The organism is Paenibacillus sp. NPDC057886 (genome assembly GCF_042796655.1).
GTDB lineage: Bacteria > Bacillota > Bacilli > Paenibacillales > Paenibacillaceae > Paenibacillus.
The window spans coordinates 575240-632910 of sequence record NZ_JBHVMZ010000004.1 but is presented as its reverse complement, the minus strand read 5'-3'; the positions used below and the strand labels follow the sequence as shown (position 1 = coordinate 632910).

The following is a 57671-nucleotide window of genomic DNA, read 5'->3' as shown; positions in this document are numbered from 1 at the left end:
CAGGGAAATGAGCGTAGAGGAGGTATTGGCTGAAATCGAGCCGTACTTGTCCTACTATCGCAGTTCCGGCGGAGGACTTACGGTATCCGGCGGGGAGCCAACATTACAGGCTCATTTTGTAGCCGAAGTTTTCAAAGAAGCGAAACGTCGCTGGGGATTGCATACTACGCTGGACAGCAATGGGTTCAATGAACCGGATCGAATTCATGATTTGTTGGATAACACGGACCTTGTTTTGCTAGATCTGAAGCACATCAATGATGAGAAACATATCAAGCTGACAGGCAAATCCAACGAGAGAACATTGCGCACCGCACAGTGGTTATCGGAACAGGGACGAAAAATGTGGATTCGTCACGTGTATGTGCCGGGGATTCACAATGAGGAAGAAGACTTGCTCAATCTGGGACGGTTTATTGGAACGCTAAATGGAGTCGAGAAGTTCGAAATCCTGCCTTATCATCAGATGGGTATCTACAAATGGCAGGCGCTGGGGAAAGCTTATCCGCTCGATGGTGTTCCTTCTCCGAGTGATGAGGAAGTAGAGCGGGCGTATCGCCTGATTGAACAAGGTCGTGCGGAGACAGCGGGCATGGCTTGCTCTAATCAGTAACAACAGTTATATACCAACCAAGCAGTCTTTGCGAACATGTTTCGCAGGGGCTGTTTTTTTTTGCTGTTATCCATTGTAAATACAAGATTATTTGTCCAGTGAAGGATTTTATCCCTCCATTGATGAATTGTCATCCTTACGATGTAAGCTACAACTTTTTATAATCAGAGTGTAAAGCCAAATGCTCAATATCTTGAGGGGGGTCATACGAATGAAAAAAGGAATGACATTACTGCTTTCATTATTGCTTATCACATCATGGACATTGGCAGGTTGTTCGAGCTCAACTAACGAACCGCAACAGGGAGCAGGCAATGCGCCCGCAGAGACAAGCAAGGAACCGGTTGAGATGCTTCTCCGTCACACTCAGGTGGGTGCCGACAAACAAAAAAGGCTGGCCATTCTGCAGGACGTTGTGGCCAAAGTGGAGAGCGAAGTACCCAACCTGACCTTTACACTGGATGGAGTTGAATCCGATGTAAACCGTAAGGAGAAACTTCGTGGAGAGATGGCAGCAGGCAATCCGCCGGATATCTTCGAATTGTTCGGTAGCCCGGACTCCAAAGTATATGCCAAAGAAGGCATGTTGTTGGATCTCACGCCAATCTTGCAAGAGCTGGGCATTCAGGACCAATTTTCATCGCTTGAACCATTCACCTATGAAGGTAAAGTGTACGGACTGCCTATTGGCGGATCGGGTGAAGGATTCTTCTACAATAAAGAGTACTTTACGCAAAAAGGTTGGAAAGCGCCTTCAACAATGGCTGAACTGGATAATATGCTCGCTGAGATCAAAGCTGATGGCAAGGTACCACTTGCTTCTGCTTCCAAAGCAGGCTGGGTTCCACTCATGTTAACGAACCATCTGTGGTCCCGTTACGCTGGACCTGATATTACGGCAAAATTTGCAACAGGCGAAGCCAAGTGGACGGATCCAGGCGTTGTTGCAGGATTCGCGAAGCATAAGGAATGGGTGGATAAAGGGTACTTCAAAAAAGGCGAGCTTGGCTTTGAATATGCAGAATATACAACTCAATTTACGAGTGGTGAAGCGATTCTGATGTACGATGGAACGTGGAAATCTTCTGTATTTAAAGAAGGACAGAGCGGTGAATCACTCATTGGCAAGGTTGGTTTCTTTAATATGCCTCCAGTAGAGAACGGTGTAGGCGATCAGACGGCCCTGATGCGTGACGTCAATAACGGATATGGTTTCTCTGCAGCGGTTGCGGATGACCCTCAGAAGCTGGCGGCTGTTAAAGCCTTTATCAAAAACTTCTACAACGAAGATATGCAAGTACGTGGACTCGTAGAAGACGGTGTGTTACCAGCGATGAAACTGGATGAAAAAGTGCTGACAGACAGCATCACCGACGATTTGATGAAAGAAATTGTAGCAGTTCTGAATGCATCGCAGACTTCATTCCCGGCATTCGATGCACTCGTTCAGGCCGATGTAACAACAGAGATCAGTAACTTGCAAATTCAGAAGCTGGTTGGTGGACAGACGACACCAGAGAAAATGGCCGAAGAATTGCAAAAGGTTCAGGAAGAGGCTAATGCTTCAGTAGAATAATCGATCTTTCAAGCAAAGAACCGTACCGATTTAACACCATGCTGGTTTACCCCGGTTGGAACACTGCCGGGGTAAAACCCTTGGTCTAATCTAAACAATTTACACCGCTGAGGAATCTGCTCTAAATATGAGCATAAGAAGTTGAAGTCACTGAAGGAGGTAGATCATGAACACTTCACTCCGCAGCCCGCTGATCTATACGTTGTTTGTGTTGCCGGCACTGATCTTGTTTATCATGTTTTTCCTGTATCCTATCGGCAGTTCGCTCTATTACAGTCTGACCAGTTGGAACGGTGTATCCTCAGAGCCGCGTTTTGTGGGACTGTCCAACTATGCAAAAGCATTGACAGATGAACGTTTTTGGATTTCTACGCGCAATAACGGTTTCTTTATCGCATTTTCCGTTTTGATCCAGGTGCCTCTCATTGTGTTGTTTTCCCTGCTCATTGCAAACGTGAAGAGATTGAAGGGATTATACAAAACAGCCGTCTTTTTGCCGTCCATTATGTCAACGGCAGTTATCGGTATTCTGTGGGGATTCATCTACGAACCTAACATCGGCCTGTTGAATCAGTTACTTGAAACGGTAGGAATTTCGCCGGTCTATTGGTTGTCCGATAACCGATTCGCAATGATATCCATTCTCGTAACCAATGCTTGGCAGTGGACGGGATTCTATATTGTCATGGTTTTGGCGGCCATTCTGGCTATTCCCAAGGATCTGGATGAAGCGGCAGCCATCGATGGAGCAACAGCCGTACAAAGAGCATTCAAAATTACATTACCACTAATCAGACCTATCATTTCCGTCGTCATTATGCTGTCTATTGCCGGGGCGATGAAGGCAGCTGATATTGTACTGGTTATGACCAAAGGGGGGCCAGCAGGCTCTACCGAAGTGCTTGCCACGTATATGATCAAATATGCGATCACCAATTTTAAATATGGCTATGGCAATACGATTGCGGTTCTGATCTTTGCTCTGACGCTTGTGCTCACCGCGGTATATCAGTTGTTGGTGGCGAGACGCAACGAAAGGGTGGAATATTGATGGCAAAGAGCATAAAAGGCAGTATACCTCATGTTTTGTTGATGTTGTATCTACTTGCGATTCTGTTTCCCTTTTTATTCGTAATCTTTTCTTCATTTAAGCAGGATAACAACGAAATTGCACTGAATCCGTTCGGTCTGCCTTCCACTTGGGTGTTTAATAACTACGTGGAGGCCTGGGTGAATGCCAAGATTGGAACGTATTTCTGGAACAGTATGTACATTTCGGTCTTGTCCTCAGTCGGAACCATTGTGCTGGGTGCCATGTTTGCTTTTGCTATAACCCGGATGAGACACCGCAAATGGAGCATGTTGCTGTACAGTCTCATTCTGGCGGGCATGCTGATTCCTAATAATGCGCTCATGCTGCCGATTTATTTGCTTGTCCGCAAGCTCGGCATCTTGGATACTCATTTGGCGCTAATCATTCCTTATGTTGCAAATGCAATTCCGTTCACGATTATAATTCTGGCTGCCTTTATGCGATCACTTCCTGGAGAAATTGAGGAAGCTGCAGTAATGGATGGGTTGAGGGCTCCGGGTATCTTTGCTAGAATAGTGATACCCCTTACAGTTCCAGCCATTGTTACGGTGTTTATCGTAAATTTCCTCGGCAACTGGAACGAATTTTTACTCGCCAACTATTTCTTATCCACCGATAAACTGCGTACCCTGCCTGTCGGCATGGTCCAGTTTCGTGATCAGTATCAGATGAATTATGCCCAGATGTCAGCAGGCATTGTATACAGTGTTGTACCGGTTGTTGTGATCTACGCCATATTGCAGGAGAAAATTATTGAAGGCGTAACGGCAGGTAGTGTTAAAGGTTAATTAACGATGCGTTATATAGGGAGAACGGGAAATGAACTTGCGGATGAAGCTGGCCATGGCATTTCTGTTGCTCATCATTGTACCGATGTGCACGCTTGGAATCGGCATGTTCTTGGTCACATCACATACGATTGAGAAAAAATACAATCAGCAGTCTGAATATGCACTCCAGGCGATTAGCTATAATATCGAGAATGTTTTTCAGCAGATCAACAATGTCACGGACAACGGCATTGCCACATCAGTATTCCAGATGGCTTTGAACGCCAAAGATCCGAGCAAACAGGACCTTGGAATCGGTAATCAATTGTCGCTGAATGCCAGCCAGCGTAATTTCCGTTCCCTTATATACAACTACCCGTTCATCAGTTATGCCTTCTTGTATGATTTGCGTCCGCGTTCGTCACAGGATAACCAGATTGTCTCTATATTTACGAAGGAAAATTTTCAAGCGCTTCCTTTTCAACAATTTAAAGTTCATCCAATATTCAAAGAAATCCAGGATCTCAACGGCGTGCCTATATGGCTGGCCCCTCTGGAATATCCTGAACTGACGGGTGTAGAGCCTGTCTTTACTCAGATTCGGTTAGTCAAGGAACTCAGTTATTTTCAGAATATTGGGGTCCTTGTCGTTCAGATTAAAAAAGGGGAGATGGACCGCATCTTCCGCCATTTGCAAATAAGTGATCCTGCACAGGATACTTCGTTCTTGCTGATCAATGAAGAGGGTCTGATCGTATACGATCCTTCCGGACGCTACAGCGGAGAGAAGATGGAGAATCTGGGTGTGCGTTCTGGAATTTACGGACCAGGGTTCAGCAGTACCAGAGCAGTGTTCGATGGCAGTGAAAGCATCATTTCACAATATCATCTGAAAAACTATAACTGGAGTCTGGTCAGTGTCACTTCATGGGAAGCATTATCCGCAGAGACGAATGTGTTCGCAGGCTGGTCTATTATTATCATTCTGCTGTGTCTGCTTGCTGCGATGGTTTTCAATGTGTTCTTCATGAATCGGATTACAGGAAATATTGCTGTGCTCGTACGATTTATGAGGCGTGTAGATGACGGAGACTTTAATGCCCGAGTCGAAGGAAGCGGCTTTGACGAGATGCAGCTGCTTGCCCAAGGGTTCAATGAATTGCTGGATCGGATCGGAGGTCTGTTCCGACGTGTGCGTGCAGAGCAGGAACAGAAAGCCAAGGCAGAACTACGCGTGCTTCAAGCCCAGATCAAACCACATTTTCTATTTAATACGCTGGAATCCATTAACGGACTAGCCATGAGGGGAGAAGGGCGTAAAGTAAGTGAAATGGTGACACGCCTTGGCAATATGCTGCGGATCAGTATTCAGGATCAGGAGGAGATTTCGCTCAGTGAGGAGTTAAGGCACTTGCAGAGTTATCTTGAGATCCAGCATTACAGGTTTAGTGATTTGTTCCGGTATGAGATCGACATTCCATCTCATCTGTACACATCATCCATACTCAAGCTTACACTCCAACCACTTGTGGAAAATAGTATTCAGCACGGGTTTGAGGGAATTGAATATCAAGGTATACTTCGGATCAGTGGATTTGTGGAACGGAATAACCTGGTGCTGCGAGTTGAGGATAATGGTATCGGTATTCCCCAGGAAATGTTGGCTCGATTCGAATATATGGCAGAAGATCCACCTGAATACATCATGGCTGAGGGAACGAAGCCAATGTCTTCAATGGCAGAGCGCCGAGGGCTGGGGTTAAGAAGTGTTGCGGATCGGATAAGGATTCAATATGGGGCCGGATACGGGGTGTTTATATGTTCCTCTCCGGGACATGGCACCATCATTCAATGTATTATTCCACAATATGAGCAGGGGGAAGATGAATGAATCTAACCGCGTTGTTGGTTGACGATGAGCTGCCGATTTTGGAGAATTTGAGTTATATTTTGCCATGGGAAGACATGGGCATTGAAATTGTGGGTACGGCCAGAAGCGGGTCAGAAGCACTGGATAAAGTTGCAGAATGTCACCCTGACATCATGTTATGTGATATTCGTATGCCCTCCATGGATGGTCTGGAACTGATTCGAATGTTGCGGGAACAAGGTGAAACTTGCGAGATTATTTTGCTGACAGGATATCAGCAGTTCGAATATGCTCGTACGGCCATTCGTTACAATGTCCATGAATACATATGCAAGCCAATCGATTACCTGGATCTCGAACATAAATTGCGTGAGCTTGCCGGTCAGATTCAGAAGAAACGGTTGGAGATGGAGGCTGAACGCCACCGTAAATCGGAGATGGAAGTATGGGTAAAGCACAAACATATCATTGACCTGATGCGAAAAGAGGAGGATTCGTTATTTTCTTCCCCTCCTTCTTCCCCGGAACCACAGGCATCCTCGTTACGGTATATCCTGCTGCTTATCGATGTGTCGGGTTACTTCAAGCATTCGATCGGATGGTCCGGAACACGGCACCAAAGCTGGCATGGAATGATTCGTTCCAAACTTAGGGAGATTACAGACCGAATCTGCGAAGGAACTCTGCTGATTTCGGCCCGTAAGGGAGAATGGTGCATGTTGGTCGAGGCCTCCGATGAATGGAGATTGCGGGCAGATGCTTTGGCTCAACAGGTTCTGTCGGAATTAGACACGACATTTGAGCCGGATTCAGGAATGAAGACAAGGGTCATTCAGGATGTTATGCCTGTGAAATTGGACGATCAGATGGCGGAGCGATACCGGCACTGTCAGCGATTGCTGATCATGAATGATTCTAATCAGCACAGCGATGTGCTGGAACAGGAATCTGCTCAGCACTCCATCATGTCATCCAAAGAACCTTCCAGAAGGGCAACGATGTGGATTACAAAAGAAGATCTGGACTTGATTACCCGCTGGATCAGACAGGGAAATAAACAGGGATTAATTGACCTGCTCGTTATGCTCAAACATCGGATGAGCGAGCATAAGAGTGCGCTGGATGGCGTAGCCGAAAATAGCCTGCGTTTTCTGCTTGTACATATGCTTCGTGAATTGCGCGAAGTACATGTCATGGCTGAACAAGACGAAATGCGCTTCTGGAGTGCATTGCATTCGGCAACCTCCATCAAGGAATTAATCGAACTGGCGGAGGCACTTGCTTATGTTTGTCATGATAAGAAAAGTGCACCTCGCCCTTCTGTGTCTGAGTTGATTAGTTCTGCGTGCGAGTACATGAACGCCAGACTGGAATGTGATCTGGGCATTGATGAGGTAGCTGATTGGCTGGGCATCAGTCCGGGCTACTTTTGCCAGCTGTTCAAAAACCAGATGGGTGTAACCTTTGTTGAATATATGACCCATAAGCGGATGGAGAGCGCAGCCTTATTATTGAGTACAACGGAATGGAGTATTACAGCCATTGGAGAAGCGACGGGGTATAAGGAGCGGCGATATTTCTCCAAAGTGTTCCATAAACATTTTCACATGAAACCATCTGAATTCAGGTCAAACCAAAGGGCAGGTTCATAATGGGGAGGAAAGCATGCGTATGAATTCGATCGATCAGCTTTCGTTGGAACAGCGGGTAGGACAGATGTTTATGTGTGGATTCCATGGACAGCATGCGGATGAACAGATCAATCAACTGATCCGTGAGTATCATGTTGGAGGCGTCATTTATTTCAGACGGAATGTGGAAAGCGTAGAGCAGATCAATCGATTGTCTGCCGACTTGCAAGCGATTGCGGCTGAAGCCGGGGAATTACCTCTGATCATTTCCGTGGATCAGGAGGGCGGGATGGTGGCCCGGATTGACAAAGAGGGAGTAACTCAGGTGCCAGGGAACATGGCGCTTGGAGCAACGGGGAATCCGGACTATACCCTTGAATGTGCACAAATTCTAGGTCATGAGTTAAAAAGCATCGGTATCGATATGAACCTCGCTCCAGTGCTGGATGTGAATAACAACGTTCTTAACCCGGTCATCGGCGTGCGCTCCTATGGCGAGAATGCGGTGAGCGTAGCTGCTCATGGTGCAGCAGCCATCAAAGGATATCAATCCCGAGGCGTTGCTGCAACAGCCAAACATTTTCCCGGACATGGAGATACAGCGGTGGATTCACATCTCGGTATGGTCACTGTACCTCATGAACGTAACAGGCTAGATCAGGTGGAACTTCTACCGTTCCGTCGCGCTATTGAGGCCGGAGTCGATGCCATCATGACTGCTCACGTCATCTTTCCGGCAATTGAACCGGAGCCGATTCCAGCTACATTGTCCCGTAAAGTATTGACGGGGCTGTTACGCGAAGAAATGGGCTTTGACGGCATTATTATTACAGACTGTCTGGAAATGCATGCGATATCCAAGCCATATGGTGTGGCTGAAGCAGCCATTCGTGCTGTGGAGGCAGGTGCTGATCTAATTCTGGTAAGTCACACACTGCAAGATCAAGTCTCTGCTGTGGAAGCCGTTGTGGAAGCAGTCCGTACTGGGAGAGTTGAAGAAGCCATCATTAACAAGGCATTGGAACGCATTATTTCATGGAAGACAGCGCGTTGTGGTCATTGGAAGCATACGTTTGTCTCTATGGAAGAGAATGATGCTATATCAGATGGATCTGATGAGGATGGGATCACGTTCTCAACAAAAGAGAAGGATGAATCATCAAGGTCGCTGGCCTCCATCGAATCCAGATTGGATGAGATTGCCTCCAATAGCATTACTGTAGTTCAGAGTGATGGATTGCTTCCCTTAAACCCTGAAAAGAATGTGTATGTCATCTGGCCCGAGGTTGTGCAGCGGACAGAAGTGGATGAACCATGGTCTCATACAGATTCGCTTGGCGTGGCGTTATCGCAGCTGAGAGGCGGAGTTCGGGAGCACAAAATAACGACACAGCCCACTTATGATGAAGCGGATCAGATACTGAAAGATGTGTCGGATGAAGATCAAATCATCGTATGTACTTACACTTCCGCAGGCCATCTTCCGAAAGGACAACATCATTTGGTTCAAAAACTTAGTGAGAAGCATTCCTTGATTGTAGTCGCTCTGCGTAATCCATATGATCTATTGGAGATTCCGACGCCGGGAAGTTATGTATGTACGTACGAGAACACTCCTGCAGTGGTTCGCGCATTGTCCCTCGTCTTAACAGGTGAATTGCAGCCAACAGGACGCTTGCCCGTCAGTTTACGTTAGCAAATTCGAAAAATCTATATTCTCTATATCTCTCTGTGGCATGGTGCTTATTCAACCATGCTCTGGAGAGATTTTTTTATTGGAATTTGTGACAGTCAGCAATACAGAATTCGTTTTGAGTCGAAGGTGTAATAGATAACTATTTTCATAGTATTTTCGCTCTATTAAATGTTTACAATTCTTATCAAATATTTTTAGCAACTTTTCCCGGTACTAAGCGTCTAATAGTATGACTTTTTGAGGGGGATATTTATAAAATGGGAGCAGAAGGAGCCAAAGACAAAGAATGAATTTGAAGAAGAAATTATCCATACTTACCGCTTTAGCTGTATTCCAAGCGTTTGCAGCGATTCCAGCGAATGCACTAGCAGCCGATCAAAGTGATACAACAACAACAAATACAGCCAATGTTAAATCCGTGGAGGTTGTGAAGAAAGAACAAACGATCGCGGAATCGGATGTAAAGTCCGGGTCAGAACCAAAACAGTCTGATAACAATGAAGTCGAAGGAACAAACCCGGTGACCAATGAACCTTCAGGTACAGACGTTACTCCGGTTGACGCTGTTACAGACCCTGCTGATGAAGAGGATGCAGGCGAGGAAACAACAGTTCCAACGGCTCCAGTTGAGGTTGAACAACCATCTACAAGCGGTCAATCTGTAGCCGGAAGTAAAGGCGGAGATCTGACACTTTATATGAACAGCAACAAAATGGTGCAAGACGGCAAAACATATCTTGCCGGGCAGCCGATGGCTGTTAAAAATGGAGTATCTTATGTAGCGATCCGCGCACTGGTTGATCGGGTTGGTTATGAAGTGAAATATGACAATACAACCAAAGAAACCATTATTATTAGTGGCGAAGATGAGCTTCGCTTCAAAACGAATAGCACTATTTACACAGTGAACGGTGAATCCAGAACAATGAAGGGCCCAGCCTATCAACAAAAAAATACGTTCATGGTGCCACTGACGTCGATTACTCAGGCTCTCAACATTACTTATAAAGTTAATCAGTCTGCCAAGACTGTTGTACTGAACCTGAATACCAAACCGGTAGCCAGCTTCACAGTACAAAAAGAGATTTTTACAGGAGACACGGTAACATACAACACTAAATCAAGCTCTTCCAAGGGACTGGACATCGTAGACGAGCGCTGGACTGGCCGTCAGGATTCGTTTGACCAACCAGGTACATATACGGTAACGTATGCTGTCCAGGATTCGAGCGGACAATGGAGTGATCCGTACTCTGTAACGATTCAGGTTCAAAAACCAAATCTTCCTCCTGTAGCGATGTTTACGACAGACAAGGAAGAGTACAAGATGGGTGAAAAGATCACGTACATTGATCAAAGCACCGATGATGAAAATGCCATTGTGAAAACCGAATGGGAAAACAATGCTTTGGCATTCTTTGTTCCGGGACCAAAGAGTGTAACGATTACCGTTACGGACAAACATGGTGCTAGCGACAGCTATACAAAGACGGTTAACATTACAGGTGAAACGCTGTACACCATGTCTGATTTTAATCAGTTGTTTACACCAGTAGGTGAGAAGTTCAGCTTCGATGGTAGTGGGGTACCATCGATGGAGAAAATACCTTTCACTTATCACGACGAGCCAAGTTTGCTGATTCGTAGTAACAGCCCCGAAACCGTTAATTCAGAAGGTATTGTTTATAAGGAATCTTCCTTTGGACAAACACGTTTCATGATTCACCATGTGAACAACACAGGTAAAAACGTGAAAATGTATGTTGTTGCGACAAACAACAATGCGTATACAGCATCCATTGAGCAGCAAAACATGGGTTTTGCAGGTCCTTCACCAATAGCAACTGCGGCAGGTAAATTGTCCATTGATCGCTGGTTCCAGTCCATACAGAACGGGACAGGACAAAAGAAAGTGTACATCCAGCCTGGAGAGAGCAAGCTAATTCTGACCGAATTGAGTGCTCTTCCTATGAAACAGGGTCAAGTCATCTCCTTGTACTCGGATGTATTCAGTGACTATGAACTGGATTACAATATCATTATGATTGATGAGAACAAAGATCCAATGACGGTATGGTCCACATTGCCTGTACTGGATCGTGATGGTGTGCATAACCGGGGAACATACCCGAATGCAACCCGTATCATTACGTACGATCAAGAAGTAGGTTCGAAGCCTGCTCGCTTGCCGCTCGGGGATAATGCAAGTGATCCGAATCTGGTCGGAACAGATCCAATGGCGTACACAGATGCTTCCAACGCGGGTAACTTCGGCGTACTGTACAAAATTACACTGAATAATGTGGCTCCACGCACATTGATCTCGTTCAACCCACGTGGTGGTAAATACTCGGGTGTAGCCCTCGTTAATGGAGAAGTTGTTCAGATTTCGAACGGTAAATCCGTAAGTGCACCAAACGAACAAAGTGTACTCTATCGTACAGGTTCGTATGGTCAAAGTGTAACGATTCTGTTCTCCGCAGCACCGGGAAGCAATCTGCCGGTTAACCTGCTGTTCACACCGCTTCCGGCAGAGAAGTAATTACTTCTCCTGTCACCAGGAACGGACGGTTTGGAGTGAAAGCTTATATGCTATTTATCCTGTCACCCCAAAAGTCGCCCGAAGGATTGATCATCTAAACCGTCAGGAAAGGACTCCATGTTCATGGAGTCCTTTTTATTGTTACTGCAGCAGCAGCGGGCTCAGGTTCGTTCGTTGACTATGAACTTCATTTAAGGCATTATTAGAAGTATATAAATTAAGCATAAGTATCAGCATTTTGCATAATTTGATCCACACGCTAACGGGTACGATTCCTAGACGATTAGAACCATTTCGATCTAGGTATTGCTGGATTGAAGTCGCTCGTTGGATTTATGCAGAATGCTCGTATGACAGGAGGTGCTTTAGGTCATGCTGTCGACAGAACAGATTATTACTACCATGTCCTCGCAGGGGCTCCGCATTACGGATCAGCGGAAGACGCTGGCTCGGTTATTTGCCGAATCCCCTGGGTATTTGACTCCCAAGGACGTCTATGAATATATGGGTAAGACTTACAGCGGACTGAGTTTTGACACGGTGTACCGGAATTTGCGTGTCATGCAGGAATTGGGTGTACTGGAGCAGGTCATCTTTGAAGATGGGGTGAAGTTCAGAGCACATTGCAGCGAGGATCACCATCACCACCATATGATTTGTCTGAAATGCCAGAAGACATATCCAATTGTTTTTTGCCCAATGCAGCTTGCAGATGCGCCTGAGCAATTCCAGGTTGTCGATCATAAATTTGAAGTTTTTGGGTACTGTAAGGACTGTGCCGAACATGTGCCAGCCAAAGTGTCAACTGGACATCAGCACACTCATGGGAAGCACTGACGATGAAGTTATCCCGCAGACTGGTTCAGGCTCCCATTCGGGTGTATCGCAGCTATATCTCTCCACTGAAGCCGCCGACGTGTCGTTTCTACCCTACTTGCTCGGCTTACGCGATGGAGGCGATTGAGGTGCACGGTGCGTTCAAAGGATCGCTGCTGGCGGCAAAGCGTATTGCCAAATGCCATCCGTTTCATCCAGGCGGAGTGGATCTGGTGCCGCCGAAGGTCGAAAAGTCTGTGATGGTATCCGATTAACGATTCAATGGTCGTATTTGCAGGTATGAGTTGATTTAAGATTGCTGTCCACTTGACAAAGGAGGCAGTATTTCAGTATATTTTTGGTATGTATAGCTGTTCAAAAAGTTTGGTTTTCAGTACCAAGAAGAGGGAATGAAGCTAGAAATGGAGTAGCGGAGCGTAGGGAAACTACGTGAGCAACGGACATTTCGGCTGAATTTCATATTCGATGCTGATGATGCCCCTAGGCATTATTCGTAATCAAAATTGGACTTTTTGAACAACTTCTATATGATTTCCAGTGAAGGGATAAGTACAGACACACCCCCAGTGCAGAGAGCCGGATGAGCTGAGAACCGGTCTGGGAGGAGGATGGAATATGGTCCCGGAGGAACCTCTTTCGAGCGTGCAGACGTTGATTAGAACGGCTGTCGTAAGGCTGAGGCGTGATCCAGCGTTAATGGGCGGTCGAAGGACCGGCAGAGCCTGTGTTTTGTGAAAAACACGGGGAATTTGGGTGGTAACACGTGAGAGCAACTCTCGTCCCATACAGGGACGGGAGTTTTTTGTGTTCTTTTTTAGACAAATGTAATGAAAAAGCACGACCATATGAAGGAGGAGAAGTCATTTATGGCTGATCAAAAAACATTTTATCTGACAACCCCGATTTATTATCCGAGTGACAAACTGCATATCGGGCACGCGTACACGACTGTGGCGGGTGACGCCATGGTTCGTTACAAACGTCTGCGTGGTTATGCTGTTCACTATCTGACAGGAACGGATGAACATGGGCAGAAGATTGAGCGCAAGGCACAAGAGAAAGGGCAGTCACCGCAAGCCTTTATAGACGACATCGTTGTTGGTATCAAGGAACTGTGGAACAAACTGGACATTTCCAATGACGACTTCATTCGTACGACGGAGGAGCGTCACAAAACAGTGGTTCAGGATATCTTTGACCGCTTGTTGAAACAAGGGGATATCTACAAGGGTGAGTATGAAGGGTGGTACAGTATCCCGGATGAAACCTATTACACGGAAACCCAGCTGGTTGATGTGGAGAAGAATGACAAAGGCGAGATTATTTCGGCCAAAAGTCCGGATAGCGGGCATCCTGTGGAACTGGTAAAAGAAGAATCCTACTTCTTCCGGATGAGCAAGTATGCCGATCGTTTGCTGAAATATTATGAAGAGAATCCGGGTTTTATTCAGCCGGAGTCCCGCAAAAATGAAATGATCAACAACTTCATTAAGCCGGGTCTGGAAGACTTGGCTGTATCCCGGACAACTTTTGAATGGGGCGTCAAAGTTAAAGGCGATCCGAAACACGTTGTATATGTCTGGATTGATGCGTTATCTAACTATATTACAGCTCTGGGCTATGGATCATCCGATGAATCCCTGTATAACAAATTCTGGCCAGCGGACGTGCATCTGGTAGGGAAAGAAATTGTTCGTTTCCATACGATTTACTGGCCAATTATGCTGATGGCATTGGACCTGCCTTTACCGAAGAAAGTATTCGCTCACGGTTGGCTGTTGATGAAAGACGGCAAAATGTCCAAATCAAAGGGCAATGTCGTTGACCCGGTAACCCTGATTGACCGTTATGGTTTGGATGCACTGCGTTATTACCTGCTGCGTGAAGTTCCATTTGGTTCAGATGGTACCTTTACTCCAGAAAGCTTTGTAGAACGTGTGAACTCGGACCTTGCGAATGACCTTGGAAACCTGTTGAACCGTACGGTAGCCATGGTGGACAAATATTTCGAAGGCAAAGCGCCTGAGTTTACTTCCGGTGTGACCGAATTTGATGCATCTCTTGAAGAGGCGGGTCTTGCTGCTGTGGAGAAAGTGGAGCAGGCTATGGAAAATCTGCAATTTTCCGTAGCGTTGACAGCGATCAGTCAGTTTGTTAGCCGCAGTAACAAATACATTGACGAGACTCAGCCTTGGGCTCTGGCTCGTGATGAAGCGAAACGCAATGAACTGGCATCGGTAATGTCGCATCTGATTGAAAGCTTGCGGATTGCTTCCATCCTCTTGCAACCGTTCTTGACACGTGCTCCGCGCAAAATCTGGGAACAGCTCGGCATTCAGGAAGGTGAACTGACGGCTTGGGATTCAGCGAAGCAATGGGGCGTTATTCCGGCTGGAAACGCCTTGCAGAAGGGTGACCCGATCTTCCCACGTCTGGACTCTGAACAGGAGATTGCTTATATTGCTGAAGCAATGACCGGGGGCAAAAAAGCAGAAGCGCAGACTGAGGCAGCTCAAGCTGATGCTGGAGGCTCTTCGGAAGCAGTTCAACCCGTCACAGCACCCGAAGGCAAAGAAGAGATCGGTATTGACGATTTCGCCAAAGTGGAACTGCGTGTCGCTCAAGTTATTGCCTGTGAACCGGTCAAGAAAGCCGATAAATTGCTGAAGTTGCAGCTGGATCTTGGCTATGAGCAACGTCAGGTTGTATCGGGAATCGCGAAGTTTTATTCACCTGAAGATATGGTTGGGCGCAAAGTCATCTGTGTGACTAACCTCAAGCCTGTGAAATTGCGCGGTGAACTGTCCCAGGGTATGATCCTGGCAGCATCCCATGGCGACCAACTTACACTGGCAACAGTACCTGATAATATGCCTAATGGTGCACAAGTGAAATAAAAATTTGACCGTGTAACCAAGAATATGGTTTATATAGCGGTAATAGAAGGTGGCTCGATGCGAATCGGGTCACTTTTTATTTTGGGATGAAATCGGATCTGATGCGAAGAAAACAAGCATATACTGTTATGAACTCCGTGCTCAAGGAAAGAATGAATAGGACAGAGTGGCTTGACAAGTTCGAGCAGGTTACCTATAATTCTTTCAGTAATGTTTACGATTAAGAGATGCGGAGTGAATACTAGTGAAACTTTATAATGGAAGAAATCTAGACCAGGTAAACCGGACTCTAGTGACAGGTAGAAGAAGGCATATGAAATTGTTGCTCAGCGGTCTGCTTGTTCTTAGTTTGCTCATATTGTCGGCATGCGGTCAGAATAATTCGGAGAGTGCCAAGTTGGTGGAAGGCAAAGTGAATGTGATCACGAGCTTCTATCCTGTTTATGCGTTTACTTCGACAATTGGCGGGGAAGATGCAAATGTCATTAATTTGCTGCCCACAGGTGTTGAACCACATGACTGGACGCCGAAGAGCCAAGATATTGTGAATACATCCAAAGCCCAGTTGTTTTTATACAATGGTGCAGGTCTGGAGGGATGGGTCCCCAACTTCCTGAAGTCACTGAATAGCGATACCCAAGTGAAGTCGGTTGCAGTAAGTGAAGGGGTTACTCTATTGACTGCTGAAGGTGATGATGGACACGGTCATGGTGAAGAACAGGTGGATGAACATAGCGACGAACATGCAGATGAAGCGAACGCAGAGGACATTGCGGACCATCATGTGGACCCTCATACGTGGGTAAGTCCAAAATCGGCAATGGTAATGGCTGAGAATATCAAAAACAGCCTGGTTGAAGTAGACCCTGCACATAAAGAAGGATATGAACAACGTTACGAAGAGCTGCGGACCAAGCTGGAAACACTGGATCAGCACTTTACGGACGAACTGTCTAAAGTACCCCACAAGGAAATTGTCGTATCACACCAGGCTTTTGGATATCTTGCACGGGATTATGGGTTGACCCAGCATGCCATTATGGGACTTTCTCCCGATGCGGAGCCCACAGGTCAGGATATTGTGAAGTTGGCCAAGTTGGTGCAGGATGAAGGGATTAAATACATTTTCTTTGAAGAGCTGGTATCTGACAAACTGGCAAAAACCCTTGCCAATGAAGCGGGTGTAGAGACAATGGTCCTGAATCCGGTAGAAGGTTTAACCAAAGAACAGGCCACAAACGGGGATGATTATTTCACCCTTATGGAGAAAAATTTGCAAAATCTGCTGATCGCATTAAAATAAGATAGACTGAAGGATTCGTATGCAATCCTTATATATAATGAAGGGCGGCTTTGCCATGCAGCAAATCATGCCATTGTGTCATGATCCAATCATAGAGATCGAGAAACTATCATTTTCCTACGGTGACCAGCGAGTGATTGAAAATCTTGATTTTATGGTCCAGGAAAGGGATTTTGTCGGGATTATCGGTTCAAACGGGGCGGGCAAAACGACTTTGCTGCGGATGTTGGTTGGACTTTTGCCTCCAGCCGAGGGAGATATCAAGCTATTCGGACAGTCGATCCGCCGGTTCAAGGATTGGGAACGGATTGGTTATGTTCCGCAAAAAAATGCATTTAACCCATTGTTCCCTGCAACGGTACGGGAAGTCGTAATGTCCGGCTTGTACAACAACAAGAATATGTTCCGCCGAATGTCCCGTAAGTGTCAGCAGCAGTGCACAGATGCTATGCAAGTGATGCGGATTGAGGATCTGGCGAACAAACGGATCGGACAATTGTCCGGCGGACAGCAACAGCGTGTGTTTTTGGCACGTGCACTTATTAATCACCCTGATCTGCTGATTCTGGATGAACCGACGGTGGGCATTGATGCCGAATCCCAGGCCAGCTTTTTCGAACTGATTACCCATATGCATGAACACCACCGGATGACATTCCTGATGGTATCCCATGATATGGACCGGATGGAGAGTTATCTCGGTTCCAAAGCAGCGGTGACAAACGGAAAAATACATTTCCATGTCCGTCATTCCCATGAGGTGGAAGATTGTGCCGAGACTAATTTGCAGCATACCACCACCCAGGTACGTTAGACGCGAGTGCGCAACCAGATGAAAGCAAGTCCGAAGGAGTCGTGTGTGTTTTGGAAATTTTAATGAGTGATTTTTTTCAGCGGGCGCTGGCGGGGGGATTGCTAATCGGCATCACCGCACCATTGATCGGATTGTTTCTGGTGCTGCGGCGTTTATCCATGATCGGGGATACCCTGTCTCATGTGACTATTGCCGGGGTTGCACTCGGATTCCTGATTGAAGTGTATCCGATTGCGGTGGGGCTTATTTTCGCCGTGCTCGCATCATTTGCGATAGAGAAGCTGCGCAAGGCATACAAGAGTTACGCCGAGTTATCGATCGCGATCATCATGTCCGGTGGAGTAGCGCTGGCTTCGTTGTTCTTCACGCTGGGCAAAGGATATAATACAGATGTTATGAGTTACCTGTTCGGCAGTATTTATACACTAGACTCCACGGATTTGAAGCTGGTTGGTGTGGTCACGCTGATCGTGGTCATCGTTGTAGCGCTGTTACATAAGGAGTTTTTCCTGCTCAGCTTTGAAGAGGATGCCGCAGCGGTTACCGGATTGCCTGTGAAACTGCTTAACATGCTGATTACCGTGATGACAGCCCTTGTTATTAGTACGGCGATCAAAATCGTGGGCGCATTGCTGGTATCGGCATTGTTGACCATTCCGGTAGCTGTAAGCTTGCTGATGGCACGAAGTTTCAAATCGGCGATTATATTATCCGTGGTCATTGGCGAAATTGCAGTGGTCATTGGACTGGTTGTGGCCGGGATCTGGAACCTTGCACCAGGAGCAACGATTGTACTTTTGCTTATCATGATGCTAATTCTTACGATGATTGGAAAAAAAGGGTTCCGAGCCTAGTCTGAACGTGAGCAAGTGAGCCCCCAGGGAAGGGAGACGTCCGCTTCATGCCTGATGTTAATGTGTGGCTGGCTTTTGTAGCAGGATTAGCTTCGTTTATATCGCCATGCTGTCTTCCACTGTATCCTTCGTATCTTTCCTACATTACAGGGATGACGGTACAACGCTTGAAGGATGAACGCAATCAGCGTGAAGTTCGCTTCAAGACATTGACTCATACGCTGGCGTTTATTTTGGGCTTCTCGGTTGTGTTTTATTCGCTGGGGCTGGGAGCCGGATTATTCGGTCAATTTTTCAATGATAACCGTGATCTCATTCGTCAATTATCCGCGATCTTGATTATGTTAATGGGGTTATTCCTGCTTGGTTTGTTCAAACCTCAGTTTCTGATGAAAGAGCGTAAGATGGATATGAAATGGAAACCAGCGGGTTACTTGGGCTCATTCATTTTTGGCATAGGTTTCTCGGCAGGTTGGTCGCCTTGCATTGGGCCGATTTTGACTGCCATCATCGCGATGGCTGCGAGCGAACCAACAACCTGGCTGGCTTTGATTACGGGTTACACGGCCGGATTTGCGTTACCGTTTTTCATTCTGGCCTTTTTCATCGGTTCTACACGATGGATCTTGCGTTATTCTAACATCATGATGAAAGCCGGGGGCGCATTAATGTTGTTCCTCGGAGTGCTGTTATTCACAGATCAGATGACAAAGATTACGATTTGGCTACAGCAGATTACGCCAGACTGGATGATTATATAACCTTATATAGCCGTCAACCAGTTGTTGTTTTATTCATGGTTTATTCTAAATAAGAACAAAGCAGGCTGCATGAACCCAGAATGATTCTGGCTCGTGTAACCTGCTTTTTTAATCAATGGCACTTTAATAAAAGGTGTCAGCCCTACGCTTAAGTGAAGTAATCCATGTTGGCCTGAGGGAAATGCTCAAAAATGCGCTCAGTAATAAACTCGCGCAGGGCATCCTGCTGATCATCCTTATACACATATTTGTACTGGCCCCAGCGGCCCCATTTCATTTTCCGCTTTTCGATATCCATCTCCAGCTTGGTTTTGGGGTATCGCTTCTCAATGGTGGCTTTTGCCGTTTTGGTAAAACGGTGCTGGATCATTTCAAAGGTTAGATCCTTGGTTGCGTCTTCAGGAAGTGTATCGGCAAGCTTTTGTAAAAGCTCGCTATATCCTTCTTCCCATCCGTCGTACCACATAATTGGGGCAATAATGAATCCGAGCGGATAACCGGCATGAGCTATTTTGCCTGCGGCTTCAATACGCTCTTCAAACCGTGAGGTGGCTGGCTCAAAATTTTTGATAACATAATCGGAATTCACGCTGAAACGGATACGAGTGTGTCCGTTATGCTTGATGTTTAATAAAGGATCAACATGATGGTATTTGGTCACAAAGCGAAGTCGTCCGTGTTCCTCATCCGCCATAAAACGAATCAGGTCACCGAGATTTCCCGTAATATGCTCCAGTCCTACGGGATCAGATGTACAAGCTGCTTCAAAACGGGTAAGTTCAGGTGCACGTTCCTCAATGTACCCCTTGGCAGCCTGAATGATTTCTTCGGTGTTGACATAGACACGGACATAAGGCTTGGCCCCAAGTGTCGTTTGAAGATAACAATAATGACAGTGGCCCATACAGCCTGTGGAGATAGGAATGGCATATTCGGCCGAAGGCTTCGATTGGTCAAACTTGAGTGTTTTACGCACGCCGACGACAAGGGTGCGCTTGGCCATTCGGTACTTTTCCTGTTCCGTTTCACCAGGGAGATTGGTGATTCGATTATGGGATGTCGTCATCTGATATGGGATATCCCTAGAGGTAACCCATTCCATAATCCGTTTACCTTTTTCATATTCCAGCGCACCGGGTTCAAAATACACCAAATCGGGAATAAAGGGTTTAGTGCCTTTTGCTTTGCGAACGGGCGGTTGCGCTACACTTGTACTCACGAAATCACTCCTTTCAATACAGAACCTTGTTTAGTTTGCCTCGTTTCGGGATAAGTCTACCCTTGCCAATACTTGCGTAATGGCGACGAAATTTGCGTCCTGAGAGGTGTTTTATGGACAGTAAATAGTGAATGAATTGTGCAGGACTTGCCAATGCGTATTGATAACATGTATCATTATAAGATAGGGACCAGACAAGAATATTGTCGGTCAGAGAGAAGAGAGGGAAGCAGATGCCAACGCCCAGTATGGAAGATTATTTGGAGCGTATATACAAATTAATTGATGAAAAGGGCTATGCTCGTGTGTCTGATATAGCTGAAGGTTTGGAAGTACATCCTTCATCGGTGACGAAGATGATCCAAAAGCTGGACAAAGACGAGTACCTGATCTATGAGAAGTACCGCGGGCTGGTACTTACGCCAAAAGGCAAAAAGATGGGCAAACGATTAATGGAGCGCCATCATCTGCTTGAACAATTTTTGACGACGATTGGTGTTCAGGAGGAAAATATTTACCAGGATGTCGAAGGTATAGAACACCATTTGAGCTGGGATTCCATTACCTGCATCGAATCTTTGGTTGAATATTTCCGCCAGGATGAGAATCGACTGCGTGATCTTAAAAGTATTCAGGACGTCATGAGCAATACAGAATCCTAAGCTTTCAAAGCCAGAATGACCTGAAAAATTGCAATGCATATCATTCAAAATCAGAGGATGCACCTGCCGCTAAAACGGTAGGGAGCGTCCTTTTGCTTTTTTTTGACCAAAATTTGGCGATTATTCGCAACTTAACATTCATTAGGAGCGTCTATTAAACTAGCAGAATTTGCCGCGAATTTATAATTATTTTGGAGGATTGCACTGATGAAGATTCGTAACGGATTGATCCTGCTGCTCATTTTTGTTCTGGGTTTACAAACCTCAGGACTGACGGCGCAGGCAGCTAGTCAAAAGGAAATTGTTATTTATTTGGATGGTCAGCGTTTGGAATCGGATGTTTCACCTTACATTTTGCCCAAAGTAAATGTAACGATGGTTCCTCTGCGTGTCATTAGCGAAGGACTGGGTGCATCTGTGCTTTGGTCACAGGCTACGCGTACGGTTACAATCAAGAAATCTGATTCAGTCATTACAATGACGAGTGGACGCCAGCAGGCAACGGTAGATAGTGCCGTGGTTGATCTTGATGCATCGGTAGAATTAAAGCAAGGCCGTGTCATGGTACCGATTCGATTCGTCAGTGAGAACCTGGGAATCCAGGTCACCTGGAACCAGTCTGAGCAGACGATTAATCTGACCACAGGCAATGCCCCTAATCCTACCCCAGTGACACCAGCAGAGCCTGGAGGAACGGGAACTACGCCAAATACGGATGAGATGCGAGGAGCCTGGATTTCGACTGTAAACGGAGACTGGCCTTCATCTGGTGCCAAAGGAAATGTGGAGAAACAAAAGCTGGAGTTCATTCAGCAGCTTGATACGTTGAAGGATATGGGAATCAACGCCGTATTTGTGCAAGTTCGAGCCAATGGGGATGCGATCTATCCATCAGGTCTTGTACCGTGGAATAGCGTACTGACAGGAACACAGGGAAAAGATCCCGGGTATGATCCACTTGCATTTATGATCGAGGAAGCTCATAAACGTGGCCTTGAGTTCCATGCCTGGTTCAACCCGTTCCGGGCTACCAATTCGGCAAGTACAACCGGGCTTGCAGCCAATCATGTATCCAAGCTTCATCCGGACTGGATTGTTAATGCATCAGGCAAACTGTATATTAATCCAGGCATTCCGGAAGCGAGACAGCATATTATTGATTCCATCATGGAAGTGGTTGATCAGTATGATGTTGATGGTGTACATTTGGATGATTATTTCTATCCATCTAATGTAACTTTTAATGATGATGCGGCTTTCAAAGCATACAACACATTGAATACGAGTGACCGTGCGGAATGGCGCCGGGACAACATCAATCAATTCGTCAAGCAGCTTGGAGAGAGCATCCACAAGGTGAAAGCTGGCGTCCAATATGGCATTAGCCCATTTGGTGTATGGCGTAACAAATCGGTTGATATGACAGGTTCTGATACAAAAGCCGGAGTAACCGCTTATGACAGCATGAATGCGGATGTGCGGACGTGGATCAAGCAGGAGTGGATCGACTATGTCGCACCCCAAGTGTACTGGAGCATGACACTCAGTGCAGCACGATATGACAAGGTGGTTGACTGGTGGGCCAATGAAGTGGCTAATACCGATGTGAAGTTGTACATTGGTCATTCGCCTTATAAGCTTGGCACACCGGAAATCGGGTGGCAGACATCACAGGAGATCATTGATCAGCTTATATATAATGAGAAATATGATACAGTGAAAGGGGATATTTTCTTCAGCTCACAGTACCTGACGAAAAATCCGCTCGGCTTGATCGCCAAATTAAAGGCCTATTATGGACTGTAAAACATTTTAACGTAATATGACCAACCCCTGTTCTCATACAGTGGCAGTAGTAGCATGGACTGCCTGGAGAACGGGGGTTTTATTGTGTTGATTAATGGAGTATTTGAAGGTGGCGGCGTGAAGGGGATTTCGCTTGCCGGCGCCGTAAAGGGTGCAGAGGATCACGGTGTTGAGTTCAATCGCGTAGCGGGCACGTCATCGGGTTCCATCGTAGCTACTTTGCTGGCCGCGGGCTATTCGGCGGAAGAGATGAAAGGCATTATCGAGAATACACCGTTTGCTTCATTGCTGCGACGTTCTCCCATATTCGATACCAAGTGGATCGGACCCGCCGCAAGGCTGTTTTTGAAGAAAGGACTATATTCTGGGGAAGCGCTGGAATGCTGGATACGGGATATGCTGAAAAAAAAGGGAGTACGGACGTTTGCTGATCTGCCTCCAGGTAAGTTGCTAATCATTGCATCCGACATTTCCAATGGCACTATTTTGGTGCTTCCAGATGATATCAAACGATTCGGAATTGACCCAGCGAAGCTGGAGGTGGCCAAGGCCGTACGCATGAGTTGCAGTATCCCCTATTTCTTCGACCCCGTAGCCATTCGCAAATCCCCGATCTTATCCAAAGGTTTACGTTTTGCGGACCAGTTTGTCTACATCGTCGATGGCGCTTTACTGAGCAATTTTCCGCTCTGGCTGTTCGATGGAGAGCGTACAGAACGTGGAGGAGAAATCATCCCTGTAGTCGGTTTTAAAATGGTTGGCAAAACCGAAGGAGAGCCAGCTAGAATCAGAGGGCCTCTAAGCATGCTTCAGGCATTGGTTGAAACGATGCTTACTGCTCATGACGAGCGATATATTGAACAGGTTAATCGATTCCGTACTGTGAAAATTCCTACCCTTGGAATTAAACCTACGGAATTTCACCTTTCTGTACAGGACAGTACAGCTTTATATCAATCTGGGGTCACTGCAGGTACTGAATTTTTCAGTGGATGGAATACGAAGATATATGGTGAACAGCTGGACAAACAGAAACGAGAGTTAAGAAAGAAACAAGCGGAGACACCACCGCTGACTCCTGTATAAAAATGAAAAAGCAATTCTCCGCATGTTTGGAGAATTGCTTTTCTGTGTGTTTCGCCGATATTAGCGCTTTAGTGATACTTAGGTACGTCTTCATCACTTTTACCCTTTTGTCCCTGAATCACTTGGAAAGGATAATCCTTGCGTTTTTTGGAAGAACCACTACTTTTTCGAGTGCCAGACTGCGCATTAACTTTAGCCATGGTTTTAGCCGATGGTTTGATCTTCGGTGACGATGTCTTGCGTGCCCAACGGCGGGGCGGATATTTATAGAGCAGGAACACAACTCCGAACACGACGAGGGGGATGATAATTTGAGATAAACCTCCACTTCCCAGCCTAGTCAAGATTCCAATAGCAGCGAGTGCAATGAACGTCCAAAATATGATCGCCTGCTTGTTCATATCATTCACCCTTTCACAGGATCAAGTGTTGCAACAGGAACTTCCGACGTGGCGGATACGTTTGCGAGTTTGGCATCCAATTCACGCATACGGTTAAACGAAGCAATGGATACTTCTACCTGTTCATTCGTTGGCTCTTTGGTTGTCAGCAATTGCAGCCACAGCCCCGGGTATCCGAGATAACGAAGTACAGGGATGTCACGTACCGAGTTGGTCAACTTCAATAATTCGAATGAAATACCAAGTACGACTGGCAACAACAGCAACCGCTGTCCCATACGTTCCCAGAGGTTATCGTATGTGAAGAGCGAGTACAAAAATACCCCAATAATGACAGTCAGCATAATAAAACTGCTTCCGCAACGGTAATGCAGACGGCTATACTTCTGCACATTCTCTGGCGTAAGCTCTTCTCCGGCTTCATGAGCACTAATGACTTTATGTTCTGCACCGTGGTATTGGAACAGACGTTTAATCATCGGTGTCTGGGAGATCAGCCACAGATAGGCAAGCAACAGAATCAGCTTAATTCCGCCTTCCAGTAAATTATGCAAAAACTGATTGTCGAATGCATTTTTGAACAGAAAATTCTCAATAACAACCGGCAACAATGTAAGCACAATTTTACCAAAGAGGAACGAAAGGATTGCTACTGCGGTGACGCCGATAATCATGCTAAGGCTCCAGCCTGAGCCTTCTTTTTCTTTTTGCTTTGCTTTTTCTTCAGGTTCCAGTTCATCATCAGCATATGCGTCAGCAGAATAATTAAGATGTTTGCTTCCTTTGACGCTCGAATCTATAATGCTGACAATCCCGCGCAGTAGTGGAATCCGCCGCAATTTCATGACCCAGGACTTGTCTTGCTTGGGAACTTCCAGATACGTAATTTCGCCGTCTTTTCTTCGCACAGCTGTAACGTTGACATGTTTACCGCCGAACATTACGCCCTCAATGACAGCTTGCCCCCCGTAGCTGACAGGCTTGGATTGTTGAGGCAAATTATTCACCTTCCTATTCTGTTCTAGGCCTTCATGGTTGAAGGCAGTTTTATAACCCTATTGTATCGAATTTTGAGAGCAATTTCTAGTTTACCAGTCGATCCAAGGGCGATGTTGTTAACTTTGTCCTGATTTGTACATACTACCCGGTAGAGTTAGGACGAAAATGGAGATTTATTCGCAGTTTTGCAAACTGAACGTGAAGGAGAATGGCGATGACAGAGTACACGGGTGAACGCACATCCCATAAAAATCAGCGTGCAGACAAAGGAGAGCAAAAGGACCGGGGGAGACGTCCTACCCAGCGGCAAGGCCAGGCACATTATTTCACCAAACCGTTCCCATTTGCAGTGGAGCTAGGTTTTTTCGCAGGTTTTATCTGGGGAGGTTTGCATTGGCTGTTCTATCTGCTTCATTTTACGATTGTGCCATTGGGATTTTTGGCTGAACCGTTTTTCAAGCACAATTTTATCTATACTGCAGCAGGACATTTGACCGGGTGGCTGTTTTTTATTGTCTTTTCGGTCCTTGCCTCTCTGATTTACACGTTTACTATGAAAAAATGGAAAGGGCCGCTTCCAGGCATGGGTTACGGAATTTTTTGGTGGCTCATTATCTTTGTCCTGGTAGGTCCAAAACTGGATATGGTGAAGCCCTTAAACCGCTTAACCTGGGATTCAATCATCACAGAATTTTGTTTCTTTTTGCTGTGGGGACTGTTTATTGGCTACACCATAGCCATGGAGTTCACGGATGAACGGAAACGAGAGCCAGAGCAAGCGGGAGCATAGCCGCAAAAAAGCTTCTCAATCCGGCAATGGCTGTGTTAAAATAGCAGATGGTTATTTGCAGAAAGGGTGGAGCAGCTATGAAACGGATTGTTGTAATCAATGGCCCGAACCTGAACATGCTCGGTGTACGTGAACCCGGCATCTATGGAACGCTTAGTCTGAAGGATATTGAGGACAAAATTCGCAGACAGGCGGAGGAGCTGGGCGTCTCCATCGCTTTTTATCAATCCAATCACGAAGGGGACATCATTGATCGAATTCATGCAGCGATGGGCGATGCAGACGGAATCATGCTGAATGCCGGAGCGCTGACCCATTACAGCTATGCTGTGCGTGATGCCATCAATGCCGTAAAAGTTCCTACAGTAGAAGTACATCTATCCAACATTCATGCACGCGAAGCGTTCAGACATCATTCCGTAATTGCTGCAGAAACAATCGGGCAGATTGCCGGATTTGGCGAAGTAAGCTATGAACTGGGGCTGCTGGCTCTCGTGCGTCATCTGGACAAACAAACCTGAGCCGGGGACCCGGGAATGTGAGAGAAAGAAGGGTTACCGATGGAAAACAAACGAGTAAATAAGTTGCGTGAGGCCATGCATAAACATGAACTCACGGCTATGCTGATTACAAATCCGATTAACCGTCGTTACATGACGGGCTTTACAGGTTCAGCAGGATACGTGCTGATTACGGAACAGGAAGCTTATTTGCTTACCGATTTCCGTTACATGACACAGGCACCGCAACAAGCCAAAGGGTTTACCGTTGTAGAACATGGACCAAAACCGTTGGAATCCGTACGTGAATTGCTTGCATCGGCGAATATCAAACAGGTTGGCTTTGAGCAGGATCATGTCACTTATGGCACGCATACTGCTTATGCTGAGGCACTTCAGTCTATTGAATTGAAAGCTGTATCCGGTATAGTGGAGCAACTTCGTATGTTCAAGGACGAAGATGAGATCGCTGTAATGCAAAGAGCTGCAGATCTGGCAGATGCAACATTCAGTCACGTTTTGCAATTCGCAAAATCGGGTATGACTGAACGTGAAGTGGATTTGGAGATGGAGTTTTTCATGCGCAAACATGGAGCAACTTCCTCTTCGTTCGATACCATCGTTGCATCGGGTGAACGTTCTGCTATGCCTCATGGTGTAGCAAGTGGCAAAGTCATCGGACAAAATGAGTTAATTACATTTGACTTTGGTGCGCTTTTGGATGGATACTGTTCAGATCTGACACGTACCATCGCAACGGGCACACCTGTACCTGAACTGCGTAAAATTTACGATATCGTACTGGAAGCCCAGTTACATACGCTGGCGAACCTGAAACCGGGCATGACCGGACGGGAAGCAGATGCATTGGCACGTGATATCATTGCAGGCCACGGATACGGAGAGCAATTCGGACACAGCACAGGCCACGGCCTGGGTATGGAAGTCCATGAGGCTCCTCGTTTGTCCAAGCTTAGCGACGATGTATTGAAACCGGGCATGGTGGTAACCGTTGAACCGGGTATCTACATTGACGGCCTTGGCGGCGTGCGTATCGAGGATGACGTGGTGATTACCGAGACAGGTATTCACATTTTGACGAATTCGGACAAGAAGTTCACCGTAATCGGCTAAATTACAGCCAACGGTGATATAAGACGATTTTTAATTTATGCTTTTGAATGAAGTAAACTTGGAATTACACAATAACGGAGAGGGCAGAAAAAACCTGAAGAAGTGAAACGCTCGCCTTTATCCCCGGATTTCTCCCTATTAGGATAGGGATCAAAAAGAAATCTGGGGATAACAGCGATCGGAAGGTTGTTCTGCCATCGTAGTGGTCTGTGTAATATGACGGTTTGACTTGTTCAAACTTAAATTAACGCATCGTCTTATATCACCTACTTTTCAACCATATCAGGAGGGATTTTTTGTGATTTCAGTAAACGATTTTAAAACAGGCTTGACCGTACAAGTAGATAACGACATCTATACCGTTCTTGATTTCCAACATGTTAAACCAGGTAAAGGCGCTGCCTTCGTACGTTCCAAACTGAAAAACCTGCGCAACGGTAACACAGTTGAGAAAACATTCCGTGCAGGTGAAACTATTGGCCGTGCCATCATCGAAAACCGTGGCGTGTCCTACCTGTATGCAAGTGGTACAGAGCACACGTTCATGGACAACGAAACATATGATCAGTTCACACTGACAAGCGACCAACTGGAGTGGGAATTGAACTTCCTCAAAGAAAACATGAACGTTAAGATCGTTAGCTACCAAGGTGAAATCCTCGGAATCGACTTGCCTACAAGCGTTGAGTTGAAAGTTATCGAAACAGAGCCAAGCGTAAAAGGTAACACGGCACAAGGCGCTACCAAAAACGCAAAAGTGGAAACAGGCTTGAATGTACAAGTGCCATTGTTCATCAACGAAGGCGATGTTCTGCTGATCGATACTCGTGAAGGTAAATACTCTTCCCGCGCGTAACGTTTACATGATGTAAGCTAAATAAAGCGTTAATTCAACCCTTTGCCATTTCTCTGGCAAAGGGTTTTTTCGAAAAAAGATTAGCCTATCAGACGCTTTCGTAATATACTGGGTTAAAGTCATTTTTCGGAGAGAATAATGACGGTGGATATCAATTATGCATACTGCACAAGGTAGGGAGTGGATTTGCGTTGTCATTGTACGTCATGAAATTTGGGGGCAGCTCGGTCGGAGATACAGAGCGCATGAAGCGTGTGGCCGGACGTGTTGTAGAAAAAGCGGATGAAGGACATCAGTGTGTAGTCGTGGTTTCGGCCATGGGGGATACCACGGATGATTTGATTGATCAGGCGAAACAGCTGAACAGTGAACTCCCTGCTCGTGAGATGGATATGCTGTTGACTACGGGAGAACAGATCTCGATTTCATTGTTATCCATGGCGATTCAGGCGCTGGGACGCAAAGCCGTTTCATTTACAGGCTGGCAAGCGGGATTCCGGACAGAGCCGGTACACGGCAAAGCGCGAATTAACGATATTCATCCGGAACGGGTGAATCAGGCATTGGCAGAAGGCAACATTGTAATCGTTGCTGGCTTCCAGGGAATGACGGAAGAAGGCGAGATTACGACGCTTGGCCGCGGCGGATCTGATACAACTGCAGTAGCCTTGGCAGCAGCCATTAAGGCTGACGCTTGCGAGATTTACACGGATGTAGACGGTATCTATTCCACCGATCCACGAATCGTGAAAGTTGCACGCAAGCTTAAGGAAATTTCGTACGACGAGATGCTGGAACTGGCCAACCTGGGAGCAGCGGTATTGCATCCGCGTGCAGTTGAATACGCGAAGCATTCCGGTGTGCCTTTGATTGTAAGATCCAGCTTTAACCATAATGAAGGAACGGTTGTGAAGGAGGAAGCAACAATGGAACAAGGCGTGGTAGTTAGTGGAATTGCCTATGACAAAAATGTGGCTCGCATCAGTATTCTGGGTGTACCTGACGTACCGGGGGTTCTCGCTGAAGTATTTGGTGCCCTTGCATCAGAACAGCTGGATGTCGACATTATCGTTCAGAGCGGTGTGATGGACGGTAAAGCAGACTTCTCGTTCTCTGTTGCGCTGTCTGATCGGGAGAACGCACTGCGTGTCATTGAAGCCCTTCATAGCCGCCTGCCTTACCGTGAAGTTACTTCTGAAGAAAACCTTGTTAAAGTCTCGATCGTTGGCGCAGGAATGGTTAGCCATCCGGGCGTTGCTGCGAAGATGTTCAAAGTCATCTCGGGCGAAGGCGTTAGCATTAAGATGGTCAGCACTTCTGAGATCAAGGTATCCTGTGTTATTGACGGAGAGAAGCTTCATGACGTAATCAAGGCGCTGCATACAGCGTATGATCTGGATACCGCTGAGCAGGCCGTAATTGGCGGACCGCAAGTTCGCAGATAAAAACAGTAAAATTGTAAAGACACACCAAAGGTGTACTGTGTATTCCCATCCGGGATCGCAGTACACCTTTTTAGGTTGTTCACAGTAATTTAAACAGCCGTTCCTTACGCGTTCCTCTGAATGGTTGCATCCGGTTACCTTCACCCATCTCCGGAACGCAGTCCAGCAAGTTCAATTGGGTACAATACGTTACGTCATGCAGCCTCCCTAGCCTTTCCAGCCTTCGGCCACCGGCGGATACTCTAACCAGATCGGATAATTTGTCCTCGGCATGAGCGGCAGCCTGATGGAGCGCCAGGCCCAGATCATTCAGCATGATTGGGAAAGGGGATTGTCGGTACAACTCCTCGATAATGCTGCCTGCACATAAACCATCTTCCAGCGCGAACTCATCCTGATCCCCGGCACATAACAATAAGATATCCCGGCGCATCTCGCACAGAACAGCCGCCACAGCTTTCACATTAAGAAATGAGCCTGCGAACACATGTCTGGCCTTGGAGGCCTTGATCAGGGCACGTGTACCATCTGTCGTAGTCAGGATAATGGTTTTACCCGCAATATTCGGAGTCATATATTCATAGGGGGAATTGCCCACCTCGAATCCTGTAACCTTTTTATCAAAACGCTCCCCGCCACGAATGGCATCCTTCACGTTCAATTGTTTCGCTTGAGGTACAGTTTCTACAGCAATCACGTCCGCTGCATCGTATGCCAGTGCCGTAACAATTGTACTGGTCGTTCGCAACACATCGATTACAACCACACATCGGCCTGCAATATCCATTCTTCGAACTTCATTCACATTGCCTACCACATCGACTCGCACTCCCCCACAACTCCTTTCTGTATTTGGGGATAGGTGGTTCTGTCCTTTTTTATCCCGGAATGAATATCACCTGTCTGCAAGCACTATATGCACTTGGATCTAGACGGGTGCCTAGAACTAGAACAGTAGGCTGATCTATGATTTTTAACTCTCCTCCCTATTTTGAAGAAAATGATAGATTTCAGCGTCATAAAATCAATGTACACACATAAACTTGAGATATGAACAAGCACCAGGAACGCAACAATACCGAATTCAAGGTTGGAGGGGCCTATTCATGATGGTGAACTGGAAGGATCTCTTTCCGGAACCGATTCGAACCATTCTGGGAAGAATGCCGTCCGCTTTATTAGATAAAGTGGAGGAAGTACGTATCCGTGAAGGAAGACCACTGGAAATCAATGCAGGAGATACCTATCACTTCCTCACACCCCAGGGCAGTCCGACTTCGAAGCCTGATGAAGCCTATATTCCCTTAAAAGAGGTAACACACAGGCTGCTGGATCTGATCAGCAATCATTCGCTTTATACATTGGAAGAGGAACTGCGTAAAGGGTTCATCACCATTCCTGGCGGGCACCGGATCGGACTGGCTGGCCGGACGGTGTTAAGTGGAGGCCGCGTCGAATACCTGCGCGACATCAATGGGTTTAATGTCAGGGTAGCCCGAGAGATTCACGGAGTCGCTGATCGGATTCTGCCTTATCTGCTGGACATGAAAAGTGGACAGGTCATGCACACCTTAATTCTTTCACCTCCGCAGCAAGGCAAGACCACATTACTGAGGGATCTGGCAAGACAGATTAGCAGTGGAACCAAACTTACGGGTGTCAATGATCTTGTTCAGGGCATACGTCCACGTCTAAAGGTTGGCATCGTTGATGAGCGGTCCGAAATCGCTGGAAGTTACAAGGGTGTACCTGGATTTGACGTGGGACCTCGTACCGATGTCATGGATGGTTGTCCAAAGGCTGAGGGCATGATGATGATGCTTCGCTCCATGTCTCCCGATGTTCTGATCGTGGACGAGATAGGCCGTCCGGAAGATGCGGAGGCGGTGATGGAAGCACTTCACGCAGGTGTATCTGTCATCGCTACTGCACATGGTCGTGATCTGGCTGAGCTTTCTTCCAGACCTGCGCTAAGGACCCTGATCGTTGAGCAGATGTTCCAGCGATATGTACAGCTGCAACGGACGAGCCGGGGCATGAGCTTTCGATTGGCCGATGGCAAAATGCGTGGTCTCCAGCAGACGGAAGTGGGAGGTGAGGCATTTGGTTAACATGCTCGGTGCCGTCATCATTCTGTTGGCTAGTACCCTCGCCGGATTCTACAAGGCAAGGCAGTATGCCTTGAGGCCACGACAACTGCGAGAATTAATCGCCGCTCTCCAGCGGTTAATGACAGAGATTAACTACGGGCTGACCCCGTTGCCTGATGCCATGGGGAAAATGGGAGCCCAGACAAAAGAGCCTGTTCGGACGCTGTTCCTCCACGCAGCCAAGCAGATGGAACCACCTCATGGACACACTGCTCGTGAGAGTCTTCAGTCTGGTATAGAAGAGGCGTGGGGAAGATCAGCCATGAAGGCGGACGAGCGGGAAGTCATGCTGCAATTGAGCTTCAGCCTTGGCACCAGCGATCGTCAGGATCAGACCAAGCACATCTCGTTAGCCATTCAGCAACTCATGCATGAGGAATCCCGTGCCCAAGCCGATCAAATGAAATATGAACGAATGTGCCGCAGTCTCGGGATGCTTGTCGGAGCGTTAATCGTCATTCTGATCTTCTGAAATAGCCGGGATAGTGAGGTGCCAAGGTCATGAATTTAGAAGTGAACGCAATCTTTCAAATTGCGGGCATCGGAATCATCATTGCAATGATTCATACGGTGCTGAAACAAATGGGAAAGGAAGATATGGCTCACTGGGTGACCGTGATCGGATTTGTCGTTGTATTGTTCATGGTGGTCCGTATGCTGGACAGCCTGCTGCAAGAGATCAAATCGATATTTCTTTTTCAATGAAAACGGTCATGAAGCCGGGATGGTGGTGACCTGTGGAAATTATCCAAGTTGTAGGTCTGGCGCTCATCGCAACGGTTCTCATTCTAGTTATCAAAGAACAGAAGCCCATGTTCGCTTTTCTGATTGCTGCTGCTACCGGCATCGTGATTTTCATGCTGCTGATTGGCAAGATTGGTGCGGTGATCGAAGTGTTGAAACGGCTTGCCGAGAATTCAGGCATGGAGAGCATTTATCTGAAAACCGTACTGAAAATTATAGGCATAGCGTACATTGCTGAATTCGGAGCACAGATTGTCAGGGATGCAGGCCAGGAGAGCATTGCTTCCAAAATTGAACTTGCTGGCAAGGTGCTGATCCTTGTACTCGCGATACCGATCATCAGCATTATTATCGAAACCGTCATGAAGCTGATGCCGGTGTAGAGGGAGGCGTGCGGACTTCATATGAAAATGATGCATCACAAGCCGCAGTGGCGCCTTACCTTCGTGCTGACGCTGTGTTTTCTGTTTGCGATCATGGGACAGGTCGCCGCTGGTTCTCCCTCGGGAGAGTGGATGCAGCAGCAGGCTGACCAGCTTCCCAAGGATCAGGTAGAAAAATATTGGGACCAACTTATGCAACAATACGGCGGTTTTTTCCCGGAAGGAAAAACGCCTTCCTTTATGGATATGTTAATGCCCGGCAATGAAGGGTTCAGCCTGAAGTCGGTGTTTATAGCGATTGGAACCTTCATGCTGCATGAAATTTTATATAACGGCAAACTTCTGGTCACGATTGTGATGCTAAGTGTGCTAAGCATGATTCTGGAGACATTGCAGACCGCTTTTGAGAAAAACAATATTAGCAAAATCGCTTACTCCATCTGTTACATGGTCATTATCATCATCGCCATAAACAGCTTCAGTGTGGCGATTGGATACGCCAAGGATGCCATAGCGAGCATGATCAACTTTATGATGGCCATGGTGCCCCTGTTGTTTACACTGCTGGCTTCAATGGGAAATGTCATTACCGTTTCTGTGACCCATCCGCTTATCATTTTCATGATTCATCTGGTCGGTACATTGATTCACATGCTGGTGTTCCCGCTACTCTTTTTCTCAGCCGTATTACATCTCGTCAGCTCCTTGTCCGACAAGTACAAGCTTACACAGCTGGCAGACCTGTTACGGAACATTAGTGTGGCTCTGCTCGGTATACTGCTTACGATGTTCCTGGGCGTAATTTCGGTGCAGGGGGCATCTGGCTCCGTGGCAGATGGTGTCAGTCTAAAAGCGGCGAAGTACATCGCAGGCAACTTTGTCCCCATTGTCGGCAGAACGTTTGCGGATGCAACCGACACGGTCATCACAGCGTCACTGCTGGTGAAAAATGCAATCGGACTAACGGGTGTCATCATCATCTTGTTTTTATGCGCGTTTCCTGCACTTAAAATTCTGACGCTAGCCCTGATCTACAACATAACTGGCGCGATCATGCAACCGCTAGGGGATACGCCGATTGTAGGATGTCTGCAGGCGATAGGCAAAAGCATGATTTACGTATTTGCGGCACTGGCGGCCGTTGGACTGATGTTTTTTCTGGCAATCACGATCCTGCTAACCGCAGGCAATCTGACCGTCATGATGAGATGAGGGGATGCTCGAGAGAAAGGGGCTGAAAGGATGGGGTGGCTGAGCAGCTGGCTCCGAGAATTGATCATGATCGTTCTGCTGGCGACTTTCGTGGATATGCTGTTGCCCAATCGATCCATGGAACGCTATGTCAAGCTTGTGCTGAGCCTTCTTATCCTGCTGACCCTGTTATCGCCCATAACGAAACTCTTGAAAAGTGATCCGGTTGGCGAGCTCAAGCGAGCAATGACCGCCATGGATTCGCCATCCGATGGAAATGCAACACTTGAACAGATTTTGGCTCAGGGCAGGCGGCTGCAATCCAATGAACAGGAACAATCGCTGCAATGGACAGCCAAAGAACTGGCTAACGTAATGAAAGGGCAAATTGAAGAAACAACCGGGGAGCAAGTGCAGTCTGTTGAGGTAAAGCTCGCCATGGATACAACCAAGCCGGAGACGGATTTGGCCTCCTCGGTGGAACTTCCCGTAATCCAGTATGTTTTGGTGGAGATGGCGGGTGAGACAACAGCCGGGAAAGTCAACTCTAATACAGGTCAACAGGAAGCAACGGCAACTACAAAACCGATATTCGACTCTGACCCGGAATCCGAAGCCACTGAATCACCTCCAGTACAGGAGCCAATCCAGATTGGTCAGATTGAGGTCCCGGATGTACAGATCGAGGTGAACAACGGCAGTAATCGTGAAAGTAGCGTGGGTAACGGAGACTCTGGCGAGCCGCAAAATGGACAGGAAGCTGACTCCACACCTGTTTCGGGTGAGCAGGCGGAGTCAACCTCTCAGCAAGGACAGACGTCCTCCCGATCTGAACGAGTAGTACAAATTATTACGCTATTGACAGAAAAGTGGGATATTGATGCAAACAAAGTACAGGTGAAAGAAAAGAAAAGCGCTTCGGCGCTGTAAGAAGGAGGGTATCCGATGAGGCAATGGCTCAAAAAGATGGAAAGCTGGCTCGGCGGAGGAGAAGGTGGGCAACGGCGCAGTCAAACTTTTCGCTTGCTTATTATCCTTGGTTTGATCGGAGTGGGAATTATGCTGTTCAACTCCTTCGTCAATGTCAAAAAGATTGATTCCGAAAATATCGGTCGCGAGCCTCCTGATCCAGCTACATCCATGGCATCCATACAGACGGATCCAACGGATCAGAATCCATTTCAGGCGATAGAGATCGCATTTGAGGACAAGATCAAGGGTGTGCTGGAAAATATCGTAGGTGTAGGAACTGTTGATGTGATGGTTACCGTGGATTCTACAGAGGAGCTTGTTGTACAGCGTAATGTGAAGGATTCGCAACAGCTCACCGAAGAAACGGATGCAAACGGGGGCAAGCGACATATGACGCAATATACCCGGGATGGTGAGATTATTACGTATGAAATATCAGGGGATCAGACACCAATTGTCACGAAAAAGCTCAAACCGCAGATCCGGGGCGTGCTTGTTGTTGCCAGAGGTGCAGAGAACAAGGTTGTGAAGAACCTGATTACAGATGCTGTGGAAAAAGGACTGAATGTTGCGGCATACCGAATTTCGGTTGTTCCGCGCAAGCAGGATTAGTCCGGAACCATGAATCACAAGAATTAATTGTCATAAGAATGAAGCCAATTCGAGGAGGAAGTTCTAATGAATAACAAACGTCAAACGGTATGGCTCGTATCCATGCTGAGTCTGATGGTCATTTTGTCCGCGTATTACCTGTTCACTGAAGATTCCGGTCCTGTTAATACACCTGTAGCGGACAGTACGCAGGTGGATGGTATGAAGCAGGGAGAAGCAAAGGAAACGGCTGGAATCCTTGATCCGACAGAAGGTTTGGTTGTGAATGAAGTGGTCAATAGCGGCGAAGTTACAGGGACTGAAGGAGAGCAAACGGCAACTGAATCGGTTGATAATCCTGCGGTTGTAGACGGCAAAGAAGCTGGAGACACCGAGAAATCACCGGCTGCGGAATCGGGAGAGAAACAAGGTGAAGCGGGTAAAGGCAGCGAGAAAGGGACAGACAAAGGCGCAGCAACCACTCCTGAGACAAATGCTGGAACAGAAGGCAGTGCCACGAAAACCGATGAGGACGTCCTCAAGGAGATGGAGGAGCAGAATACGGCGGCGTCTGCGAGCAGCCAGTTCCAGAACTACCAGTGGCAGCGTGAGGAGAGCAACAATCGCAAGTATGAAGAACTCATGACCGTTGCGGGCGATCTGAGCAAAACGCCAGAAGAAAATGCCAAAGCAACTGAGCAGCTTCGTACGCTGGAAGAAAAAGAAGCCAAAATCAATGGCATTGAAGAGACGCTGTCGCAGCAGTTCGCCAATGCCATCGTTCAAGAGGATGCCGACAAGTATAAAGTTGTTGTTCTCAGTGACAAACTGGATGTAAAACAGGCGGTTTCCATTGTGGATCTGGTCATGAAAGAATTGGCTGTATCGCAAAATAAAATCAGCGTACAATACGTGACAGAACAGTAATCCAAAATAGGAAAAGTAGCCCCGAGAGTTGGATCAGATCTCGGGCTCTTTCCATTTTTAACGATTATGATATAATACATAAAGCCATATGACCGTCCTAGTGAGACTGGCATGATGCCGAAGGAGTGAACAATGGAAATGTTTAAATTGAGTGAGATCAAAGAGCTGATCAAACTGGTAGATGAAAGTTCCGTTCAAGAGTTGGAAATTGAAAACGAAGGATCACGGTTGTCGATTCGCAAACCGGGTAAACCCGAGTATGTTCAGGCAGCTGCTATTCAACCGCAAATGATTGCTGCACCACAGGTGCAACCAGCTGCAGTTGTAGCTGAGGCTGCTCCGCAAGTCGATACTACAAGTCATTTACATAAAATTGTATCTCCGATGGTGGGTACTTTTTACAGAGCTTCCTCGCCGGAAGTGGGTCCTTTTGTAAGCGCTGGTGATAAAGTTGTTGAGAAAACAACGGTATGTATCATTGAGGCGATGAAGCTGATGAACGAGCTTGATGCTGATATCAAGGGAGAAATCGTTGAAGTGCTGGTTGAGAATGGGCAGCTGGTTGAGTATGGACAACCCCTGTTCCTGGTGAAACCGGAATAACGGTTATAGCCGCATAACGGCAACTGCATGAGCTTCGAAGGAGGACAATAACGAAATGAAATTTCAAAAAATATTGATTGCGAACCGTGGCGAAATTGCGGTACGTATTATTCGTGCCTGTCGTGAAATCGGCATTTCGACGGTAGCAGTCTATTCGGAAGCGGATAAAGACTCCCTGCATGTTCGTCTCGCAGATGAAGCGTATTGTATCGGGCCTACACTTTCGAAAGACAGTTATCTAAACTTCACAAACCTGATGAGTGTAGCTACACTGACGGAATGTGATGCGATCCACCCAGGATATGGATTCCTGGCAGAGAACGCTGATTTTGCAGAAATCTGTGGTTCCTGCAATATTACGTTCATTGGCCCTTCTCCGGAAGCCATTACGAAAATGGGTGATAAGGCTGTCGCCAAACAAACGATGAAGGATGCAGGTGTACCTGTAATTCCGGGATCCGACGGTTTGGTTGAAAATATGGATGAAGCCATTATGATTGCTAGAGATATTGGATATCCTGTCATTATCAAAGCTACCGCTGGTGGTGGAGGTAAAGGGATTCGTATTGCTGAAGATGAAGAGACGCTGATCAAGCAAATTACAGCTGCCCAGCAAGAAGCACAGAAAGCTTTCGGCAATGCCGGAGTATATCTGGAGAAATTCCTGACAGGCATGAAGCACGTGGAGATTCAGATCATTGCAGACAAACATGGAAATGCAGTGCATCTGGGTGAGCGCGATTGTTCCGTTCAGCGTCGGCGTCAAAAGCTGGTGGAAGAAGCACCTTGTCCAATTATCTCTGAAGATGTGCGTACATTGATGGGAGAAGCCGCAGTACGGGCAGCGCTTGCCGTGAATTACTCGGGAGCAGGTACACTTGAGTTCTTGCTCAGCCCTAACGGTGAATTCTATTTCATGGAAATGAATACACGTATTCAGGTTGAACACCCTGTAACGGAAATGGTTACAGGTGTGGATTTAATCCGTGAAATGATCTCGGTAGCTGAAGGCAATCCGCTTTCTTTCCGTCAGGAAGATGTTGTGATCAATGGTTGGTCCATTGAATGCCGTATCAACGCCGAAGATCCGGATCGTAACTTTATGCCGTCACCAGGCAAAATTGGTTTCTACCTTGCACCAGGAGGACCGGGTGTACGTGTGGATAGTGCAGCTTATCCGGGATACACGATCTCTCCTTATTACGACTCCATGATTGCCAAATTGATCGTGTGGGGAGCAAACCGGGAAGAGGCTATCGCGAAGATGAAGCGTGCATTGGCTGAATTTGCGATTGAAGGCATTTCCACAACGATTCCTTTTCATCAGAAATTGCTGGAGCATCCAACGTTTGTTCGTGGTGACTTTGATATCAAATTTCTTGAGGAAAATGAGATTTAAAAGGTATATTGGGCTTGTTTGTCATAATGTAGCCCAAATGATATAGTATGTAATAATAAGAGCGCATGTCTCCTGCAGAGGATAAGCCGCACGTACGCGGATGAAGGTTGCAGGAGTTCCGGTAAAGCCGGACCGGAAGGGTTCTGAAGGCCAGATTGGCCTGAGCACCAGCGCCCTGACGGATGGCCGCAAACTTATTTCGCGAAAGGTGTGTTGAACAGTTATGAGTACACTGCCGACAGAATTTGAACGAACGGATATCGGTGAAATCCAGATCGCACCTGAAGTTATTGAAGTGATCGCTGGACTGGCTACAGTTGAAGTGAAAGGTGTTGCAGGCATGAGCGGCGGATTCGCTGGTGGATTTGCTGAATTGCTTGGTCGCAAAAACCTTTCCAAAGGCGTTAAGGTTGAAGTAGGTCAGCGTGAAGCTGCTGTGGATGTTTCCGTTATTATTGAATATGGTTACCGTCTGCCACAGGTGGCTACCGAAATTCAACAGAACGTGAAGCGCTCTATCGAGAACATGACAGGATTGAATGTGAATGAAGTTAATGTGCACATTCATGACGTCCAGTTCAAGAGCACCGAGAAAGTGGAAGAAATCGACCTGAACAGTCAGCGCGTAAAATAAAAGAAGACAGATTCCCCCGGCATCACTGTCGGGGGTTATCCCGTCTTGGACAGGTCTTCATAAAAAGCGGAAGCTTGCACCTGAGGATCATCCTATTGCCAATGGGCAGGTTAAGCAATGTTAGTGAGCAAGGGAGGCTGTGCAGTTCGTGGCTAAAATACTGGATCGGCTTCTGTTGTTTATATACAGCATAAGCGTTGGAGCAATATCGGCAGCAGTCATACTTCTTATCAGTGGTCTGCTGCCTTACGAATTGAATTACCAGCAGGAACAAAACGTCATTATTGCGGCAGTTGTTGCCGCAGCGATTTTGTTTATCCTGAGTTTGCGATTTTTCTACATCTCGGTTCGGCGTGATCGTGCTTCATTGCCGTCTGTAGATCAGCGTACTGAGTATGGTGATGTGCAGATTTCGATGGAAACGATTGAAAATCTCTGTCTCAAAGCAACTTCCCGTTTCCGGGGAGTACGTGATGTCAAAGCTCGTATTCGTGTGGTTGAATCCGGACTGGAGATTATGATCCGTGCAGTAGTGGATGGCGAGACGCCAATCCCGACGCTGACAGCCGATCTGCAGAAGGCAATACATGATCATGTACAGGAGATTACGGGTATCCCGGTTTCTTTTGTCACCGTGTATATTGCCAACGTTACCCAGTCACCTAACTACAAGAGTCGAGTGGAATGAGGTGAATTTCACTGATGCTGTGGAGAGAGATTTGGGATAGTCACAGAGGCCGAATTATCGGAATTGTCGGCGGCATCTTTTTTGGATTTCTTTATGTATGGATCGGTTTTTGGGATATGTTGTTCTTTGCACTCTTGGTGTTCATCGGTTATACGTTAGGCAGACGAAGCGACTCGAAGATGGGCTCGTTCATTCCCTGGAGGGAATGGGGGCAATGGCTCGGGGATCGCTGGCGTCCCTTTAAGTGAGCCACCTGAACCCTGCAATATGTTTCTTCCGAAAATAGAGCTGTAGTTTAGGTTGCCCGTTTTTTGGAGGAAACGATTGCAGGTTTTTTTGTGAAAAGGGATAACAATATAATAAGATCTCTGATTCCATCAAAGATTTTATATTTTAAAATAAGCATGATGACGCTCCAGAGGAGCGCTGCAGGAGGCAGGACATGAAAAGACGTTTGGCAAGGGAAATTGCAGTACAAAGTTTGTATCAGATGGAAATGAATGAAGTGGGCGCAGCTGAAGCTGTGAATATGTTGATCAATGAAGCCGCTGAAGACAATGAAACCGATGTGGTTATTCATGATGCAGATGTAATGCGTACCTACGTGACCGAAATGGTACAGGGCGCATGGAATAATAAAGAAGCGATTGACGGATTACTCGTCGATTATTTGAAAGGCTGGCAGATTAGCCGTCTATCGCGCGTAGACCGCCAGATTCTACGGCTTTCAACGTATGAGATGGTGTTCCGTGATGATATACCAGCAAAAGTATCCGTCAATGAAGCGATTGAATTGTCCAAGTATTTTGGTACAGATGAATCCGGTAAGTTCGTTAACGGCGTACTTGGGCGCATGATTCAGGAAGTCAGCACCATCAAAGCAAAACTGTCTTAAGTTACAATTAACTATAAGTGCGTGTTCAAAAAGACCGGTTTTCAGTACCGAGAAGATGGGATAAAGCTAGAAATGGAGTAGCGGAGCGTAGGGAAAACTACGTGAGCAACTACAATGTTTCCGAAGGAAACATACTTCGCAAGCATCCGCTTATTTCGGCTGAATTCCATATTCGATGCTGATGAAGCCGATAGGCATCCTTCGTAATCAAAAGCGGAATTTTTGAACAACCTCTAAATATATGTTCACATAAGGGAGAGAGAGTACAGTGACAGCATCTATTATTAACGGTAAAGAAGTATCCCAAGAGATCCGCGCAAGCATGACGACAGAAGTAAAACAGCTTAGCGAACAGGGGGTAGTACCTGGTCTGGCTGTTGTGCTCGTCGGGGAAGATCCGGCATCCCAAGTATATGTGCGTAACAAAGAAAAAGCATGTCACGACCTCGGTTTCTATTCCGAAGTTCATCGTCTGGATGCAAGCACGTCCCAAGAGGATCTGCTCGCTCTGGTGGACAAGCTGAACAAACAGGAATCTATTAACGGCATTTTGGTTCAGCTCCCATTACCGAAGCATATCGAAGAGAAAGCGGTTATCGACGCGATTGCCGTGGACAAGGATGTGGACGGATTCCATCCGGTTAACGTAGGTAATCTCGTCATTGGTGACGATAGTCTGTTGCCATGCACCCCTGCGGGCGTGATCGAACTGATCAAGCGTACGGGGCTAGAAATGTCGGGAAAACATGCCGTAGTCATCGGGCGCAGCAACATTGTTGGCAAACCGGTATCCTTGCTGCTTCAACGTGAAAATGCAACGGTAACGATGTGTCATTCCCGTACAGCGAATATGAAAGAGATCACGCGTCAGGCAGACATTCTTGTGGTTGCCATTGGACGTGCAAACTTTGTGGATGCCGATTTCGTCAAACCGGGTGCCGTTGTAATTGATGTTGGGATGAACCGTCTGGATAACGGCAAACTGGCAGGGGATGTGGATTTCGAAAGTGTGAAGACGGTATCTGGTCCAATTACACCCGTTCCTGGAGGCGTCGGCCCAATGACGATTACCATGTTGATGCAAAATACACTGATCGCTGCCAAACGCGCTCACGGATTGGCCTAGGTCGAATCTGTGGCAGATCAAAAGATCTACTCCATCAAAGACCTGAACCGATACATCCGGATGAAGCTGGAATCGGATCAGGTACTGTCGGATGTATGGCTGCGCGGAGAGATTTCCAATTTTACACATCACTCCAGCGGTCATATGTATTTCACATTGAAGGACAAGGACAGCCGGATTAAGTCCATTATGTTTGCTTCCCATAATCAACGATTGCCCTTTGTACCGAAGGAGGGTGCAAGGGTTATTGCTCGTGGTAATGTCTCGGTGTATGAGCGGGATGGACAATATCAGTTCTACGCCACACATATGCAACCGGATGGTATTGGAAGTCTGTATTTGGCATATGAGCAGCTGAAGAAAAAGCTGGAGGACGAGGGGCTGTTCTCTACATCACGGAAAAGGCAGATTCCCCGTTTTCCACAGACGATTGGTGTGGTCACTTCACCTACAGGTGCAGCGGTAAGGGATATCATGATTACATTGCAACGCAGATATCCTTCTGCCCAAGTGATTCTATATCCTGTACTCGTTCAAGGTAAAGGTGCGGCTCCTTCCATTGTGAAGGCTATCAACAATTTGAACCGAATGGGCGAAGCCGATGTGCTGATTGTCGGACGAGGCGGAGGATCACTGGAGGAGTTGTGGGCTTTCAATGAGGAGATCGTGGCAAGAGCGATTGTGGGTTCGGCCATTCCTGTGATTTCAGCGGTTGGGCATGAAACGGATTTTACAATTGCTGATTTTGCCGCTGATCTGCGTGCGGCAACGCCTACGGCTGCTGCCGAACTGGCTGTACCCAATCGAGCTGAGCTACTTGATCAGATCGCGCAGCGCCAGCGTCAGCTGCAGCACAGTTTACGTCAGCGTGCTGTTCATAATCGGGAACGACTGGCCAGATTGCAACGATCACCTGTACTTGTGCATCCCAGACGCACCTTAATGCAACATACGGAGCGACTGGATATGCTGCAACAGCGTCTTCTGCGAACTGTAGATACTCGTGTGAAATGGACAACTGAGAAACAGGAGCGTTTGCGTGCAGCGCTGCAGCGATTTAATCCTCGTGAACAGGTGAATGCAGCAAGACGGGAGAATGCATCAGCCCGGCGTCAACTGGAGGTTGCAATCCGATCCATTACGAGAGCGAAGCAGCAACAGTGGAAATCATCTGTGCGGCATCTGGATGCGCTTAGCCCGCTCAAAGTCATGTCACGCGGATACAGCCTTGTATATGACGAACAGGAGCAACGATTGATCAAATCGATGAAGGATGTACAGCCTGGAGATTCGATAAAGATTAAATTAACAGACGGACAGCTGGACTGTCAGGTTTGGGGAATGAAGGAGGACGACAATACCCATGGCGAATGAACCGGAATTGAATTTTGAAGAGGCAATGGCGGCATTGGAAGACATCGTAGGTCAGCTTGAACATGGTGATGTTCCATTGGAACAGGCCATCGATTTGTTTCAGCGCGGAATGAAGCTTTCCCAACTTTGTGGTTTGAAGCTGGAACAAGTGGAACGTAAGATCGAGATGATCGTAGAAGAGGATGGAGAACTTCGCAAGAAACCGTTCGGCACTGCCGTCGACGAAAGCGGTGAAGTCAATGAGTAATCGTCCTTCGTTTGCAACGTATCTTGAGGAAGTCACAGCTGAAGTGATGGGAGAGTTGAAGCAAACTCTTCCAGTTCACTGGGATGTACCTCAGTCACTGGTTGACGCGATGCAGTATTCACTTATGGCCGGGGGCAAACGCCTTCGTCCACTTCTGGTCGTTGCTGCGGCGGAAGCCTTCGGTGCACAGCGTACAGCTGCATTGCCGGTAGCCTGCGCCGTGGAGATGGTTCATACGTATTCGTTGATCCACGATGACCTGCCTGCCATGGATAATGACGACTATCGCAGGGGAAAGTTAACGAATCACAAAGTATTTGGTGAAGCGACAGCTATATTGGCTGGCGATGCACTGTTAACGCATGCTTTTTACAGTATCGTTCAGTCAGGTCGTCGCAGCGGTGTGTCAGCAGATGCATTATTGTCCATTGTGGAGGAATTATCCGAACTGGCTGGAGCAAGAGGCATGGTTGGCGGACAAGTGGCTGATATGGAAGGCGAGCAGGGTATGACCGATCTTGCTCAACTGCAATATATTCATCTGCACAAGACCGGAGATTTAATTGTGTTTTCCCTCATTGCAGGTGCTCGTATTGGTGGTGCGACAGAAGGACAGTTGGAGGCGCTGCGCGTATTTGGTAGAGACCTGGGGCTGGCTTTCCAGATTCAGGACGATATTCTGGACCTGACGGGTGACGAGCAGAAAATGGGCAAGAAGACGCAAAGTGATGTGAATCAGCAAAAGGTCACATACCCTTATTTTATTGGTATGGATGCCTCCCTTCAAGAGGTGAAGTCCCTTACGCAATCTGCGAAAGATGCACTCGGCAGAGCGGAGTTACCGGACCCTTCCAGACTGATGGAGATTGCAGATTATCTGATGAGTCGAGATCATTAGTTTGGGTTGAGCGTCGCTGTTTCAAATCACCCAGAATCGTGTAATCAATTTAATGTGCTTTTTCTGGGCTTCATGAAGAGATTCTGTTCCAAGTGGGTTTGGAAATACATATTGAGGAAGATCATACGAACCTTGCTGGCGAAAATGCTCGTTATCTGGAGTATAGTGCCGTAAATTATGATTCTTGTTCTTTTATGTTATAATGTTTTAATGTCATTTAATAAACTGAGTATATATGGATTACACCAAATCAAACAATCTAGGAAAGCGGGGAGATTCTCGTGCTGCTTCCACAAATTAAACAACCCAGTGATCTAAAGTCGATGTCTCAGGATGATCTCGTTCTTTTGTCGGCAGAGATCCGGCAGTTTCTGATTGAGAAGCTGTCCGTTACAGGGGGCCATCTCGCACCCAACTTAGGAGTGGTTGAGCTCACGGTAGCCCTGCATTACTGCTATAACAGTCCAGTGGACAAAATGATTTTCGATGTAGGGCATCAGGCTTATGTGCACAAGGTTCTAACGGGGCGGATGGATCGCTTCGATACCCTGCGTCAGCATAATGGCTTGTGCGGATTTGTTAAACGTAACGAGAGTGAACATGATGTATGGGAAGCCGGTCATAGCAGTACATCGTTATCTGCTGCGATGGGCATGGCGCTTGCCCGTGATCTTAAGGGTGAAGACAATCAGGTTATCGCGATGATCGGGGATGGAGCGCTTACAGGTGGTATGGCCTTTGAAGCTCTCAATCACATCGGTCATGAGCAGAAAAAGCTGATGGTTATCCTCAATGATAATGAAATGTCCATTGCTCCGAATGTTGGGGCTATGCATAAATATTTGAGCAAAATTCGTTCGGATCGCCATTATTTGAAAGCCAAGGATGACGTGGAAGGAATGCTCAAAAGAATTCCTGCCATAGGGGATCGTTTGGCCAAATCGGCGAGCTGGATTAAAGATAGTGTCAAATACATGATGGTTCCAGGAGTTCTGTTCGAAGAGCTGGGCTTCACCTATTTGGGACCCATTGATGGACACGACATTCCTAAATTGATTGAAACGTTTAAACAGGCGGATAACGTGGATGGTCCTGTAATGGTTCATGTGCTGACAACCAAAGGCAAAGGCTATCAGCCAGCTGAGGCCGATTCACACAAATGGCACGGAATTTCTCCGTACAAAATTGAATCAGGTCAAGTGCTTAAAGCTGTAGGCAAACCGATGTATACGGAAGTGTTTGGTAAAACGTTGATTGATCTTGCGAAGCAGGATAAACGAATTGTAGCGGTAACACCAGCTATGCCAACAGGTTCAGGCCTCATTCCTTTCAGTAAGGAATTCCCTGATCGCATGGTTGACGTGGGTATTGCCGAACAGCATGCAGCAACCATGTGTGCAGCACTGGCTATGGAAGGGTTAAAGCCGGTTTTTGCCGTTTATTCGACGTTTATGCAACGTGCGTATGATCAGATTGTACATGATATTTGTCGTCATAACGCCAATGTCATGTTCGCTATTGACCGTGCCGGATTTGTCGGTCCAGATGGTGAAACGCATCAAGGTGTGTACGATGTGGCGTTTATGCGTCATATTCCTAATATCGTTCTGATGATGCCTAAGGATGAGAATGAACTGCGCCATATGATGAAGACGGCGCTTGAATATAATGAAGGTCCAATTGCTTATCGTTATCCACGAAACAATGTTATAGGCGTGCCTCTTGACGATGAACTCATTCCGATTCCAATCGGTACATGGGAACAGCTTCGTCCATCTGAAGGTTATGCTATCATTGCTTCGGGATCGATGGTACAGCTTGCTGAAGAAGCTGCAGAGACCGTTAAAAGAGAAGGTATCACGGCTGGCGTAATTAACGCCCGCTTCCTTAAACCTCTTGATGAGCAGATGCTGCGTGATCTCGCAGTTCGAGGCACAAAGTTAATTGTGCTTGAAGAAGCCTCACAAGCAGGAAGTATGGGCAGTGCAGTTCTGGAGTTTTACGCAGAACAAGGGCTGCATGATGTTCATGTGCAACTGATGGGCATTCCGGATCGATTCATTGAACATGGCAGTATTGAGGATCAAAGAGCTGAAGTGGGACTCACGGTTGAGAATGTGAGCTCGGAGCTGCGCAGTATGGCAGCCCAATCTTCATATGGTATGTCCAGAACTCGGTTTCCTTCATAACTGGAACAATTAGAGAAACTGGAACACATTATTGATTAATTAGGATAACTACATGATAGGAGAAAGACATGTCACTCCCGAAAGAACGAATTGATGTTCTGCTGGTTGAGCAGGGATATTATGAAAGTCGTGAGAAGGCAAAAGCTGCAATCATGGCTGGATTAGTATATGCCAACAATGAGCGGATTGAAAAAGCGGGCATGAAGATTCCACGGGAAGCCGAACTTAAAGTAAAGGGTTCAGTACACCCCTATGTCGGTAGAGGCGGATTAAAGCTTGAAAAAGCGATCCGTCACTTCGATCTCGATATGAATGGACTTGTGATGCTCGATATCGGTTCATCCACTGGCGGTTTTACCGATTGTGCCCTACAACATGGTGCATCTCATGTATATGCCATCGATGTAGGTTATAACCAGCTGGATTGGTCACTCCGTAATGATGAACGGGTTACTGTAATGGAAAGAACCAATTTCCGTTATGTGACTCCCGAAGATCTCCATGGACCTGTGCCGAACTTTGCCAGTATCGATGTATCCTTTATTTCGCTGAGAATTATTTTGCCGCCGTTGCTGGCACTTCTGAAGCAACCGGCAGACATTGTAGCGTTAATTAAACCTCAGTTTGAAGCAGGTCGTGAGAAAGTCGGCAAGTCTGGCGTTGTTCGTGAAACTAAGGTTCACAAGGACGTTTTGCAGACAATGCTTCGTTTCGCCAATGAACTTGGATTAAAGCTGAAGGGTTTAACCTTCTCGCCGATTACAGGCGGCGAAGGTAATATCGAATTTCTCGCTCACTGGCGTCTGGAAGAACCAGAGGCAACACAACAAGAGAACGTTCAGGCTTCACTTGATGCACTTGCAGATCAAGTTGCAATAGAAGCTGCACATACTTTTACAGGAAACTCATCATAGGATGGGTTTCTTTTCGCTGGAAAGGTGACATCCTAAAAGGAAATCGGTTGTCGAATCTCGAATATGTCTTCGAGGTGAGCGATGATGGATGGGCAATATGACACAATTGTTATTGGTGTACTTGCTGTCTGTTTGATTATTTGGCTGTTCTTTGGCTTTCGGACTTGGGTTAATCGTCCGATTCCGGTAAGCTTGTCGGGTATGCAACTGAATTCAGAAATTCAGGATTCACCGGTAGTGGATCTGCTTGAAGCGGAAGGGTATGAAGTCATCGGAGGTAAAATGAAAGTTCCTTTAGCCTTTGAAGTGGATGAATCCGTTTATTACAGCAGGCTTTTCATTGATTATGTAGCAGAGCGAGATGATGAGAGATATCTGGTGAAAACGTCCCGTCGCAGGCAACCTCTTGAACTTACTGGGCCATCCCTGCGAGATCGCTTCCTGTATTATTTATTGTTATATCCCGGCTGTGAAGGGTTGCTGTATGTGGACATGGAGGAATCGGATATCAAGGTAATAAGACTCATGGACTATCAGGAAGACGTGTACGATGGAGATGATCTGGACTAAGGGTATTTATGGCACCTGAAAGTTGTTTATATAACGAAAGACGAATTGCAGGATGGTAAACTTTATGGAAATTAGAATTAGCCGTCTTATTGCAATACATTGAACTTTTAACTGGAGGCATGTATGAAAGGACAACGACACATTAAGATACGTGAAATCATTAGTCAAAACGAAATAGAAACCCAGGATGATCTGGTTGAAGCTTTGCGTAAATCCGGATTTCAGGTGACTCAAGCCACCGTATCCCGGGATATTAAGGAGCTTCTTTTAATCAAGATCCCTATGGATGATGGACGATATAAGTATTCGCTGCCTACAGACCAACGATATAATCCGATTCAGAAACTGAAACGCGCCCTCGTGGACAACTTCTTACACATTGATCATACAAACAATCTGGTTGTGATGAAGTGTTTGCCTGGCACAGCGAACTCCATTGCTGCCTTGCTCGATAATATTGAGTGGACTGAAGTGATGGGCACCATCTGTGGAGATGATACCATACTCATCATCTGTCGGACGGAAAGTAACAGCGTGACCGTAATCGAGCGGATTATGGGTTATATTTCCTAGAATATAATGGTTCAAAAACATAATTTCTGAGTGAGTCATCCGGAGGTGTTTTTGCAGATGTTAGTTACATTATCGATTCGTAATCTGGCTGTTGTAGAAGAAGTTGATGTAGTTTTCCACCCTGGATTCCATGTTTTGTCTGGTGAAACAGGAGCGGGTAAATCGATCATTATTGATGCCCTGGGTTTGATTGCAGGTGGACGAAGCTCGGCCGATCTGATCCGTTATGGATGTGAGAAGGCCGAGATGGAGGCTTTGTTTGAAATGGAGCCAAGCCATCCGGTATGGGAAACGCTGGAGAAGCTTGGCATCCATTGTGAGCCTGAGGAGCATCTCGTGATTCGTCGTGAACTAAATACCCAAGGTAAAAGTACATCTCGTATTAACGGCCAATTGGTCAATTTAACGATGCTCCGTGAAGTCGGAGAAAAATTAATTAATATTCACGGACAGCACGAACATCAAAGTTTGTTGCGCGCAGAAAGTCATCTGGGGCTTCTGGATACATACGGGGCAGCAATCATCGGTCCAGTCAAATCGGAATATCAGGAACGCTACAGTAAATTTATTACTGCGGAAAAAGAATTGCGTGCACTTCAGGAATCCAGTCAACGTGCGTATCAATTGCTGGACATGTATCGCTTTCAGCTTGAAGAGATTGCAGCTGCTTCTCTAACGCAGGGTGAGGATGAATTACTCGGAGAAGAACGGGTCAAACTATCCCATAGTGAGAAAATGATGGACAGTGTTGCTGGTGCATATGATTTGCTTAGCGGTCAACGTGGGTTAGAAGCTGTAAGTATCGCACTGTCACGAATTGAAGATATATCGGGATATGACAGCAAAGGCTTGCAGCCTATTGTTGAACAGCTCCAGTCAGCATTTTATCAGCTGGAAGACGCTACGTTTCAGTTGCGTGATTATCGGGAGAAGATCGAATTTAACCCGGGTAGATTGGAAGAAGTGGAACAGCGACTGAATCTGATTTCTGGCCTCAGACGGAAGTACGGCGACAGTGTGGAACTTATTTTGAATTATTATGAACAAATTAGTCATGAAACCGACCAGCTGGAGAACAAGGATGAACGTCTGGAGAAGCTGCGTAATGAACGTGACAAATTGCTCAAATTAGTCATGGAGTCTGCGGAGGAACTCAGCCGGGTTCGCAAACAATGTGCAGAGGAACTTGCAGCGCAGGTGGAAAGTGAGCTGAAGGATCTACAGATGGAGAGAACGACGTTACGAGTTCAGATTACGCCTTTTGAAGATGCAAAAGGGATTGAATGGAATGGGCGTCGCATTCGTCTTACGCGTCAGGGTGCAGATAATGCGGAGTTCCTGATTTCTCCGAATCCAGGTGAGCCTTTACGTCCGCTCGGCAAGATTGCTTCCGGTGGTGAGTTGTCCCGAATGATGCTGGCGATGAAGAGTATTTTCGCACGTCATGACCGGATTCCGGTGTTGATCTTTGACGAGGTGGATACCGGGGTAAGCGGAAGAGCAGCACAATCCATTGCGGAGAAATTATACCGTCTGTCCTCCACTTGCCAGGTTTTCTCTATTACTCACTTGCCACAGGTCGCTTGTATGGCAGATCATCAGTATCTCATCGAAAAGCATGTTTATGACGGGCGCACGATGACACAAGTGGAATCGCTGTCAGACGAAGGCAGAGTGAAGGAATTGGCACGTATGCTGGGCGGTGTGGAAATTACAGAAAAAACGCTGCATCATGCACAGGAAATGTTGAATTTGGCGGAAGCCAAAAAAGGGTGAAGCGAGCGGCTGGCGTAATGATTGACAGTAATAAAAGCCTGGGGGCGAGGTTATCTTATAGGTACGCAATTGGCGACCACCTTTCGTCAAGCGAAAGAAGCAAAGGGAGTGTGACAGCCATTGAATTCCCCCCTCAGGAAGAAATTGCTAGGTCTTTTATTTGCCTTCTTTCTATGTGTGATCAGCCAGGTCATTCAGCCTGTACAAAGTTATGCTTCATTGCCTGATGAACTTCAGGTATTTGCAGGCAGGCAGGCTGACGTTCATCTCGCTGTACCGGCTGCTTCAAGCGCTGTTGTGGATCGTCCTGACATCGTTGGTTTTGATGGAAAGGAAACTGCGGTCCACGTAACGAAGCAACAACCTTTGCATCTTCATCCCCAACAAACGGGACATGCCAAATTAACGTTGAAGTTGTGGGGCAAAATTCCGGTAAAAACGGTTAATGTAAACGTAATTCCGGATTTGCGTGTAGTACCCGGGGGTCAAACCATTGGCGTCAAAGTGAAATCTGCAGGTATTCTGGTTGTAGGGCACCATCTGGTTCGTTCTGGACAAGATGAACGTGTATCCCCTGGAGAATCAGCAGGCATCAAGCTTGGAGATTTGATTACCCATATGGACGGTAAACGTCTCGAAGGTGTATCGGGTGTAGCTGAAGCGGTGGAGCTTGCAGGCAAGAGTAAAAAAGGAATTGATGTCGTATTAAAACGCGGCAAAGAAACGGTTAAAACCCGTTTGACACCGGCTTATGATGCAGAAGACAAAGCCTGGAGGCTTGGATTGTACATTCGTGACTCCGCTGCAGGTGTAGGGACATTAACCTTCTACGCTCCGGATCAAGGCGTTTATGGCGCACTGGGACATGTCATTACGGATATGAACACGCAGACCTCCATCGTCGTCGGTAGTGGTCAAATCGTTCAGTCCAATGTAACATCGATCTCCAAGAGTGAATCCGGTGATCCGGGTGAAAAAAGAGCTCATTTCCTGAAAGAAAGCAAAATTTTGGGCAATATTGAACGTAATACGGCTTTTGGTATCTTTGGTAAAATGTCTGGTAATCCTGAACATAGTTTGTATTCAAAAGGCATTCCCGTTGCGTTCTCCCATGAAGTAAAGGAAGGTCCGGCGGAAATACTCACAGTCGTTGAGGGCCAGCAAGTGGAACGTTTCTCGATTGATATTGTTCACGTAGCAGACCAATCCGAACCGGCCACCAAAGGTTTGGTGCTTCGTATCACAGATCCGAAGCTGCTGGATAAGACCGGAGGCATTGTACAAGGCATGAGTGGCAGCCCCATTGTGCAAAATGGAAAATTGATTGGTGCCGTGACCCATGTGTTCGTCAATGATCCGAAATCAGGTTATGGCTGCTTCATTGAATGGATGCTACAGGATGCAGGAGTCATGATGAAGAAGGAACATGCAAAAAACCTTAAGGCGGGTTAACCCCCTTAAGGTTTTTTTGTCGAATGAATACATATAATATCGGATAATGAAATAAATTATTTATTATATAGCAACTAGAAAAAAAAATAAAGAAAAATAATTTTCGACAGAAGGAATTTCCTCCCCTGTGTCGAAAATTTAACCTGTAAGGAAATGTACGAAACGATGTTTAAATTAAAGGAGGATACCGTTTTGCAAAAAATTGAGGTATTGCTGGCCGATGATAATCGTGAATTTACGAATTTGCTTGCCGAATATATATCTGAACAGGAAGATATGGAAGTAACCGGAATTGCTTACAATGGAGAAGAAGTGCTGCAGTTGCTGGAGCAGACTCGCGATGTACCGGATGTTCTCATTCTGGATATTATTATGCCTCACCTGGATGGACTGGGTGTACTGGAGCGTCTGCGCAACCTGAATCTGTCTCCACAGCCCAAAGTCATTATGCTTACGGCTTTCGGACAAGAGAATATCACGCAGCGTGCCGTGCAACTCGGAGCTTCTTATTACATCCTGAAACCGTTTGACATGGAAGTGCTCGCGAATCGTGTACGTCAACTGGTTGGCACGCAAACCACGATCTCCACAGGTGGTGGCGGCGGTTCATCGATGTTTATGAACAAGTCCAACGTCGTGCCGATGGGTAAACACAAAAATTTGGATGCGAGCATTACGTCCATCATACATGAAATCGGCGTTCCTGCGCATATTAAAGGATATCAGTATCTACGCGAAGCCATCACCATGGTGTATAACAATATCGAAATTTTGGGAGCCATCACCAAAACCCTGTATCCAGCGATTGCCGAAAAGTTCAAAACAACGCCGTCTCGCGTCGAACGAGCTATCCGTCATGCTATTGAAGTGGCTTGGACACGTGGCAACATCGACAGCATCAGCCACCTGTTTGGCTATACGATCAACATCAGCAAGTCGAAACCGACTAATTCGGAATTCATCGCGATGGTTGCTGACAAGCTTAGAATTGAGCATAAGGTGTCCTGAAAGGATCAGGAATAGTAATTCATTTGAAACAAATAAATTGAACTTATTTACACATAAGCGAACACCACGTTTTTATTGAGTCTTTCAAGACCAATAGAAAACGTGGTGTTTTTTTCAATAATATGAAATTCATTAAAGAAATCGAAGCATGCTTAAGTTACAGGCAATTCACCGGACTGCAAAAAATTATGCGTAATAGAATGCTTACCAGCCAATCTTGAATCTGCAGAGCGGGCGATGTCTTGGTTACGAAATATTAAACCGTCCTCCCATATCCAATCTTGTTCCAAATGCAGAATCTTTTTATCAATTCATTGGTCATACGGATCAGGTCTTCACGTTTGAACGCTTCTGTCGTGAGATTTCGATTGAAAGATTCAGAGCCTAGTGGTCTTCGAGCTAACCGAGAAACAGGCAGTTCAGGACTATGTAGAGTTCGAACGCATTCTCTCGAATTATCGCTCACAGGGCTTTCGAATTGCCATTGATGATGCGGGTTCCGGATACAGCAGTCTCAAGGCGATTGTAAGTCTAAAACCGGATTTTATTAAATTGGACAGGGCACTGATTAGCCGAGTGGACACACATCCGGATCAGCAGCACATTTTAAGGATCCTTAAACAATTTGCTGTCGACTCGGGGACCAGTATCATCGCGGAAGGTATCGAGCGTTACGAGGAAATTCAATTTTTGCGACGTGAAGGTATCGAATACGGTCAGGGTTACGCACTTGGAAGGCCTGACACAGTATTAAGGCCATCTCCCTTAACTTTTCCTAGAGGTGATTAAAGATTTAAAAAGCAGGTGGTATGGCTATGTATAGAGGAGGCGAATGGTATATTTACGCAAATAGGTGAGATAGCCGATACGATTCCTGTAGTAGCGCCTGAAACAAAATGTGATATCGTCTATCATCTTTTTAAATCAAACCCCAATCTGGAAGGTGTGGCGGTTATGGGCGAACAAGGGGTGTCATTAATGATGCGAGCTCGTTTCTTCCAGCAGATTGGTACACAGTACGGCTATAATTTGTATATGGGACGCCCTGTGGAACTGGTTATGAACGCCCGGGCACTGGTCGTCGATTACGCTGAACAGATTACGGATGTAAGCGTTCTGGCTATGAATCGATCTGAAGAAGAGTTATACGATCTAGTGCTTATAACAGCTGAAGGTGCTTTGTATGGAGCAGTTAGTATCCGACGTCTACTGCTTGCTGTTGCGGATGTTCGAGCCGAGATGGCCATTTTTATGAATCCCTTGACAGGTCTTCCAGGTAACCGAATTATAGATGAACGATTGTATCAGTTACTGCAGCTTGATGATTTTAGTGTTCTATACATAGATTTGGATCACTTTAAATCCTACAATGATAGCTATGGGTTCAAAATGGGGGATCAGCTTATTCAAGCCACTGCTAACCTGCTCCGGAAGCTTTTTGTTTTTCCAGAGGCTTTTCTTGGCCATATCGGTGGAGACGATTTTATTGCGATATTAAATCATCATGACTTTAGATATCTCTGTGAAGAGGTGATAACAGGTTTGAAGCAGATCAAGCGAATGTTTTACAATCAGAATGACATGGATAATCAATATGTTTTGGGCGAAGGGCGTTCTGGGTTGAACCGACCCATACCGCTCATATCGGTGTCGATCGCAGTGGTCACAAACCGTAGACGACAGTATGAAAACATTGATCAAATCGTGTGTGAGGCGACCCGAATTAAAAAAGTCTGCAAATCGGTGAATGGTAGCATTATTTGTGGTAATGAGGAAGCCGTATAACCATAACTGTGGGAAGATTCATTAGGTACGGAAAAAGACCTTTATTTATCAGGTAGAAGTGACCCTGTAAATAAAGGTTTTTTATTGGGAAATAGTTATCCATCAATATGTAATCTATTAAACTCGAATGTCGAGCGATGTATAGGAAGGTGCAGGGGATGCATTTGATTGCGTCTCTTGAATTTTTCCTGGGTCTTTATCATTCTGCATACCATTGGCAACCTTAGATTTGTTTTCAGCCTTATTTTCTTTATTCACTTCCTGATCTTCATCTGCATGAGATGGTGGAGTAGAATGGGTAGCTTCTGTTGGTACCGGTTGGTTGATTTCTTTTAATTTTTCCCCGATAGACTGATCAACTTTACGGATTTGAGAGTCAATCTCTTGGACCATTTCACGCTTCATTTGAAAAACAGTTTGTTCTGCGTTCTCCAGCATCATCGACTTGCCCATGTCATTTCCTGCGTCATTATCGAGAACGATCCGGTCGAAGCGGGTTTCTCCTTCTAGTGTTTGAATGGACCCGTGCATGCGATCACGCAAGCCGACCAGTTTGCCTAACTGATCATAAGTCTGGCTATGTTTGATTAGATGCCCCATTGCCGGAGCCTGATTTTCGTCAGTGAGCTCAGAGGGTTGAGGCTGTTGTTGTTTGGGTTGCTCAGACTGTTTCAGTTTATTTTTTTCTTGAATCTCGTCGCTTTTGATTTGAGCGATTTGATTATCGACCTGTTGGATGAAACTCGTTATAGATTTAACTCGTTCCGCCTTAATTTTGGAGTCCAACTGATCATTGGATTTGACAGATTGCAGTTCTTCATTAAGCCTGATTTTTTGTTTCATAAGTCCCTGAATTTCCTTATCTCTGCTGGAGACTTGGCTCCCGGACGTGAAGCTGTTTTTGGAGGCAGGTGAAATTGAATTCATGGTCTTTTCCCCTTCTTCGTTATATCGTGGATCTACTTACATATATCGGATGTTACGAGAAGCAAATGAAGATATGCTGGCTAATACGTTGACTTTCACTTGTGTGTTGCTTACTTGCTAATAATAATTGATAATGGTTATCAATGAGTGAAGGACTGTGTAGTCAATCTATTTAGACGGAGTTGGGTTAAAGGAATGTGGAATAATTATTACATACTCTGGAACTATGCTGCTGTGAGTATTGCGGATATACGTTATATGGAGTTAGGTCCATGTGAGGAGCTAACATATAAATTTCCTGCGAGCACGTTTGTGTTCACCATTCAGGGTAAAGCCTATGTGACCATAAACGACCAGAAGCATGAAGTGAGTCGTTTTTATGTTCTCCATGGTGGAAAGGGGAGCGTGCTGCATATTGAAGCGGAACAATCCGGATTGAACCTGTTTTACCTTATGTACAGAGCAAGCTTGCCAAGTGGAGGAAGAACCGATTTGGGTAACATGATGGAGCACATGAATCCATTTCAGTTAACCTATGGTTTTGGCCCCAAGTCACCAGTTGTACTTTATGAGCAAGTGAAACAGATACACGCTTTATGGAATCAAAAGCACCCCATACATCATTTTCAGGCAAAAAGTTTGTTTTTTCCTTTCGTACAGCAAGTATCAGCACAAATTCCTCATGCTGCAACTCGCTATTCCATGACGAATCAAGTCAGCGAAGTCATCGAAATTGTGGAATCCTCTTATGCTGAGCCGTTAACGTTGCGTGTTTTGGCAGAGAAGGTCGGCAGCAGTCCTAGAAGTTTGTCCCGCAAGTTCAAACAGGCTACGGGTTATAGTCCAATCGACTATTTGATTCAGTTCCGTTTGTTCAAGGCCAAGGAGATGCTGTTGCATACCGACGCTACATTGGATGAGATTGCAGCAGGCATCGGTTATCCAGACGGATATTATCTGGGACGTATGTTCAAAAAACATACAGGCGTTTCTCCGCTTAAGTTCAAGGAAAAAACATCTGAACCCTTAAAATGGCCTGATTTGACATCGACCTTGGCGCGAAATGACATTTCCAGAGGAAGAGCTGGAAGGTATGTTTATAACGATGATGATAATCATTATCAATATAAACACGGAGGGTCATTGTACATGAATAGACAGGCAACGGGAATGCTGCTTAGTATTTTATTAAGTCTCACTTTACTGCTGAGTGCCTGCTCGACAGGGGCAGTTAGTAATTCTGGGGGAGAAACAGCAGGGAGCAAAGGGACTTCGAGTGCCACCAGCACAGTAACGGCAGATAGCCAATCGAGCACTTCCGAGCCTCGGATCATCTCGACGGTCAAGGGAGATATCACGGTCCCGGCTGAACCCAAACGAATTGTGGTTGATTTATATTTGGGAAGCCTAATCGCTTTGGGAATCAAACCAGTTGGTACACCGGAAATGAATCTGAAGAATCCCTATTTTATCAAGTCACTTGAGGGCGTAGAAAATATT

General features: G+C 46.4%; 56 protein-coding genes (2 of these 56 running past the window's edge). 51 read left to right on the top strand and 5 right to left on the bottom strand.

Annotated features, from left to right (window positions below; all coding sequences use genetic code 11):
- The 15 genes from pflA to ACFVQB_RS17110 all read left to right on the top strand — a co-directional run.
- Positions 1–613 carry the 3' portion of a pyruvate formate-lyase-activating protein gene (gene pflA / locus ACFVQB_RS17180; protein ID WP_379441263.1) on the top strand. 140 nt of this gene lie to the left of the window's left edge, so only the last 613 of its 753 coding nucleotides appear in the window; its start codon lies beyond the left edge, outside the window; the stop codon is at positions 611–613.
- Between the two features lie 211 nt (positions 614–824).
- On the top strand, positions 825–2189 hold the full coding sequence (locus ACFVQB_RS17175) for an extracellular solute-binding protein (RefSeq protein ID WP_379441260.1): 1365 nt from the start codon (positions 825–827) through the stop codon (positions 2187–2189).
- A 166-nt stretch (positions 2190–2355) separates the two neighbouring features.
- Positions 2356–3240 (top strand): carbohydrate ABC transporter permease, encoded by an 885-nt coding sequence (locus tag ACFVQB_RS17170; RefSeq protein ID WP_379441257.1) that lies wholly within the window; start codon positions 2356–2358, stop codon positions 3238–3240.
- On the top strand, positions 3240–4070 hold the full coding sequence (locus ACFVQB_RS17165; protein ID WP_379441255.1) for a carbohydrate ABC transporter permease: 831 nt from the start codon (positions 3240–3242) through the stop codon (positions 4068–4070). The genes ACFVQB_RS17170 and ACFVQB_RS17165 overlap by 1 nt, the downstream gene beginning before the upstream one ends.
- A 31-nt stretch (positions 4071–4101) precedes the next feature.
- Positions 4102–5943, top strand: a complete 1842-nt coding sequence (locus ACFVQB_RS17160) for a cache domain-containing sensor histidine kinase (RefSeq protein WP_379441253.1) — start codon at positions 4102–4104, stop codon at positions 5941–5943.
- On the top strand, positions 5940–7574 hold the full coding sequence (locus ACFVQB_RS17155; protein WP_379441251.1) for a response regulator: 1635 nt from the start codon (positions 5940–5942) through the stop codon (positions 7572–7574). The genes ACFVQB_RS17160 and ACFVQB_RS17155 overlap by 4 nt, the downstream gene beginning before the upstream one ends.
- A gap of 13 nt (positions 7575–7587) precedes the next feature.
- Positions 7588–9249 carry a beta-N-acetylhexosaminidase gene (gene nagZ, locus ACFVQB_RS17150; protein WP_379441249.1) on the top strand — a complete coding sequence of 554 codons (1662 nt, stop codon included), beginning with the start codon at positions 7588–7590 and terminating at the stop codon, positions 9247–9249.
- Between the two features lie 286 nt (positions 9250–9535).
- Positions 9536–11791: a stalk domain-containing protein gene (locus ACFVQB_RS17145; RefSeq protein WP_379441247.1), complete on the top strand. Its 2256-nt coding sequence runs from the start codon at positions 9536–9538 to the stop codon at positions 11789–11791.
- A 372-nt stretch (positions 11792–12163) separates the two neighbouring features.
- The gene (locus ACFVQB_RS17140; RefSeq protein WP_379441245.1) at positions 12164–12628 is read left to right on the top strand and encodes a Fur family transcriptional regulator; all 465 of its coding nucleotides are present in this window, start codon (positions 12164–12166) and stop codon (positions 12626–12628) included.
- A 2-nt stretch (positions 12629–12630) separates the two neighbouring features.
- Positions 12631–12882, top strand: a complete 252-nt coding sequence (yidD, locus tag ACFVQB_RS17135) for a membrane protein insertion efficiency factor YidD (RefSeq protein ID WP_379441243.1) — start codon at positions 12631–12633, stop codon at positions 12880–12882.
- Positions 12883–13473: 591 nt separating this feature from the next.
- Positions 13474–15525, top strand: coding sequence for a methionine--tRNA ligase (metG, locus tag ACFVQB_RS17130; RefSeq protein WP_379441241.1), 2052 nt, complete (start codon positions 13474–13476; stop codon positions 15523–15525).
- Positions 15526–15838: 313 nt separating this feature from the next.
- Positions 15839–16828 (top strand): metal ABC transporter solute-binding protein, Zn/Mn family, encoded by a 990-nt coding sequence (locus tag ACFVQB_RS17125; protein WP_379441239.1) that lies wholly within the window; start codon positions 15839–15841, stop codon positions 16826–16828.
- A gap of 55 nt (positions 16829–16883) precedes the next feature.
- Complete coding sequence (locus tag ACFVQB_RS17120; RefSeq protein WP_076291860.1) at positions 16884–17642, top strand: metal ABC transporter ATP-binding protein; 759 nt, start codon at positions 16884–16886, stop codon at positions 17640–17642.
- Between the two features lie 50 nt (positions 17643–17692).
- Positions 17693–18496 (top strand): metal ABC transporter permease, encoded by an 804-nt coding sequence (locus ACFVQB_RS17115; RefSeq protein ID WP_024631018.1) that lies wholly within the window; start codon positions 17693–17695, stop codon positions 18494–18496.
- Positions 18497–18543: 47 nt separating this feature from the next.
- The gene (locus ACFVQB_RS17110) at positions 18544–19257 is read left to right on the top strand and encodes a cytochrome c biogenesis CcdA family protein (RefSeq protein ID WP_379441236.1); all 714 of its coding nucleotides are present in this window, start codon (positions 18544–18546) and stop codon (positions 19255–19257) included.
- A gap of 148 nt (positions 19258–19405) precedes the next feature.
- Here the strand turns inward: ACFVQB_RS17110 and splB are convergent, their stop codons facing one another.
- On the bottom strand, positions 19406–20476 hold the full coding sequence (gene splB, locus ACFVQB_RS17105) for a spore photoproduct lyase (RefSeq protein ID WP_379441234.1): 1071 nt from the start codon (positions 20474–20476) through the stop codon (positions 19406–19408).
- 233 nt (positions 20477–20709) lie between these two features.
- On the opposite strand from splB, the gene mntR reads away from it, so the two are divergent.
- The 3 genes from mntR (at position 20710) to ACFVQB_RS17090 (ending at position 24030) form a co-directional block, all read left to right on the top strand.
- Positions 20710–21138 (top strand): transcriptional regulator MntR, encoded by a 429-nt coding sequence (gene mntR, locus ACFVQB_RS17100; protein WP_063565683.1) that lies wholly within the window; start codon positions 20710–20712, stop codon positions 21136–21138.
- 207 nt (positions 21139–21345) lie between these two features.
- Positions 21346–22944 carry a family 10 glycosylhydrolase gene (locus tag ACFVQB_RS17095; RefSeq protein ID WP_379441232.1) on the top strand — a complete coding sequence of 533 codons (1599 nt, stop codon included), beginning with the start codon at positions 21346–21348 and terminating at the stop codon, positions 22942–22944.
- 84 nt (positions 22945–23028) lie between these two features.
- Complete coding sequence (locus ACFVQB_RS17090; RefSeq protein ID WP_379441230.1) at positions 23029–24030, top strand: patatin-like phospholipase family protein; 1002 nt, start codon at positions 23029–23031, stop codon at positions 24028–24030.
- Between the two features lie 68 nt (positions 24031–24098).
- Here ACFVQB_RS17090 and ACFVQB_RS17085 read toward each other — a convergent pair whose 3' ends face one another.
- Both ACFVQB_RS17085 and ACFVQB_RS17080 read right to left on the bottom strand, forming a co-directional pair.
- Positions 24099–24431 carry a hypothetical protein gene (locus tag ACFVQB_RS17085; RefSeq protein WP_379441228.1) on the bottom strand — a complete coding sequence of 111 codons (333 nt, stop codon included), beginning with the start codon at positions 24429–24431 and terminating at the stop codon, positions 24099–24101.
- Positions 24432–24436: 5 nt separating this feature from the next.
- Positions 24437–25429: a DUF1385 domain-containing protein gene (locus ACFVQB_RS17080; protein ID WP_090900822.1), complete on the bottom strand. Its 993-nt coding sequence runs from the start codon at positions 25427–25429 to the stop codon at positions 24437–24439.
- A gap of 215 nt (positions 25430–25644) precedes the next feature.
- Between ACFVQB_RS17080 and ACFVQB_RS17075 the strand changes: the two genes are divergently transcribed.
- From ACFVQB_RS17075 to ACFVQB_RS17055, 5 genes are all read left to right on the top strand, one after another.
- Positions 25645–26220, top strand: a complete 576-nt coding sequence (locus tag ACFVQB_RS17075; RefSeq protein ID WP_379441225.1) for a YqhR family membrane protein — start codon at positions 25645–25647, stop codon at positions 26218–26220.
- Between the two features lie 77 nt (positions 26221–26297).
- The gene (gene aroQ, locus ACFVQB_RS17070; RefSeq protein ID WP_076291868.1) at positions 26298–26741 is read left to right on the top strand and encodes a type II 3-dehydroquinate dehydratase; all 444 of its coding nucleotides are present in this window, start codon (positions 26298–26300) and stop codon (positions 26739–26741) included.
- A gap of 39 nt (positions 26742–26780) precedes the next feature.
- Positions 26781–27854, top strand: coding sequence for a M24 family metallopeptidase (locus tag ACFVQB_RS17065; RefSeq protein WP_379441222.1), 1074 nt, complete (start codon positions 26781–26783; stop codon positions 27852–27854).
- Between the two features lie 298 nt (positions 27855–28152).
- Positions 28153–28710, top strand: coding sequence for an elongation factor P (gene efp, locus ACFVQB_RS17060; protein ID WP_024631007.1), 558 nt, complete (start codon positions 28153–28155; stop codon positions 28708–28710).
- Positions 28711–28901: 191 nt separating this feature from the next.
- Complete coding sequence (locus ACFVQB_RS17055) at positions 28902–30155, top strand: aspartate kinase (protein WP_379441217.1); 1254 nt, start codon at positions 28902–28904, stop codon at positions 30153–30155.
- A gap of 79 nt (positions 30156–30234) precedes the next feature.
- On the opposite strand, the gene ACFVQB_RS17050 is transcribed toward ACFVQB_RS17055, so the two are convergent.
- The gene (locus tag ACFVQB_RS17050) at positions 30235–30984 is read right to left on the bottom strand and encodes a 2-phosphosulfolactate phosphatase (protein ID WP_379441215.1); all 750 of its coding nucleotides are present in this window, start codon (positions 30982–30984) and stop codon (positions 30235–30237) included.
- A 277-nt stretch (positions 30985–31261) separates the two neighbouring features.
- Between ACFVQB_RS17050 and spoIIIAA the strand changes: the two genes are divergently transcribed.
- From spoIIIAA to ACFVQB_RS16915, 27 genes are all read left to right on the top strand, one after another.
- Positions 31262–32266: a stage III sporulation protein AA gene (gene spoIIIAA, locus ACFVQB_RS17045; RefSeq protein WP_379441213.1), complete on the top strand. Its 1005-nt coding sequence runs from the start codon at positions 31262–31264 to the stop codon at positions 32264–32266.
- Complete coding sequence (spoIIIAB, locus tag ACFVQB_RS17040; RefSeq protein WP_090900804.1) at positions 32259–32777, top strand: stage III sporulation protein SpoIIIAB; 519 nt, start codon at positions 32259–32261, stop codon at positions 32775–32777. Before spoIIIAA ends, spoIIIAB begins: the two co-directional genes overlap by 8 nt.
- A gap of 29 nt (positions 32778–32806) precedes the next feature.
- Positions 32807–33010 carry a stage III sporulation protein AC gene (gene spoIIIAC / locus ACFVQB_RS17035; RefSeq protein WP_017687585.1) on the top strand — a complete coding sequence of 68 codons (204 nt, stop codon included), beginning with the start codon at positions 32807–32809 and terminating at the stop codon, positions 33008–33010.
- Between the two features lie 32 nt (positions 33011–33042).
- The gene (gene spoIIIAD, locus ACFVQB_RS17030; RefSeq protein WP_017687586.1) at positions 33043–33432 is read left to right on the top strand and encodes a stage III sporulation protein AD; all 390 of its coding nucleotides are present in this window, start codon (positions 33043–33045) and stop codon (positions 33430–33432) included.
- A gap of 21 nt (positions 33433–33453) precedes the next feature.
- Complete coding sequence (spoIIIAE, locus tag ACFVQB_RS17025) at positions 33454–34644, top strand: stage III sporulation protein AE (RefSeq protein WP_379441210.1); 1191 nt, start codon at positions 33454–33456, stop codon at positions 34642–34644.
- A 30-nt stretch (positions 34645–34674) separates the two neighbouring features.
- A complete protein-coding gene (gene spoIIIAF, locus ACFVQB_RS17020; protein WP_379441208.1) occupies positions 34675–35553 on the top strand; it encodes a stage III sporulation protein AF in 879 nt (292 codons plus the stop codon).
- Positions 35554–35568: 15 nt separating this feature from the next.
- Positions 35569–36207, top strand: coding sequence for a stage III sporulation protein AG (spoIIIAG, locus tag ACFVQB_RS17015; protein ID WP_379441205.1), 639 nt, complete (start codon positions 35569–35571; stop codon positions 36205–36207).
- Between the two features lie 66 nt (positions 36208–36273).
- Positions 36274–37113 (top strand): SpoIIIAH-like family protein, encoded by an 840-nt coding sequence (locus tag ACFVQB_RS17010; protein ID WP_379441202.1) that lies wholly within the window; start codon positions 36274–36276, stop codon positions 37111–37113.
- Between the two features lie 138 nt (positions 37114–37251).
- Positions 37252–37716 carry an acetyl-CoA carboxylase biotin carboxyl carrier protein gene (gene accB / locus ACFVQB_RS17005; RefSeq protein WP_379441411.1) on the top strand — a complete coding sequence of 155 codons (465 nt, stop codon included), beginning with the start codon at positions 37252–37254 and terminating at the stop codon, positions 37714–37716.
- Positions 37717–37771: 55 nt separating this feature from the next.
- Positions 37772–39115, top strand: coding sequence for an acetyl-CoA carboxylase biotin carboxylase subunit (gene accC / locus ACFVQB_RS17000; RefSeq protein WP_379441200.1), 1344 nt, complete (start codon positions 37772–37774; stop codon positions 39113–39115).
- A gap of 223 nt (positions 39116–39338) precedes the next feature.
- Positions 39339–39749 carry an Asp23/Gls24 family envelope stress response protein gene (locus tag ACFVQB_RS16995; protein ID WP_024630996.1) on the top strand — a complete coding sequence of 137 codons (411 nt, stop codon included), beginning with the start codon at positions 39339–39341 and terminating at the stop codon, positions 39747–39749.
- A 148-nt stretch (positions 39750–39897) separates the two neighbouring features.
- Positions 39898–40437, top strand: a complete 540-nt coding sequence (amaP, locus tag ACFVQB_RS16990; protein ID WP_379441198.1) for an alkaline shock response membrane anchor protein AmaP — start codon at positions 39898–39900, stop codon at positions 40435–40437.
- 14 nt (positions 40438–40451) lie between these two features.
- Complete coding sequence (locus ACFVQB_RS16985; RefSeq protein ID WP_379441196.1) at positions 40452–40685, top strand: DUF2273 domain-containing protein; 234 nt, start codon at positions 40452–40454, stop codon at positions 40683–40685.
- A gap of 194 nt (positions 40686–40879) precedes the next feature.
- Entirely contained in the window at positions 40880–41332 is a 453-nt protein-coding gene (nusB, locus tag ACFVQB_RS16980) for a transcription antitermination factor NusB (RefSeq protein WP_379441193.1), read from the top strand.
- Between the two features lie 268 nt (positions 41333–41600).
- Positions 41601–42458, top strand: coding sequence for a bifunctional methylenetetrahydrofolate dehydrogenase/methenyltetrahydrofolate cyclohydrolase FolD (folD, locus tag ACFVQB_RS16975; protein ID WP_053784414.1), 858 nt, complete (start codon positions 41601–41603; stop codon positions 42456–42458).
- 9 nt (positions 42459–42467) lie between these two features.
- Complete coding sequence (gene xseA, locus ACFVQB_RS16970; RefSeq protein WP_379441189.1) at positions 42468–43832, top strand: exodeoxyribonuclease VII large subunit; 1365 nt, start codon at positions 42468–42470, stop codon at positions 43830–43832.
- Positions 43822–44079 carry an exodeoxyribonuclease VII small subunit gene (gene xseB / locus ACFVQB_RS16965; RefSeq protein WP_024630990.1) on the top strand — a complete coding sequence of 86 codons (258 nt, stop codon included), beginning with the start codon at positions 43822–43824 and terminating at the stop codon, positions 44077–44079. The genes xseA and xseB overlap by 11 nt, the downstream gene beginning before the upstream one ends.
- Positions 44072–44977 carry a polyprenyl synthetase family protein gene (locus ACFVQB_RS16960; protein WP_379441185.1) on the top strand — a complete coding sequence of 302 codons (906 nt, stop codon included), beginning with the start codon at positions 44072–44074 and terminating at the stop codon, positions 44975–44977. Before xseB ends, ACFVQB_RS16960 begins: the two co-directional genes overlap by 8 nt.
- Positions 44978–45258: 281 nt before the next feature.
- A complete protein-coding gene (dxs, locus tag ACFVQB_RS16955; RefSeq protein WP_379441182.1) occupies positions 45259–47166 on the top strand; it encodes a 1-deoxy-D-xylulose-5-phosphate synthase in 1908 nt (635 codons plus the stop codon).
- 68 nt (positions 47167–47234) lie between these two features.
- Entirely contained in the window at positions 47235–48080 is an 846-nt protein-coding gene (locus ACFVQB_RS16950) for a TlyA family RNA methyltransferase (RefSeq protein WP_379441179.1), read from the top strand.
- 81 nt (positions 48081–48161) lie between these two features.
- The gene (locus ACFVQB_RS16945) at positions 48162–48650 is read left to right on the top strand and encodes a hypothetical protein (protein ID WP_379441177.1); all 489 of its coding nucleotides are present in this window, start codon (positions 48162–48164) and stop codon (positions 48648–48650) included.
- Positions 48651–48773: 123 nt separating this feature from the next.
- Complete coding sequence (ahrC, locus tag ACFVQB_RS16940; RefSeq protein ID WP_063565708.1) at positions 48774–49223, top strand: transcriptional regulator AhrC/ArgR; 450 nt, start codon at positions 48774–48776, stop codon at positions 49221–49223.
- A gap of 57 nt (positions 49224–49280) precedes the next feature.
- On the top strand, positions 49281–50999 hold the full coding sequence (recN, locus tag ACFVQB_RS16935) for a DNA repair protein RecN (RefSeq protein WP_379441173.1): 1719 nt from the start codon (positions 49281–49283) through the stop codon (positions 50997–50999).
- A gap of 120 nt (positions 51000–51119) precedes the next feature.
- Positions 51120–52451, top strand: a complete 1332-nt coding sequence (gene spoIVB / locus ACFVQB_RS16930; RefSeq protein WP_379441170.1) for a SpoIVB peptidase — start codon at positions 51120–51122, stop codon at positions 52449–52451.
- A gap of 192 nt (positions 52452–52643) precedes the next feature.
- Complete coding sequence (spo0A, locus tag ACFVQB_RS16925; protein WP_076291888.1) at positions 52644–53459, top strand: sporulation transcription factor Spo0A; 816 nt, start codon at positions 52644–52646, stop codon at positions 53457–53459.
- A gap of 387 nt (positions 53460–53846) precedes the next feature.
- Positions 53847–54248 carry an EAL domain-containing protein gene (locus ACFVQB_RS16920; protein ID WP_379441166.1) on the top strand — a complete coding sequence of 134 codons (402 nt, stop codon included), beginning with the start codon at positions 53847–53849 and terminating at the stop codon, positions 54246–54248.
- A 189-nt stretch (positions 54249–54437) separates the two neighbouring features.
- Complete coding sequence (locus ACFVQB_RS16915; RefSeq protein ID WP_379441163.1) at positions 54438–55244, top strand: GGDEF domain-containing protein; 807 nt, start codon at positions 54438–54440, stop codon at positions 55242–55244.
- A 117-nt stretch (positions 55245–55361) separates the two neighbouring features.
- Here ACFVQB_RS16915 and ACFVQB_RS16910 read toward each other — a convergent pair whose 3' ends face one another.
- The gene (locus ACFVQB_RS16910; protein WP_379441161.1) at positions 55362–56171 is read right to left on the bottom strand and encodes a hypothetical protein; all 810 of its coding nucleotides are present in this window, start codon (positions 56169–56171) and stop codon (positions 55362–55364) included.
- Between the two features lie 195 nt (positions 56172–56366).
- Here ACFVQB_RS16910 and ACFVQB_RS16905 point away from each other — a divergent pair, with 195 nt between their 5' ends.
- A protein-coding gene (locus ACFVQB_RS16905; protein WP_379441158.1) for an ABC transporter substrate-binding protein crosses the window boundary here: on the top strand, positions 56367–57671 show its 5' portion. 651 nt of this gene lie beyond the right edge of the window; 1305 of the gene's 1956 nt are visible here — the first part of the coding sequence; its start codon is at positions 56367–56369; the stop codon falls past the right edge of the window.

Bases quoted from the DNA above. Each gene is read 5' to 3' on its own strand.
- nagZ (WP_379441249.1), top strand. From the start codon at position 7,588: ATGCGTATGAATTCGATCGATCAGCTTTCGTTGGAACAGCGGGTAGGA.
- ACFVQB_RS17110 (WP_379441236.1), top strand. From the start codon at position 18,544: ATGCCTGATGTTAATGTGTGGCTGGCTTTTGTAGCAGGATTAGCTTCG.
- ACFVQB_RS17145 (WP_379441247.1), top strand. From the start codon at position 9,536: ATGAATTTGAAGAAGAAATTATCCATACTTACCGCTTTAGCTGTATTC.
- ACFVQB_RS17125 (WP_379441239.1), top strand. From the start codon at position 15,839: ATGAAATTGTTGCTCAGCGGTCTGCTTGTTCTTAGTTTGCTCATATTG.
- xseB (WP_024630990.1), top strand. From the start codon at position 43,822: ATGGCGAATGAACCGGAATTGAATTTTGAAGAGGCAATGGCGGCATTG.
- ACFVQB_RS17140 (WP_379441245.1), top strand. From the start codon at position 12,164: ATGCTGTCGACAGAACAGATTATTACTACCATGTCCTCGCAGGGGCTC.
- ACFVQB_RS17170 (WP_379441257.1), top strand. From the start codon at position 2,356: ATGAACACTTCACTCCGCAGCCCGCTGATCTATACGTTGTTTGTGTTG.
- ACFVQB_RS17095 (WP_379441232.1), top strand. From the start codon at position 21,346: ATGAAGATTCGTAACGGATTGATCCTGCTGCTCATTTTTGTTCTGGGT.
- ACFVQB_RS17120 (WP_076291860.1), top strand. From the start codon at position 16,884: ATGCAGCAAATCATGCCATTGTGTCATGATCCAATCATAGAGATCGAG.
- ACFVQB_RS17155 (WP_379441251.1), top strand. From the start codon at position 5,940: ATGAATCTAACCGCGTTGTTGGTTGACGATGAGCTGCCGATTTTGGAG.
- spoIIIAA (WP_379441213.1), top strand. From the start codon at position 31,262: ATGATGGTGAACTGGAAGGATCTCTTTCCGGAACCGATTCGAACCATT.
- spoIIIAG (WP_379441205.1), top strand. From the start codon at position 35,569: ATGAGGCAATGGCTCAAAAAGATGGAAAGCTGGCTCGGCGGAGGAGAA.
- accC (WP_379441200.1), top strand. From the start codon at position 37,772: ATGAAATTTCAAAAAATATTGATTGCGAACCGTGGCGAAATTGCGGTA.
- ACFVQB_RS16960 (WP_379441185.1), top strand. From the start codon at position 44,072: ATGAGTAATCGTCCTTCGTTTGCAACGTATCTTGAGGAAGTCACAGCT.
- mntR (WP_063565683.1), top strand. From the start codon at position 20,710: ATGCCAACGCCCAGTATGGAAGATTATTTGGAGCGTATATACAAATTA.
- yidD (WP_379441243.1), top strand. From the start codon at position 12,631: ATGAAGTTATCCCGCAGACTGGTTCAGGCTCCCATTCGGGTGTATCGC.
- spoIIIAF (WP_379441208.1), top strand. From the start codon at position 34,675: ATGGGGTGGCTGAGCAGCTGGCTCCGAGAATTGATCATGATCGTTCTG.
- metG (WP_379441241.1), top strand. From the start codon at position 13,474: ATGAAGGAGGAGAAGTCATTTATGGCTGATCAAAAAACATTTTATCTG.
- recN (WP_379441173.1), top strand. From the start codon at position 49,281: ATGTTAGTTACATTATCGATTCGTAATCTGGCTGTTGTAGAAGAAGTT.
- ACFVQB_RS16910 (WP_379441161.1), bottom strand. From the start codon at position 56,171: ATGAATTCAATTTCACCTGCCTCCAAAAACAGCTTCACGTCCGGGAGC.
- aroQ (WP_076291868.1), top strand. From the start codon at position 26,298: ATGAAACGGATTGTTGTAATCAATGGCCCGAACCTGAACATGCTCGGT.
- accB (WP_379441411.1), top strand. From the start codon at position 37,252: ATGTTTAAATTGAGTGAGATCAAAGAGCTGATCAAACTGGTAGATGAA.
- spoIIIAC (WP_017687585.1), top strand. From the start codon at position 32,807: ATGAATTTAGAAGTGAACGCAATCTTTCAAATTGCGGGCATCGGAATC.
- ACFVQB_RS17085 (WP_379441228.1), bottom strand. From the start codon at position 24,431: ATGAACAAGCAGGCGATCATATTTTGGACGTTCATTGCACTCGCTGCT.
- ACFVQB_RS16950 (WP_379441179.1), top strand. From the start codon at position 47,235: ATGTCACTCCCGAAAGAACGAATTGATGTTCTGCTGGTTGAGCAGGGA.
- ACFVQB_RS16915 (WP_379441163.1), top strand. From the start codon at position 54,438: ATGATGCGAGCTCGTTTCTTCCAGCAGATTGGTACACAGTACGGCTAT.
- ACFVQB_RS16995 (WP_024630996.1), top strand. From the start codon at position 39,339: ATGAGTACACTGCCGACAGAATTTGAACGAACGGATATCGGTGAAATC.
- ACFVQB_RS16985 (WP_379441196.1), top strand. From the start codon at position 40,452: ATGCTGTGGAGAGAGATTTGGGATAGTCACAGAGGCCGAATTATCGGA.
- ACFVQB_RS16945 (WP_379441177.1), top strand. From the start codon at position 48,162: ATGATGGATGGGCAATATGACACAATTGTTATTGGTGTACTTGCTGTC.
- ACFVQB_RS17065 (WP_379441222.1), top strand. From the start codon at position 26,781: ATGGAAAACAAACGAGTAAATAAGTTGCGTGAGGCCATGCATAAACAT.
- ACFVQB_RS17075 (WP_379441225.1), top strand. From the start codon at position 25,645: ATGACAGAGTACACGGGTGAACGCACATCCCATAAAAATCAGCGTGCA.
- ACFVQB_RS17010 (WP_379441202.1), top strand. From the start codon at position 36,274: ATGAATAACAAACGTCAAACGGTATGGCTCGTATCCATGCTGAGTCTG.
- ACFVQB_RS17175 (WP_379441260.1), top strand. From the start codon at position 825: ATGAAAAAAGGAATGACATTACTGCTTTCATTATTGCTTATCACATCA.
- spoIIIAE (WP_379441210.1), top strand. From the start codon at position 33,454: ATGAAAATGATGCATCACAAGCCGCAGTGGCGCCTTACCTTCGTGCTG.
- nusB (WP_379441193.1), top strand. From the start codon at position 40,880: ATGAAAAGACGTTTGGCAAGGGAAATTGCAGTACAAAGTTTGTATCAG.
- ACFVQB_RS17165 (WP_379441255.1), top strand. From the start codon at position 3,240: ATGGCAAAGAGCATAAAAGGCAGTATACCTCATGTTTTGTTGATGTTG.
- ACFVQB_RS17160 (WP_379441253.1), top strand. From the start codon at position 4,102: ATGAACTTGCGGATGAAGCTGGCCATGGCATTTCTGTTGCTCATCATT.
- ahrC (WP_063565708.1), top strand. From the start codon at position 48,774: ATGAAAGGACAACGACACATTAAGATACGTGAAATCATTAGTCAAAAC.